Source organism: Shimia gijangensis (assembly GCF_900142085.1).
Lineage (GTDB): Bacteria > Pseudomonadota > Alphaproteobacteria > Rhodobacterales > Rhodobacteraceae > Shimia > Shimia gijangensis.
The window spans coordinates 169,920-224,894 of record NZ_FQZQ01000004.1; the positions used below are offsets into that span (position 1 = coordinate 169,920).

Genomic DNA, 54,975 nt, shown 5'->3' on the forward strand with positions numbered 1-54,975 from the left:
GATATTGATGCAACATCGAAGGCGTAATTTGTTTCACGCGCTTGGCCCAAAGCAGCAAACGTGTTGGATTAGATATCAATAAGTTTGCCGCATTTTTACCGGTCAGTTTATCTGACCCGCTGTCCGTCTTTCGTATCAGCGGCAGATTTTTCCGAGATAACTGATGATTAGATTAGGCAGGTACAGTCGATGAAACACCTATCCACAATATCCAGCGCTGCTTTGGCAATCGGCACGATGCTGGCCCCGTTTTCGGTGAGTGCAGAGGAAAGTAACCCGCTCCAGTTTGATTTCGGCAATGACGGCTCTTTGACGTTCTATGGTTACCTCAAGGCGACCTACATCAGCGATTTTGATTATGATTTAGGAGACACCACCAAGGGCCTCAAAAGTATTGGCCTGCCGGGTGGATCACCAGCGGGATCGCACGAGAGGTTGCACCTGAAAGAAAGCCGGATTGGTCTCAATTTTCGCTCAAGTGACGTTCTGGTAAAGCTTGAAGGGGATTTCTTTGGAACCAAAAACGATCTTAATCTACGAACCCGTCTTGCTTATGTGACTTGGAATGGCGCTCTGATTGGCCAGGACTGGACCAACTTTATGTCGGTTGAAAACTTGGGCCGCAACGTTGATTTCCAAGGCCCCGCTGGCCTTCCCTTCGCGCGTCTTCCACAAATAAAGTATACGTTCGGCACACCGCAGAATTGGTCTGTATCGGCATCTATTGAGGAAGATGTCAGTAATGACAGCGACCATCACTATACGGTTGCGGCCCGTAAAGGTTTCGATGGTGGAATGTTTCGGGTTGCCGGGCTTTATCGCGACACCGTCCTTGGCGGAACGCCTGTGCAGGGTTGGGGCCTGAGTCTTGGCGGCACATTAAACGCCTGGGAGGGCGGAAAGGTAAGCGGCCTTCTCACAACCGGTGAGGGGATTTCGGATATTCTGGCCTTTGGGCTTTCTGGGAATGCCATCTCTGTAGGCGGCGACGAAGTTGGTGTGGTCGGTTTTTCGCTAGGGGTAAGTCAGAAGGTAAGTGAAAAAATCACACTTGCGGCCTTTACTGGGTATACGAACCTTGATGTGGCCACCGGGACGGATACCAAACAGTTGAGAACCTTGCACATGTCCGCTTTTTACGATGTGGCCAAAAACGTCGAGCTTGGCCTTGAGTACTACATAGGCCGCCGTAAACAAGGAGATGGCGTGTCATTTGAAGCCGACCGCCTGTTGATGTCCGCCAAGTTCACTTTTTAAGTAACCAGACTTCACTGCGCCAAAAAAGCCCTGGCACCGGCCGGGGCTTTTTAGTTTTTAACGAAAGGGTCTGTCAGCCGTCCGTGTTCAAAACACCGTTTTCCCACTGGCCCGTGTCTTCGCTGCCATTGGCATAACGCATGGTGCCTTCCCCCTGACGTTTGCCGGATTTGAACATGCCCTCGTAGATATCGCCGTTGGCATAAGTCGCGACGCCGTTGCCGCTGATTTTGCCCGTTTTCCACTCTCCGGCGTACTTAAAGCCGTCCGGCATCATAATTTCACCGACGCCATTACGCTGACCATTGGCGAACTGACCTTCATATATTGTGCCATCCGGGTAGGTGGCTTTGCCAACCCCGTGACGCTGGCCATTCATCCATTCACCGTCATAGCGATAGCCGTCCGCATAGGTCATGACGCCCCGGCCGTGGTTCTTGGCGTTGAGGAATTCGCCTTCATAGATCAGTCCATTGGCGTAGGTTGCTTTGCCGGTGCCTTCGATAACGCCGGCTTTCCAGTCGCCCGCATAGGTGGATCCGTCGGGATAGGTGATTTCACCAACCCCATCTGCGAGATCGCCGCGAAACTGCCCGACATAAACTGAGCCATCCGGGTAGGTAACGGTGCCGTCGCCCTCAATATGTCCCGCGATCCAGCTGCCGACATATTCATAGCCGTCAGCACCCTTGAAGTTACCCTGCCCGTGGCGTTTATCCGCCTCAAATGCGCCTTCATAAATATCGCCATTGGCATAGGCCACGCGACCGGCTCCCTGACGTTGGCCGCCGGCCAATTCGCCTTCGTAGATATCCCCGTTGGGTTGCGTCAACTTACCAGAGCCTTCGATCTGACCCGCGTGCCAAAGACCTTCGTAGATCAGACCGTCCTGCATCACCAGCTTGCCTTCACCGTCGCGCTCGCCTGCCATAATCTGTCCGACATAGGTTGCACCATCCGGATAAGTGATCTCACCCATGCCTTCTTTGACGCCATTCAACCAATCACCGCTATAGACATAACCGCCCGGGCTGGTCATCACGCCTTTTCCGTGGTGCATCGCATTTTGAAAGCCACCTTCATAGCGCACTCCGTTGGCATAGATCGCAACACCGCTGCCGCTGATCTTGCCGTTGAGCCATTCACCCTCAAACGTGCCTCCGTCGGTAAAGGTAATCTTGCCCATACCTTCGGGTTTGCCTTTGACGAATTCACCTTCGTAGATGGATCCGTTTGGAAAACGCGCCTGACCTTTGCCTTTGATCTCGCCGTCAGTCCATTCACCGGTATATTCATACCCATTTGGCAGCCGATAAGAGCCTTGCCCGTGTTGCAGGCCGCCCTTGAAGGTGCCTTCATACACGCCACCATCGTCATACTGCTTGGTCAGGATTTCGCCACTCTGCGCGAAAACCGGCGCGACGAAACTGCCCGCGGCCAAGAAACATGCCAAAGTGATTGCCTGAGTTCTGCTCATTTTATTCTATCCCCACGGGTCGTGCCCATCCGATGCAACGGCTTTGCCAAAATCCTAAAGCAGGGGCGGTCTCGGGGCAATGTCTTTTGGCGTTTGGTCTTTCCCTCTGGCGTGCTTCTGTTAAATCTTCGCATAAAGCTGCGACAGGAGGCTGCGATGCCCGAGCGATTCAGAGTGACCATGGCCCAGGCGAACCCGACAATGGGCGACCTGAAGGGCAATGCCTCCAAGGCCAAAGCCGCCTGGGATGAAGGCAAAGCCGCGGGGGCGGATCTTGTGGCATTGCCGGAAATGTTCATCACTGGATACAACGCTCAGGACTTGATCCTGAAACCGGCCTTTCATCTGGCTGCGATGGCTGAGATTGAAGCGCTTGCCGCAGATTGCGCGGACGGACCTGCACTGGCTATTGGCGGGCCATTGGCCGAGGACGGGGCGCTTTACAACGCCTACTTCGTCTGTCGCGGTGGTAAAGTGGTGCATCGCCAGCGCAAGCACCATCTTCCAAACTATACCGTTTTTGATGAAGAACGCCTGTTTGATCATGGTGCGCTGGGCGGCCCCTATGATGTAGGTGGCGTGCGGGTTGGCTCTCCAATATGCGAAGATGCCTGGTTCGAGGACGTCTCAGAGACACTTGAGGAATCCGGCGCGGAAATTCTCGTGGTGCCAAATGGATCGCCGTATTATCGCGACAAATTTGATCGCCGCATGAACCATATGGTGGCGCGTGTTGTCGAAACTGGTTTGCCGTTGGTCTATCTTAACATGGTTGGCGGACAGGACGATCAGGTTTTTGATGGTGGGTCTTTTGTGCTGAACCCCGGTGGTGAGCTTGCGGTACAACTACCGGTTTTTGACGAAATGACCGTGCATGTGGATTTCGAGCGTACCCCTGATGGGTGGCGCGCGAAACATGGTGAAAAAGCTGTGCTGCCAGCGGGAGAAGAGCAAGACTACCGCGTATGCGTCGAAGCCTTGCGTGATTACATGGGCAAAACCGGCTTTAAGAAGGTGCTTCTGGGACTGTCCGGTGGAATCGACTCGGCGCTTGTGGCCACGATCGCGGTTGACGCACTAGGAGCGGAAAATGTCCGCTGTGTGATGCTGCCGTCTGAATACACCTCACAAGGTTCGCTGGATGACGCCAAGGACATCGCCGAACGTCTGGGCGTGCGATATGATTTTGTGCCGATAGCCGAAGGACGCGCCGCGATCACCAACACGCTCGCCCCTTTGTTTGAAGACACTGAGCCGGGGCTGACCGAAGAGAATATCCAATCGCGCCTACGTGGTCTGTTGCTCATGGCGATGTCGAATAAGTTTGGTGAAATGGTTCTGACGACCGGCAATAAATCCGAGGTCGCAGTGGGCTATGCCACGATTTATGGCGATATGGCGGGTGGCTATAACCCGATCAAAGATATGTATAAAATTCGCGTGTTTGAGACGTCGCGTTGGCGCAACGCGGTGCATCGCGATTGGATGATGGGCGCGCCGGGCGAGGTCATTCCAGTGTCAATCATCGACAAGCCACCGTCGGCTGAGTTGCGACCCGACCAGAAAGACGAAGACAGCTTGCCGCCTTATGAAATTCTGGATGCGATTTTGTACATGCTGGTCGACGAAGAGAAATCCGTGGCCGATTGTGTGGCAGCCGGATTTGACAGGGACACGGTCAAACGGGTTGAGCATCTGATCTATATTTCAGAATACAAACGATTTCAGTCTGCCCCTGGTGCGCGATTGTCCAAGAAGGCCTTTTGGCTGGATCGGCGCTACCCCATCGTGAACCGGTTTCGTGACGACAGCGTTGGCTGATTTCGCGAAAGCTGCGAGAGTATTTTCGGAAAAGATGGCGCAAACTATTAGCTAGTGAACTGATCAGTTGAAGACCGGTGACTTCGCAACTGGTCACGGAAAAGTTTTCAATGCCTCGGTGCCATGGCTCTTCGGGGGTCTTATATCGAAATTAGTTTTTGGCTGCTTTTGTCGTGCGGTGAAGGGCGCAGTGCCCTTGAGCCATGAATGCATGATACAATGACGAGAATAATATGGGTGCTGTGCGGTGAAGCGTATTTGCCTGAGACCGCGCAGGTTGCAAAGAGTTTGGGAGACAGGTCTTAGGGTGGACTTTACAGGGCTCAGTAAACGAATTTTTAGTTGGCTCGGGCGACCTTTGCGCTCGGACCACTCCAAAGCCCGTGGGCGCGGTCCGCAAATCCATGTGATTATTCTGGATGGCACCATGTCCTCGCTGGCACCGGGTGAGGAAACCAACGCCGGTTTGACCTATCGCCTTTTGCAGGAAATGAACGGCTCGTTGACGCTTTTTTATGAGGCTGGTGTGCAATGGCAAAATTGGCGATCAACACTTGATGTGATGATGGGGCGTGGACTCAATCGTCAGATCAGACGGGCCTATGGTTTCTTGGCGTCGCGTTATCGCCCCGGAGACAAAATTTTCCTGATGGGCTATTCGCGTGGTGCTTTTGCGGTGCGGTCGCTGGCGGGGGTAATTGATCGGGTCGGATTATTGCGAGCGTCCTGTGCGACCGAGCGCAATGTGCGGCAAGTGTACCGGCTGTACGAAGCCAACCCGGATGGGGATGCCGCGCGGGCTTTTGCAGAGGCGCATTGCCACTCTGAGATCGAAATCGAAATGATCGGCGTTTGGGACACGGTCAAGGCATTGGGACTGCGATTGCCAATTTTGTGGCGTTTGACCGAAGAGAGACATGCGTTTCACAACCACCATTTGGGACAACATATCAAGCACGGGTTCCATGCGCTGGCGTTGGATGAAACGCGCGAAGTCTATCAACCGGTTTTGTGGGAATGCCCAGATGAATGGGGCGGACGTGCTGAACAAGTGTGGTTTCGTGGGGCTCATGGCGACATTGGAGGTCAATTGGGGGGATTTGAGGCCGCAAGACCGCTTGCCAATGTTCCTCTGGTTTGGATGCTGGAGAAGGCCGAGAGTTGTGGATTGCCTTTGCCGGAGGGTTGGCATGATAGGTTTGACCAAGATGCTGACGCACCAGCAACGGGGACTTGGCAAGGCTGGGGTAAAATGTTTCTGTTTCGCCAGAAACGCATTGTTGGGCAGGATCGTTCTGAAAGAATTCACGAAACTGCACAACAGCATGTGGCTACTGGTGCACTGAAAGCTGCGCATTTTGAAAACTAAGAACCAGAGTTACTATTTTCCAAACGGAGTTAGCCTGCGTGCAATCGATCACTCATCGTGCCATGCTACCATCTCATCAAGTGTGGCGCGTTCGGTGCGGAAATTATTGGCCGCGTGGTCATGATCTGCATAGCCAAAGGAAATCGCTGCCAGCACAAGTTGATCGTCAGGAACAGACATGTGTTGCCGTACCGCGTCCGCATAATAAGCGATCGAGGCCTGTGGGACTGTGGCGACGCCTTGGGCCTGAGCGCTGAGGCAGAATGACGTGATAAAGCCGCCGCAATCAAGGGCCCCATAGGGTCCAAGCTCTTTATGGCTGGTGATGACGGCGATATGTGGCGCGCCAAAGAACGAAAAATTCTTGCGCATCTGGTCTTTACGGCCTTCGCGGTCATGCCGTTCGATCCCCAGCGCATTGTAAAGCTGATAACCGCAAGTCTGCGCGCGCTTCTTGCGCACATCAGTATATGTCGTCGGATAAAAGTAATCTGCCTCGGGTTCGGTTGTGTCAAAAGCTTTTAACATGGCGTTGCGAAAGGCTTCAGTGCCTTCTCCGGAGGTCACATGCACTTGCCAGGGCTGAAAATTGCACCAGGACGGTGCGCGGCCTGCATCCAAGAGGATGGTTTCAATCACCTTGCGCGATACAGAGACGGGTTTGTAGCTACGGCAGGAATATCGGTCGTTGAGCAGCGTTTGCAGAGCGGTATGTGTCGACATGGGCCTATTGGTTTTGTGCTATCAGGAAGCCAATGATGCCTGCAGCAATGGCGGCGAGCAAGACCGCAAATACAATTTTCCAGGTTGAATAGGGGCGTTCGCCCTGAACCTTGCCGGATTGCCCGTTCACCACGAAGCGATAGGTCTTGCCACGGTATTTATAGGCGGCCATCCAGACCGGCAACAGAATATGCTTGAAGGTGACATCGCTGACGGTGGTGTTCATCTGACCGATCCTTTGGCGATCGCCGCCAATATCAAAGCGCACATCCCTCTCAATGATCCGGTCCATATGAGCGCGGGCTTCGTCATAGCCTTCGCCCAGCTGGATCGTATAGCCTTCGGCGGCAAATCCCGCGAGGAATTCCGGACTATAGGGGCGCAAGTCGCCAAGGTCCCAGGGTTGCAAAGCATCGGTATAGCGTTTGGGCAATGCCCGCGAAGCGAGCACCAAAACATCGTCAAAGAACCGCGCCACCCGGCCCGAAACAGGCGTCCACCTGATTTTCTGGACTTGCCGCTGTTGCCGTTTGCCGTCCACCATGACGGTTTCAGTCACATAATAGATCGTGCCGCGTTGCCCGGAATAGCGGGTCTTGGTGTCCGCATCATAGGTCCAATATGGCACATAGATGCCGTTCAGCTTGCGTCCTTTGCGAGCGTATTCCTTGAGGCCATTTGGTGCAAACCACAAGCGCCCTAACCAGTGGGTCATGGCATTGCGGGCCTGCCGTTCCTCGATTGCAAAGGGCAAAACTGCGCGTGGTTTGATATGGCGGTGCGTGCCGGTGTCGGCCACTACGGGTGTTGCGCAAAAGGGGCATTCCGTGGCGTGGCCGGCAGAGTCAAAGGCCACCTCGGCGGCACAATTCGGGCAGGCCGTCACGCGGGTTTCTTCGATTTCCTGCGTGGGCAACTGGTTGTTCAGCGCCTGGCGGAAGTCCAGCTCGCGAATTGTTGGTGTGTCCTGCTCCTCTAACAAATCCGTATGGCCGCAGTGGTCGCACGTCAGTGTTCCCTGAGAGGGATCAAACCGATAATCGGCTCCACATTGCACACAAGGAAATCGATGCGTTTCCTCAGGCGCAGGAGGAGGGGACGTGGGCTCGGACATTAATATTCAGGCTCCGGGAGGTGGCGGTGGAAGAATTGTGAAAAGCTGCGCCAGCTCGGTCACATCTTCGGCACGCTTCCAGCCGTCCTGTCCAGCAGTCCAGACATAGGTTTCGCGCGTGAGTTCCCCTGCGGTGGCCATACGGCCCATCGCGGCCTTGGAAAATGGGCCCTTGGTGGTTCCGTTTTCGGCCACATGCCAGACATGTTCGACCGGAGGTGCGGGCGGAGGAGCCGCGGCAGCCTGTGGGGCCGGTGTTGCTGCGGTGCGTGCGCCCCATGGGCCGGCCATTTGCTGGGCCATCGCGATTCCCATGCCTGCACCCATACCGGCAGCCATACCGCCGCCAGATGGGTTTTGCGCGGCGGCAGTCATGGCTTCTGCGGCAGAAAATTGGGTGTATTTACCCAGATCGCCAACAATCCCGATCGACGTGCGCTTGTCCATCGCCTCTTCGACTGCAGGCGGCAGAGAGATGTTCTCGATGTAAAGTTCAGGCATAGAAAGGCCATATTCGGCAATTGTACCCGAGATTTCGGCGGCAACCAGTTTGCCCAGATCGGCCGTGTTCGCCGCCATGTCCAGCACTGGAATACCTGATGATGCAATCACCCGGCTGAATTCTTGCACCAAGATATTGCGAATTTGAAAGCTGATCTCATCCATAGTGAATTCGCCATCGGTGCCGACAATCTCAGTCAGGAAGCGGGCAGGATCTGTTATACGGATCGAATAGGTGCCAAAGGCGCGCAAACGCACCGGACCAAATTCAGGGTCACGGCAAATGATCGGGTTCTTGGTGCCCCATTTCAGATCATTAAAGCGCGTGGTGTTGACGTAATAGATTTCGGACTTGAACGGTGATTTGAAGCCGTGATCCCAATGGTTCAGCGTGGTCAGGATCGGCATGTTGTTGGTCTCAAGCATGTAAAGACCGGGAGTGAACACATCTGCCAGCTGGCCTTCGTGCACAAACACCGCAGATTGACCTTCGCGCACCGTCAGCTTGGCGCCATATTTAATCTCGTGGCCTTCGCGTTCAAAACGCCAGACCATCGTGTCACGAGTGTCATCCACCCAATGGATCACATCAATGAATTCACCAGTTAGAAAATCGAAAATACCCATGGGATCAGTCTCCTTTTGGGGTCAATACAAGCGTCCCGCTTTTTCGCGGGCCATGAGGTTAATGACAGGGCGGGCTGTGTCCAGCGTCATGCCGATCGACAGGCGTGGATCATAGAGCATGGACAGCAAGGCCTCGTCATGTGTCGTCAGCAATGCAAATTCGTCATCATCGTTGAATATTGACGGGCGTGCATTGGGGCTGTCATTGGCGAGCCCCAAACCTTGGGCAATTTCCTCGTGATAACAGGATTTGCGCAAGAGGTCGGGGTGTTCTGCGCGCACCAAGGCCACCGCCGTGCGGTAGTCATTGTCGTCTTTTTCAGACGGGAAGGCTGCGACCAAACAGTGGATGCCGCGGGGTGGATCTGTGAACAGGCCAAGCGTGGAGGGGCTGACGCCCGGAATAATCTGGCGCAAGCGAGACAGAAGCTGACTGCGATCATCTTCGCCCATGACCAGCACATGAAAATTCGCGCGTCCGCCATTCATAGAGATGGGACGCCCGGTGATACCGGCAATCCGACGCACATAAGACGATACAGTTTTGTCGTCCTGATTGCGGGTCTCAACAGGCACTGACGCGCCGTACTCAACGCCGATCCGGACCGGACCGGACCAGCGACGCAATTGTCCCGCACGGCCCGAAGATTTCCGTAACCCACGACCCGGTGCGTATTCGTCATAAAAAGCGATCTGTTCGAAGTTTCGCGCCAGCATGTCTGAGGTATAGGGCGTATCCGGACCACCACCATCAGTGCGCAACAGGCCACGGGCAATCAGATCAGCTTCGACTTTGACATAATAGGCGCGCAACGCTGCGCTGTTGGCTGATGGCGCCCTTGGGGCAGAAATTGCTGGTTTTGATGTTTCCGAACCCGGTGTCAGGCCCTGACAGGCCGCAAGTGCGGCCAATGTCAGGGTCATCAGGATTATCCGGGTTATGCGAAAAATGGCTTAGGCTCCAAGCACTGAAGTTGATGCGGTGTCTCCCAATCCGGTGGCTTTGGCCTTGGCAGCAGCCAGAGTGTCCCGCAATTCCGACTCCATCTTTTTCAAATCCTCTTCGGCGCTTGCGCGTTTGGCTTTGCCTTCATCTGCAATCTGCAGCGATTCTTCAATCGTACCAATCAGATCGGCGTTGGCCTTTTTCACCGCTTCGATGTCAAACACGCCGCGCTCCATCTCCTGACGGATCACCTTGTTGGATTCTCGAAGGTTGGCCGCATTTGACGTCAATAATTCGTTGGTCAGATCATTGGCGTCCCTCACGGCTTCAGCCGCTTCGGCGCTGCGCTGTATGGTGACGGCCTGCGCCAGTTGGGTCTCCCAGAGCGGAACGGTATTGACCAAGGTCGAGTTGATCTTGGTGACCAGAGATTTGTCGTTTTCCTGCACCAGACGGATCGAAGGCAACGACTGCATCGTCACCTGACGCGTGAGTTTCAGGTCATGCACACGGCGTTCCAGATCATCGCGCGCGGCGCGCATATCCCGCAATTCCTGTGCCTGCATGACCTGGTTTTTTTCGTCCGCAGCTTTGACTTCGGCCTCTTTTGCCGGGATCACATCTGCATCAAGTTGCGCAATTTTGGCTTCGCCAGCAGCAATATACAGCGCCAGTTCGTCATAGAAATTCAGCGTCTTGTCATAGAGCATATCCAAAGACTTAATGTCTTTCAGCAGTGTGTGTTCGTGATCCAAAAGGTTGTCAGTGACCTTGTCGATTTGATCCTGCACCTCTTCGAAGCGGGCTGTGAACTTGGCAAATGGAGCCGCGCGACCCAGCAGTTTTTCCCAAAAAGACCGTTCACGTCGCACATCCAGCTCGGAAATCGAAAAGCCCCGGATTGTGGTCACGATGTTGCGAAGACTGTCCCCAGCGGGTCCCACGTCTTTATTTCGTACATCCTGCAACATGGCCTGGCTGATTTCCTGCAGTTCAGCCTGCGCAGCGGAGCCGAAATTCACAATTGACCCGGTGTCGCCCATGTCCAATTCACCCATCCGCTTGGTAATTTCGGCGCTCAATGGCGCATCGGCCTCGGCCAGCGGAACGATGGCTGTGGCCTCGGTGGGTTCAGGCAGAATCACGGCTGTGACTTCATCAACTTCGGCCAGTGCAGCCTCGGCTTTTTGACGGACAGTGTCGGACATGGAACTTCCCCTTTTTGGGTTACTTGGCGTCGTGACGGACGCCCTCGCGCTGCAGTCTTTCACGCAGCACTTCGATTTCGATTGTCAGATCGCTCTTGTCATCGAGCAAGAGCCTTTCGGTGCGGGCGGCAAAGTTTTGCTCAAGATCGTTGAGCAGGGCCTCATAATCAGCGCGGGCCTGCGGGTCGCGGTTGCGCGCATATATATCGGCAAACTTCACCGTCGCGTCGCGTGCCCCCTTGAGGTAAACGCCCATGAATTTTCGCGCAGCGGTCAGGTCACGTGGATCGTTTTCAACTGTGCGAAACAAACGTCGGGCAGTGGTTTGAAACTTGGCAACGCGCGCCTCAAGCCCGCGATCTCTGCAACGTTTGGCCGCGTCACTCATCGCGCCCAGAAGGTTTTCGGCCTCATCCACGGCGCGGGCGACCCGATCAGTTTGGTGCAAGTCGATACCTTCGATGCCTTTGTCAGACAAGGGATCAAGCCCAAAGGCCATGCCATGCAGGACCGTGCCAATAACGGCGTAGATGGCCGGAGCAAGAATGCCACCCGTCGCGGCCCATCCGGCAATGGCCAGACCAAGGCCTGTTAGCACAGACCCTGCCATCTTGCGTGGAAACGTCGGGCGCCGGGCGATCGTGCGGGCCTCATAAGCTTCGTGTGCTAAAAGACCTTCGCGAGTCAACCAGGCTGCCAGCAACAAGCTGCTCAGCGCAATCAGGTTTAAAGCCAACTTTTCCGGGCCATTGCCAAAAGCCTGCCAAATCAAGGGCAGGGGCGCGAGAAACAGGATATTGGCCCGACCACCAGCTCGGCTGCGAGCAGCACCTTGAAAGGCTCCGGTCTCTGGCGTTTGGTCATGGTCTTTCGGGCTGTGTTTTCCACCATACCGCTCAGCCATCACACACCTCCTGCGATGGACACGTAAAGGATCAGTATGACAAGCAAAACATAGGACAGCTTTTGCAATCCGCTACCGGACATCTTGTTCATTTCCCCGCTAAGTCTGCCAGAAACTTAAGAAGTTTGGGATGAACTTGCTAGGGGGAAGATCGCCCGGAGCGCGTCAGAGACGTATTCCGGGCAATTCTCGTGACCTAGTGACGGCTGGCGGCCTGACGCTCAGCGTTCAGTTTGCGACTATAGCCCGATTGGATGAATTCGACGATGAAGAGCACCGCAACCGAGAAGTAGAAGGTGGTTTTGGACATAGGTTCCAACGCGTAGCCGAAGAACTTTAAGCCTAGGCTGTCATCATGCATGGCATGCGCGGCTGCGGGGCCTGCCTCGCCCAAAAGAACCACTCCGACGATCAGCAGAATGAACAGGCCAAGAACTTCGTACATCCGGTTCTTTTCCAGAAAGCGCGTCACCCCATCGGCCAGCAGAAGCATCGCCAGGCCGGACATCAGGATCGCAATAGCCAGGATCGGGAAAACATCGGTGATGGCGAGTGCGGAAAGCACCGAGTCGAATGAAAAGATCAAATTCATCGTGACGATCAACAACACCACCTGAACGGCCGATTTGCCGGATTTGTGGCTCAAATCTGTGTGCAGGTCTTCGATCGACAACATATGGCCGATTTCTTTCACCGCCGTGTACATGATGAAAAAACCACCGACGATGAAGATGCAGGTGGCAAAATTCACTCCACCTTCGATGATGCCTGGGGTGTTGAACACGAAAAACGGTTCGGCCAGGGCGTCGATTAGCTGGATCATCGTGAACAGCAAAACGACCCGAAGCGCCACCGCGATGATGATCCCCCAAAACCGAACGGCTTTTTGTTGGGCGACGGGCGCACGTTGAGATTCGATGGAAATGTAGAGAAGATTGTCAAACCCCAGAACCGCCTGAAGAAAGCATAGCATTATTAGGTCGGTCAGGTTCTCAAAGGTCAAAAGGTCGCTCATGTTGGTCCCCGAAAATGAATTTTCTCTCTGCTTACCGTAGCGGGCGTAAATGAGAAGGGGGAATTTTGGAAAACTGCGCGCGCAAGTCAGGGGCGCTGCCCCTCACGTCGCCTTTGCCGGGCAAAGACAACGCTTACCCGGGAGTACTTTTGAAAAAAGTGAGAGCCTGGAGAGCCTAGCGGCGGCGTTTGCGCTGGGGTGTTTTGCGTTTTTCTGGTGGCGTAACGCCCTCCAGCCCCAGTTGATCGCGCACCACACGGCGACGGATTTCTTCGACCTCGCCGGGTTTGAGCTGGCCCAGCTGGAAGGGGCCATAAGACACACGGATCAAGCGGTTCACCGACAGGCCCACGGTTTCCATCGCGCGGCGAATTTCGCGGTTGCGTCCTTCGCGGATGCCGATGGTCAGCCAGGCGTTGGCGCCTTGCTGGCGATCCAACGTGACTTCCATGGGCTGAAAGCGTTCGCCTTCGATGCTGACCCCTTTGAGCAAAGGAGCCACGGTTTCTTCCGTTGGGCGACCATTCACGCGCACCCGGTATTTGCGCAACCAGCCGGTGGACGGCAGTTCAAGCTTTCGTTTTAAGGCACCGTCATTGGTCAGGATCAATAGGCCTTCGGAATTGAGGTCAAGGCGTCCTACAGACATCACCCGCGGCATGGTATCCGGCAGATGGTCAAAGATCGTATCGCGGCCCTTTTCATCTTTGTGCGTTGTCACAAGTCCGGTGGGTTTGTGATACAGCCAGACGCGCTCGGGCTCGGGCTCGGCAATTGGCTTGCCGTCAAAGGTGATCCGGTCGCTGGCCGTGACATTCAAAGCGGGGCTGGTGATCTTTTTGCCATTAACAGTCACCATTCCGGCTTCGATCATGCGTTCGGCTTCGCGGCGGCTGGCGATGCCTGCGCGCGCCAAAACTTTGGCAATGCGGTCGCCTTTCGGCGTTTCTTTGGGTGTATCTGTGCTCATGTTCGGTTCCTATCGTGGTTTGGGGGATTGCGAAAGGGGGCTTGGCAAGGCAAACCAAAGCTATGGTGTTCACAAGTTACATGGAACAAGCGCTGGAAGAGGCACATGCGGCTGCGAAGCGAGGCGAGGTCCCTGTGGGCGCAGTGATCGTTTCTCCCGAAGGGGAAGTCGTTGCGCGGGCAGGTAATCGAACCCGCGAGCTAAGTGACCCTACGGGGCACGCCGAGATACTGGCTATGCGTGACGCCTGCGCCGCGCTGGGCAGTGAACGCCTGCCGGGGCATGACCTTTATGTGACTCTTGAACCATGCCCAATGTGTGCCAGCGCGATTTCTCAAGTCCGGATTGCGCGAGTGTATTATGGCGCTGCGGACCCAAAATCCGGCGGAATTGCTCAGGGGCCGCGGGTGTTCAGCCATCCGCAAAGCCATCATGTCCCGGAAGTTTATGATGGGATTTCCGGTGAGGAGTCTGAAGCAATGCTTCGGGCGTTTTTTGCCTCAAAGCGCAGCTAAGGCTCGCTCCAGTCCAGACGATACAACAGATGTTCTCCTTCAAGACCTTTGAGAGGCATTGTAACACCATGAGAAAAGGAGAAATCCTTGGTTGTGCCCACCATAACGCGCGTTGCGTCCGACACACGTATTTCGCCCGGCAAACAGACGGTAGCCACCCGAGCAGCTTTGTTGACAACCGTACCGAACAGGTCGCTGTCGTTCTCGATAAGATCGCCGGTATGGCACCCTATGCGAATTTGTAAGCGAGGTTCGTTTGTTTCCGAAGCGTTTGCGATCTGAATCGCTTGGGCCGCGATTAGGGCTGCTCTGGACGAATTGAAGCTCGACATGGTGCCATCCCCCAACGTCTTGATCAGCCGACCGCCGTTGGCATGAATGATGCCGGTCAACAATTCGGTGTGGTGCGCAACAGCGCGACTCCACCTTGCGTCGCCAATAGTTTCGGCAATTGTGGTGCTGTCAGCGATGTCGGTAAACATGATAGATGCGATACCGGTCTGGCCAATTTCTGACACGGTTGACATCGCTGCATCCAGTAGATCCTCAAACCCCCGGGATTCATATCCCAGCGCATTCATGTTTGAGACCGGGTTTGAGTTATGCACATGCACGATACGCCAAACCCCCTGCTCAAGATGCAACACAAAGGTGGATCGAAAGGTGATATCCTTGCCGTTCTCCAATGACACACGCTCGCCAAACCATTCGACCCAGCCAAGTTCACCGCACTCAAAGCCTCGGAATTCGTCCCTTTCCCAGTTAAAGCTGGGGATGTCATCCATATAGTTGGGCATACCCTGACGCAATGTGTCGGCGCGCCAGATCTCATCATGAGAGGAACCTATGTAACCCAATGCCGGGTCGGCGGAAAACAGGTTCACAACGGCCTGTTTGTCGCCCGAAGCATAGGATTTGAGCCACCGCCGGACGATGGCCCCCAGTTCGGGCGAAGGGACAATGCCATTCATCGCATCAAAGCTCGATCGCCTGCATCACCTCAGGTTCAATCACGTCCACACCAGGCAGGCCTGCGGCCAGAACGTCGGCGGATTGTTCGAGGATTGGGAACGTCCGGTAATGGCAAGGGATCACTGTCTTGAAGTTGAAATACCGTTTGGCCGCATAGGCCGCGCCCGCCATATCCATGGTGAAATGTCCGCCTGCCGACAGGATGCCGATATCTGGTTTGTAGTAGTCCCCCATCCAATCCATGTCGGCCATAATATCCGTGTCGCCTGAGATATAGACTGTCTTGCCTTCGGCTCGCAGCATGAACCCGACTTCGGATCCTGCGGCCTTGGGGCCTTCATCGCTTCCAAACGTCGAACTGTGGGACGCAGGTACCATCGATAGTTTGACGCCGTTCAGACCAACGGTTCCGCCTTTGTTAAATCCGACGGTTTCAATGTGCTCGTGGTCTGCCCAATAGCCCATAAGGTCGTACTGACCCACAACCGGAACCCCCAGTTTGCGCGCCAGAGGCAGCATGTCGGCCACGTGATCAAAATGGGCGTGAGTCAGGATCAGATGGGTGGCGCCAGCAACAGCGGCCTCGTGTTGGTCTTCGGGCAGGACAGGATTGCCTGTCAGCCAAGGGTCGATCAGCAATACCTGACCTTCAGTTTCAATGCGAAACGAGCCATGTCCAAGCCAAATGATTTTCATGTCAGTCTCCCTTTCTGTTAGAGGCAGGTTAGCACCTTTGCGACACTATGAAAGAGGCAGCATGAATTGGGCACAAGCCATCGACAGCTATTGCGAGCGCACGGGGCCGGAATTCTGGTCGGAACCGGTGAATGCCGTAACCAATCTGGCCTTTGTGATTGCAGCCCTTGTCATGGGCGCGCGGATCAAAGATCAAAACCTGCCGCTGGCCCGGCTTTTGGTTGCGATTTTGGCCGCCATCGGGCTGGGTAGTTTTCTGTTCCACACTTTTGGACAGGTTTGGGCCGCCTTTGCGGACACTCTGCCAATCGTTCTGTTTGTCGTGGTTTACATCTTCGCCGCCAATCGCGACTATCTGGGGCTTGCATATTGGCCGGCATTTGGGGTCACGATATTGTTCTTTCCGTTCGCAGCGGTGACGATCCCACTGTTTCAAATGGTACCTGGTCTTGGGAGTTCAGCAGGTTATGCGCCGGTCCCTCTGTTGATCTTCGCCTATGCGGTCTTGCTGCGACGCGGTTTGCCAAGGGTCGCGCGCGGATTAGCCGTCGGGGCATCAGTTCTATGCGGCTCGATCTTCTTTCGAAGCTTTGATGCCTCTATCTGCCCTTCCTTTCCATTGGGAACCCATTTTCTGTGGCACATCCTGAATGCTGTGATGCTTGGCTGGATGATCGAAGTTTATCGCAGGCATATGTCATCCTAGCACTGGCAGGGCTCACTTCCTGCGCGCAGGTGCTTGCACCGCTTTGCCCGGAGCGCTAAACGCTGTTTCCAAGTTGCAACCGGAGTTTTGCTCATGTCGATCGACAAGGATACAGCCGCACGCGTCGCCAAACTGGCGCGCATCAAGGTGGAAGAAGATGCGCTGCCCGCGCTGGCGCAGGAATTCAATACAATCCTCGGCTTTATCGAACAGCTGAACGAGGTTGACGTCGAAGGCGTTGAGCCAATGACATCGGTCACGCCGATGCGCCTGAAACGCCGCGAAGACGTGGTGACGGATGGCAGCCAACAAGACAAAGTTCTGGCCAATGCACCCGATGCCCGCGAGGGGTTTTTTGCAGTTCCCAAGGTGGTTGAATAATGAGCGATCTGAACAAACTGGGCCTGGCCGAAGCACGTGATCTGCTGCGCAAAGGCGAAACCACCTCTGTTGAATTGACCGAAAGCTGTCTCAAAGCCATTGATGCAGCGGATGCGCTGAACACTTTCGTTCATAAAACACCTGAAATCGCCATGGAACGCGCCAAGGCGGCTGACGCTCGTATTCAGGCGGGTGATGCTCCTTCGATGTGCGGGTTGCCAATTGGTATCAAAGACCTGTTCTGCACCAAAGGTGTGGCGTCGCAAGCTGCCTCAGGCATCCTCGAAGGTTTTACGCCCGAGTATGAATCCACCGTATCGCAGCAACTGGCAGATGCCGGGTCGGTGATGCTGGGCAAGCTGAACATGGACGAGTTCGCGATGGGCTCATCCAACGAAACGTCTGTTTATGGCAACGCGGTCAGCCCTTGGCGTCGCGGCAATGATGACGCCGAACTGACACCGGGTGGCTCATCTGGTGGTTCTGCCTCTGCCGTGTCCGCAGACCTATGCTTGGCGGCAACCGGAACAGACACGGGCGGTTCTATTCGCCAACCCGCAGCATTTACTGGCATCGTGGGTATCAAACCCACCTATGGCCGTTGTTCGCGCTGGGGTGTTGTGGCCTTTGCGTCCTCGCTGGATCAGGCAGGCCCGATGACCAAGTCGGTACGCGACGCGGCGATCATGCTGGAAACCATGTGTGGTCACGACCCCAAAGATTCCACCAGTGTTGAACTGGCGGTGCCCAACTTTGAAGCTATGCTGACAGGTGACATCAAAGGCAAAAAGATCGGTATTCCTAAAGAATACCACATGGATGGCATGCCGGACGAAATTGAAGCATTGTGGGCCGAAGGCCGCGCTATGCTCAAAGCTGCTGGTGCCGAGCTGGTCGATATTTCACTACCGCACACCAAATATGCGCTGCCTGCGTATTATGTGATTGCCCCCGCCGAAGCCTCGTCCAACCTTGCACGCTATGATGGCGTGCGCTTTGGTCATCGTGCGAACTTGGCAGCCGGCGATGGCATCACTGAGATGTACGAGAAAACCCGCGCCGAAGGCTTTGGCCACGAAGTCCAGCGCCGCGTGATGATCGGCACCTATGTGCTATCCGCCGGGTTTTATGACGCCTATTACAACCGTGCCCGCCGGGTGCGTGCGCTGATCAAAAAAGACTTTGATGATGTGTTCGCCGCTGGCATCGACGCCATCCTGACTCCGGCCACCCCTTCGGCGGCCTTTGGTCTGGGAGAGATGAACGACGAAGATCCTGTGAAAATGTATCTCAACGATGTTTTCACTGTGACTGTAAACCTTGCAGGCCTTCCGGGTATCTCGGTGCCAACAGGTGTCGACCATCAGGGTCTGCCACTGGGTCTGCAATTGATCGGGCGTCCATGGGAAGAGGGCGATTTGCTGAATACTGCCTACGCGCTCGAGAATGCAGCCGGATTTGTAGCCAAACCGGGCAAATGGTGGTAAAAAAGCTCAAAACAACATTGAGCAGGCAGAAAAATGAGATCGTTTGTGATTGGCTGCGCCCTTGTGGCGCTGGCCGCGTGCCAACCCAAAATCCCAGATAGCGCCGCGGGCGTCGGCTTTGATAATGCGGTGCTTAAGCCCGTGCCGCAGCAGGCGACGACAACGTCAGCTATTCCGCCAGCGACGGCTGTTTCTGAGGAAACTCTGGGCTCTTCGACCGCATCAACAACCGCCGCAGCACAGCCAAAACCGCAAACAGCCACTCAGCCGATGGCCACAACCACGACAGCTGCTGTGGCTTCCGGCACGACATCCTCCTCCACGGCTGAGCCTCCGGTGCCGACGCGCAGCTCAGCCAGCGCCCCTCAGACCACTGCGGCTGGCGTGGTTCACGCCAGCCCGGATAATCCGGCGCCCGTTCAGATGAACAATCCCGGAATTTCCGACGAGAACAACTTTGCCTCTGTTGGATCACGTCGAACCATCGAAGATGACGCCGAGCGGATTGCCACTAACAAGGCGAATTATCAGGTCATCACCCCAACTGCTCTGCCGACGCGTACCAGCAGTGGCCCGAACGTGGTGGCCTTTGCCTTGTCGACCAATCATGCGGTGGGCACCAAAGCCTACAGCCGCATAGGGTTGACCAGTCAGTCACGACATCAAAAAGCTTGCGCCAAATACGCGTCAGAAAGCGATGCCCAAAGCGCGTTTCTGTCCAAAGGCGGCCCCAAGAAAGATCGCCTTGGACTTGACCCTGATGGCGATGGCTACGCCTGCAAATGGGACCCAACTCCATTTCGTCAGGCGACCAGCAATTAATCCGGTGTGACCACATTGCCGGACATACAGCAATGCCCATCCCCCAGCCATGGTGTGCGCCGGGACGGCGCCCGACCGGATATGATTGTGCTGCACTATACGGCGATGCAAACCGCTGAGGCTGCGCTTGAGCGACTTTGCGACGCAAAGGTCGAGGTCTCCGCGCATTACCTGATCGCCGAAGATGGCCGGATTTGGCAGATGGTCGATGAGACCATGCGTGCTTGGCATGCAGGCACAGGACAATGGGGCGATGTCACGGATGTAAATTCCCGCTCAATCGGAATTGAATTGGCCAATTGTGGCGATCACCCATTCCCTGAACCACAGATGCAGGCGCTGGAAGATCTGATGCCCCGGATCATGGTCCGCTGGGCGGTTTCGCCCAGTTCGGTCATCGCCCATTCCGACATGGCTCCGGGGCGCAAAATTGACCCCGGCCCCAGATTCGACTGGCACCGCCTTGCTCGACAAGGGTTAGCGCATTGGCCACAACCTATGTCACCTCAGCCCGTCGAGCCGGAGGCGTTTCGCCAAAACCTGCAAAAATTTGGGTACCCGGACGTAGAAGACAGTATTCTGCTCGATGCGATGCGGCTCAGGTTTCGTCCTTGGGGGCGTGGCCCTCTGGCACCCGAAGATATGGCCATCTCTGCGGGTCTTGCTGCTTCCTAGCTTCCAAATGGATCAAATATCCCTGCCGGCGGCATGCACCGCTTCGGCGCATTCTGTTTGACCGCGCCCGCGCAACTGCCTATGGGAGGCCTTGCGCAGAGGGCTGGATGGCCGCGGGTGGCAACATCCGAGGAAAGTCCGGACTCCACAAGGCAACGGTGCCGGGTAACGCCCGGCCGGGGAAACCCGAGGGAAAGCGCCACAGAAAACAGACCGCCTTCGTTCGCGAAGGTAAGGGTGAAACGGTGGGGTAAGAGCCCACCGCGGGACTGGCAACAGGACCGGCACGGCAAGCCCCACCGGGAGCAATGCCAAATAGGGATCGCGCGTGGTTTCGGCTACAGGGGGGTTTTGCCCCGAGCAGATCCGGGTTGGCAGCTAGAGGGCGTCTGGTAACAGGCGCTCAAGATGAATGGTCATCATCGGCAGGGTAACCTGCCGTTACAAAATCCGGCTTATAGGCCCTCTGCGCATATCATCCGGCCAGCCGGACAATTCCGCTCTCAGCAGCAATCTGGCCCTAATATTTGAGCCGCAGGCCAATACCGATGCCCTTGTCAAAAGGACGGTTGCTGCCGAGGCCCACAAGGACATCGCCATAAACCGCGATCTTCTTATTGACGTTGTAGCCAATCTGAATTTCCGCCGTCGCCGGAACGGTGCCAGTGTTCCAGTCGTAGGGCAGAATCAGGTCCAGCTTGGCCCAGTATTTTTCTGCAAAGGGCTGCAAGGCGATTAGCCGTGCAGCGGTCGTGCTGACACTGGTGCCGTTGTAGGATTCAAAATGCTGGATCAGGGGAATCAGGGTCAGTCCGGTCTTCAGATTGGCGAAAGCGATACCTCCAAAGGGGGCCAAAGTGTCGGTGCCACTGCCGATGCCCTGCGAAGTATTGCCAAGGTCTACGGCCCAGTCCAGCCCGATAGCCGTGCGCATGCCCCAGGTATCATTGAGTTTTTTGTCGGAGGGAAAATAAATCGCCTTCAACAGCGCCTGTTCAAAGCCGGAATACCGGGTCCCTGTGATGTCGGTCGAGTTGTAATGCAGCTCGTACTTGATCTTGAGATTGTCCCGCAGCATGAAGGCGCCATCGATAAAGGCGTCCTGTTTGCTGGCAGACCCATTTAGATCATACGTCTGCAGCCGAAAATCTGTGTTGTTAGTTGCCGCCAACGGGTTTGAGGCGTTTTCATCCGCTTGGGCCGGTATCCCGACCGCTGCAATCACACCGATGAGTGCAACACCCACCAGCTTGATACCTGACATCTTCATCGATTTGCCCCCATTTGGCCGCTCCTCCGGACTTGTGTCCGAAGGAGCTTTTTCAGATTCAGTGCCAGCTGTCAAAGACTTCGCGGGTCTCGATGCTTTCAGGTCGCAGGTTTTCAATACCCTCATACGGCTTGCCCTTGCCCAGCGGCAGGTGCGGGTGCTTGGCAATCGTGAGCATGTGTCGTTTCAACATGTCCTGAAAGCTGGCCCCTGACCATAGAGAGTAACCGATCTGTGCGTTTTCTTCCCTTGGGTCGCGCAATATGTTGAACACCGGAGCTGCAGCGCCTGGAACACCGGGCGCGGGCATGTGCATCTTGAACTCCTGCTTCACGATTGAGCGCAGAACCGGACCTTCGTAGACATAGACATAGTCCCGACGTGAATTGCCTTCACCTTCGAGGAACAGGGCTGTCTGGTCGACGCCGTCGATCACACGGTCACGAGGAATATGGTCTGTGGCCCCGGCAATGCGGGCAAAGGTCGTGTAGAGATCACTGACATGGATGATGTCGCCTGCTGAACTGCCGGGCTCAATCACGCCCGGCCAGCGCACATAGGCATCCACCCGCACGCCACCCTCAAGATGATTGGTCTTGCCGCCACGATAGATCAGCTGGCTGAGACCCGATGTGCCTTCGTAGTGGTACATCAGCCCGTTATCAGCCATCAGCACCACCAGCGTGTTGTCGGCTTCGCCGGTTGCTTCCAGTTTGGCCATCAGTTCGCCAATCCAGCCATCCAGCACTTCCAGTTTTTCGGCCATAAAGCCACCGTTGCGGGAAATTGATTGGTCCGGATAGACAAAGTTGAGCGGGTAGAGCGGCCAGTATTGCAGGAAAAACGGCTCGTCTTTCGCGGCAAGTTGCTCCAGCTGTTCAACAATCTGGGCCTGGTAGCGTTCGTTCATACGCTCGTAATGGGCCTGGGTCCATTCTTCGCCGGGTTCAAGATCAACCTCGCGGGCCATGCCACCAGCTTGTGCCTCCAGACCGGTGACCAGACCAAAGGGTCGGAACCGCTGGTCGATTGCAAACTCGTTAGACTGCCCCGACGTGTGAAAACCAAGCATATTGTTGGATTCCATGGTGTCGCGCGTCATCAGCGCCAGCTGCACCTGCTGATGCACCGGGAAAGCGGCCCAGTCAAAACCCTGATTGTGCGGGAACGACTGTTCGATATCGCCCTGGTGCCACTTGCCGACATGGCCGGTGTTATAGCCAACTTCTTTCAGGACTTCCGGCAGCGTGACCTCTTCGGCCGCAAGACCTTCACCAACCAGTGCGACCTTTACTTCCTCAACACCCGCGCGAATCGGGTGACGCCCGGTCAGAAACGCGGTGCGGGTCGGGGTGCAGGATGGTTCGGTGTACATCCGCATCAGCGACAGGCTCTCGCTGGCCAGCTGGTTGATGTTGCTGGTGTCGATGCCGGTGACATAGTTCATGTCCCGTTTGCCCATCTGACCAAAGCTGACATCATCGATCAGAATATAAAGGATGTTGGGTGGCTTGCCGCCATTTGCTTCGTGGATGTTGGCCAGCCGAGCATCAATGTCGGCGTCCTGCACAGCCCATTGCTCGCCCATCTGGGCTTCAAGATAGTGATACTCGCCGTCGCGGATAATATCACCGCTCTCGGCACTGGCGATATTGCCCATCGCAAGAGCGGCGACAATTGTGGTTGTCAGTTTCATTTGGTTCCCTCTTTTTTGTCTGTCTTCTCAAAGCTTTTTTTGTTCAACCCGCGCTGGATAAGATCCTGAGTGGCGGCAGAAACTGATTGATTTGATATCTTGGCAAAAGCGTTTAGTTGCTGTTTTTGAGCTGTGGTTAAAAAGGTCACTACTCGTTTGGCCCTGATTTCGCTCTCTGGCAGCGGAGGTCGTCCCATACGAGGAGATTGAGTTTTTGAGTGGCTCATCGGACTTTTCCAGCTAGATTTGAGTTATCTGTACCCTAAAAGTAGCGCGGCAAAAAAATGGACCACATCAAAAAACGGCCATCGCCAAATTCCCGCTCCCAAGGCGATGCAGTGATGCAGGCTGCTTTGCCCGATCCAAATCTGATTGAAAAAATGTCGCCTTGGAGAATGAGGTTCCGCCAGATTGAACCGGGGCCAATGCAAACATGTGTCAAAGTTCGCAGCGGAAGCATTCTGACCTTGCTTGAGATCAGTATGAACAAGGCCGTGCACCAACAAGGTTTGGCCCCTCCCGGGACGCTGACATTTGGAGTTTCCCTGTCGCACAACCCCTTTCGATGGCACGGTGCCAATATGCAGAATAAAAGAGTGCTGACTTTTGGCAACGAGGGTGGGTTTGAAGGGCTTACAAGCCACACCTTCCACGGACTTACATTTTCTGTAGACAACTCCGAAATTGACGCCTTGTCAGATCGTTTGGGAATTTCGATTGATGATCGGATCAGGTCATGTGGGGTCTTTGAACCGGCTCTTGCAGGAGGCGCGGTTCAAACATTGTCCGAAACTACACTGAGCTATCTTAAACCGATTGGTGGTTCAGATATGGGACTCAACGAAGAAGAACAACTGCTGGCTTTTTTCTTGCAACTGGTTGCACCACCCAACCAACAAAAGGACAGAAGTACAGGGCGTCAGCGGGCGCGGGCGGTTCGGGTGGCGTTGGATTTTATGGAATCACATATAGGCGAGAATGTTCCAATCAGCAGAATCTGCGAATCTGCGGGTGTGCCGCAGCGGACGCTCAACCGTGCATTCCATGATCAATGCGGCGTTGGGCCAAAGGCGTATTATCTGCGTATGCGACTAGGCCTTTTGCGAAGAGTTTTGCTGGAACAGAAAGGTTTTGGGCGTGTTTCTGACGCGGCAAATCAGTATGGATTCTGGCATATGGGTCAATTGGCGCGCGATTACCAAGCCCAGTTTGGCGAATTGCCGTCGCAGACGTGCCTGGCCCGGCCAAGTTAGACCGTTGCCTGAAAGTCGTGATCCGATAAAAACCTGTCTGCCCAAAGTTTCTTGGGTAATGGCCATTGACTCGGGGGCCTGCATCATTAAAAGGCAGGCTTCATACGATTTTCACGGGCGCTTGCGTCCGTCGCAGGAGCACTATCATGGCGAAGCCGACCACCATCAAAATCCGTCTGAACTCGACCGCGGGCACGGGCCATTTCTACGTGACCAAGAAAAATGCACGAACCATGACCGAAAAGATGGTCGTACGTAAGTATGACCCGGTGGTGCGCAAGCATGTCGAGTACAAAGAAGGCAAGATCAAGTAAGATCGCCTCTTTGGAAAAAATGCACAGGCCGCGCCATCAGAGCGCGGCTTTTTGCTTTTCCAGCATCCCAACCGCGCCCTGATTTTCCCCAATGGACATCAAGGACGCTCCTCATGTCAGAATCTCTGATCATTCGCCCCGCAACACCTGCTGATCGTTCGGCGGTAACGCAATTGTTTCGCCTGTCATATCCGCAGCTGCTGCCTGGGTGTTACAAGGCGCAGACTCTGCGCGATGTCCTTCCCCATATTACCACTGCGCAACCTGCGCTGCTTGATTGCGGTACTTATTTTCTGGCTCAGGACGGCAAGGGATGTGTGATCGGGGCAGGGGGCTGGACAGACGTTAGCCCGGCCCGCGGCGTGTCGAAGGGTGGAGAGGGGCATATCCGCCACGTAGCGACCCATCCGGCGCATTTGCGCAAAGGTGTCGCCCGGCGGGTGATGGAAGCCTCTCTGGCTTCTGCACGGGGTTTTGGCGTCGAGCGGATGAATTGCATGAGCACTCTGACCGCGCACCGTTTTTATGAAGCGATGGGGTTTGTTACCTTGGGTGAGGTCGAGCTGACGCTGGCACCCGGTGTGCATTTTCTAGCCGTGCAATTGGCCCAGCAGCTTTGAAACAAAAAGGCCGGTCACTGGGACCGGCCTTTGGTTTTGACAGTGATCTTTGTGATTACTCGCGGCTGCCGAACAGCGAGAGCAGCATCATGAACATGTTGATAAAGTCCAGATACAGGCTCAACGCACCCATGATGGCAGCTTTGCCCAGCCATTCCTGATCGCCCGAATGGGCCATTTGCAGGTAAGTGGCTTTGATCTTTTGCGTGTCATAGGCGGTGAGGCCAGCAAAAATCAGAACACCGATTGCGGAAATCGCAAACATGATAGCTGGCGACTGAAGGAAGATATTAACGATCATCGCGACGATCAAACCAATAAGACCCATCACCAGGAATGTGCCCATACCAGTGAGGTCTTTCTTGGTCGTGTACCCGTACAGCGACAATCCTGCGAAAGCGATCGAGGTGATCAGAAAGACCTGAACAATCGAGACGCTTGTATAAACAAGAAAGATCGAGCTGATCGACAGGCCCATCAGTGTCGCAAAGACATAGAAGTAAAGCTGCGCGCCAGCAGCCGAGATGCGCGGGAGCACAGCACCAAAGCCAAACACCATGCCAAGCGGAGCGAGCATAATCACCCAGCGCAGAGGTGATGCATAAATCGCATTACCCAGAGCCGTCAGGTACTGTCCCTCACGGATCATCGGCACAGCGTTATTGGGATCACTGGTGACAGCCATGCCAGCAATGGCCCAAGCTGCGAGAAAAGTAATAAACATACCCACGGACATTGTGCCGTAGACTTTGTTCATGTGGGCGCGAAGCCCGGCGTCAATCTCGGCTGCGCGCGTACCTACGCCGCTCCGGATTGTGTCAAATTCAGCCATTCAAGCCTCCGATATTGAACTATTGGGCCACCAGATCGCTCTGATGGCCTTTGAGTTGAATATCGGTGAGCTTGCGCCCTTTTTCAAGGATTTCCGGTGGGAAAAATACCGTTTCTTGTTATCCGCGCCAGTTGGCAGGCACGTCCCACAGTGAACGCTTGGCTTCAAGCTCGGCCTGAGTGCGGGTCAAACCGAGATCATGCAGGGCAATATCGTCCAGCCGTGTAAGGGCTTTGCGCTGGCGGCGCAGGGCCGCCATGTCGCGAAGGGAAATGGTTTTGGCCGAAGAGAGGCCAGCTTGGCGACCGAGGGTAGCAATAAGGGTCATTTTCTTGTCCTTTCCTGGTGTGTGATGGTTTTGTGCGCTTCCATCAAATTACTTGATGTATATGAGGGAGTGTGGGAGATAATAAAAACGAATGTTTGTGACGTGATACATCAAGGATGGTGATGCAATGCGAAATCTTGACGTAACAACCCTGCGCAGCTTTGTGGCCGTGGCCGATCTTGGTGGCGTGACCAAAGCAGCGGGATTCCTGCATTTGACCCAATCGGCAGTGTCCATGCAGTTGAAACGGCTGGAAGAGTTGCTTGGGGTGGACCTGCTGGATCGCACTGGGCGCGGCATTGCGCTGACCCCGTCCGGTGAGCAGCTTTTGGGGTATGCACGTCGTATGGTGTCGTTAAATGACGAAATGATCCGACGTCTGACACATGAGGAATTCGAAGGTGAAATCACGCTGGGTGTGCCGCATGACATAGTCTATCCGGTGATCCCTCGGGCCATGCAGCAATTCGCAGCCGCCTATCCGCGGGTGAAGGTTCATTTGATCTCGTCCTACACGCGGGCTCTGCGGGCGCAATTTGAAAAAGGTGAATGTGACCTGATACTGACCACCGAGGCAGAATTTGGTGCAGGTGCTGAAGAACTGGTGACTCTGCCACTCGCCTGGATTGGCGCCCCCGGAGGGGCCACATGGCGCCGCCGGCCATTCCGGTTCGCATCCGGGAAAAACTGTTTGTTCCGCACTGGCGCTATTCGGGCGTTGGATGAAGCGGGTATTGAGTGGGAAATGGCGGTTGAAACCGGCTCAGAGCGGACGGTTGAAGCCACGGTCAGTGCTGATCTGGGGGCAATGGCGATGATCGAAGGTACGGAACCACCACATCTGGAAGTCATCGATCACGGCGGCGCGCTGCCTGATCTGGGTATCCAGCACATCAACATGTACGGTGCCAAGGAAGGCAAGGGTGAAGTGGTCGCGCACATGGCGAGCCTTTTGCGGACTGGATTTGAGCCGATGCAGGTTCGCCCCGGTCAAAGCGCCCGCCGTCTGGTGGCTTTGGGGCGGTAGGGGCGCTGCCCCTGACATTGCCTTTAGCGTGGCAAAGCCGATGAACACCCTGGGATATTCTGTCCATTTAGAAGCCGTGGGTCAGCTCATCGTGACAACCACTTTGCCGGTTGATTTGCGGCTCCGTAGCAGGTCCATCGCGTCATTGGCTTTATCGAGGGGTATGACGTGGCTGATATGAGGTTTGATGCGGCCTTTACCGTACCACCCCATCAAAGTTGTCAGACTGTCCGTGATGACTTTAGGTTTGAAACCAAGATAGCCACCCCAGTAAAGCCCCATCACGGTCAGGTTCTTGACCAGAAGGTGGTTTGCCGGGATTTGCGGGATGTCGCCGCTGGCAAAGCCGATGGGCAAGAGGCGGGCTTCGGGGTTGCAGGCGCGGAACACGGCCTTGAACTGATCTCCGCCGACTGGGTCGTAAACCACATCAGCGCCCCCAAGTGATTTTATAACCGAACGTAAGTCTTCGGTTGTGGTGTCGATCAGGTGATCGGCGCCGGCCTGTTTGGCCACGGCAAGCTTGTCGGCGCCGCGCGCGCAGGCGATGACAGTAGCCCCCATTAGTTTGCCGATTTCAACAGCTGTCAGCCCGACGCCGCCAGCCGCACCTAAAACCACCAGAGTTTCGCCTGGTTGCAGGCGTGCACGGTAGTCCAACGCCACGTGGCTGGTGCCATAGGCAACAACGAAAGCTGCTGCATCTTCAAACGACATGTCATCCGGCAAAGGCACTGCGCGGCGGGCATCATAACATCCATATTCAGCCAGCCCGCCATGTCCAGCAAAGACTGCGACGCGGGTGCCAATGGCTGGCCCTGCTGTATCTGACCCGATCGCATCCACCACTCCGGCCACTTCCATGCCCCCGACAAAGGGCAATGGCGGCGTGTCTTGGTACGTCCCCTTCTGCATCAACAAATCAGCAAAATTCAGCCCACAGGCACCTATCCGAATTCGAATCTCTCCCTTTGAAGGTTCGGGTTTCGCAATATCTGTAACATCGGGGCGGATCTCGTGAGAGGTAATCTGGTACGCGCGCATGTGCATCTCCTGTCCGTGTGGGGCCGCTGTTCACTGGATAGCAGATGCAGCTAAAAAGGAATGTGTTTCTGGTCTCTTGTCGATATTTCGTAACGTCAGGAATTCCCTCTTTGATTGTATTTCTGTTGCGGTAAGTATCCGATGACTTGCATCAAGAACCTTGATCGGTTAGGGAAGTCTGTTAATATGTCTGTAACGCTGCAGGGATGTGGAGCGTTCCTCGAACCGGCGGTGCGGTTGTCGATCTGACAGTGCGCATGAGCCACGGCGGAAGCCGCGATAAGGATAGGGAGTCGTGTAATGACGCACCCAGTGGATGTGCACGTAGGGAAACGAATTCGTCAGCGCCGTTGGCTGACGGGTATGACGCAACAACAGCTGGCGGAACACGTTGGGATCAAATTCCAACAAATCCAAAAGTATGAAACTGGCGCAAACCGGGTCAGCGCTTCGCGGCTTTGGGATATTTCGGATGCGCTTGAGGTTCCGGTGAGCTTCTTTTTTGAGGGCATCGACGCTGAGCAGGTTGAGGCGAAGGGCAATGTCCCCGCGGACCTTATGGGGGACAAAGAGGCGCTTGATCTGGTGCGTTCATATTATTCGATCCCGGAAAATCAGCGCCGCCGTTTGTTCGAGCTGGCAAGGGTTTTATCTGACGTCGCTTGAGTTTGGATTTTTGCTGCGATAGCGATGTCTCGACTTGGCCCAGCAGAAAGACACCTGAAGTGACCGACAATGATCAAAGAGAAATTACTCGGGTAGCGCACGCAATGGCGGACGCTGCCCGAGACGCGATTCTGCCTCATTTTCGGCTGCCTGCACTGGTTGCTGCAAACAAAGAGGAGGGTGGCTTTGATCCTGTAACCGAAGGTGATCGGGCCGCAGAGCGGGCGATGCGTGCGGTTCTGGCAGAGCATCGCCCGCAGGATGGCATTTTCGGCGAGGAATATGGTCAATCCGAAGGCACCAGTGGCCTGACATGGGTTCTTGATCCGATTGATGGGACCCGCGGGTTTATCAGCGGCACCCCGACTTGGGGTGTATTGATCGCGCTGTCTGATAGCACCGGGCCCATCTTTGGCATTGTCGACCAACCCTATATCAAAGAACGTTTCGTTGGTGGATTTGGTGAGGCTTATGTGAATGGCCCACACGGTCGGCGCGATTTGCAGTGCCGCTCGGATAGCACGCTGAGCGATGCCATTCTGTTCACCACTTTCCCCGAGGTTGGCAGCGCGCAGGAAGGCGCTGCTTTCAAAGCTGTTTCGGACAAAGTAAAACTGACCCGCTATGGCATGGATTGTTATGCCTACGCGTTGGTAGCAACCGGGCAAGTTGATTTGGTGATCGAAGCCTGCCTCAACGCCTATGACATCCAAGGACCAATGGCGGTTGTGCAGGCTGCCGGAGGCATCGTGACAGACTGGCAGGGCGGTCCGGCGCATGACGGAGGCCGGGTCATTGCGGCTGCAAATGCCAGAGTACACGCCGAAGCACTGGCGATTCTCAAACAGTATTGAGTGACCGCGCCGCTTGAGCTAAAATGCCTGCGCGTCGAGTCCTTTGCCCGATTTCTGTCGGCGCTTTCACACTTCGGTTTACCGAAACGGGCAACACGAAGTGTGAAAGGACAACAAAATGCCCGAGTTACTGATCAAAAATGCGTCTCACGTTCTGACGATGGACGATGGCCGTCGCGAGATGGCAGGTGCAGATATTCGCCTGAAAGATGGTGTTATCGTCGAAATTGGCGAGGGGTTGGAAACCACAGGAGAGGTCGTTTTGGCCAAAGGCTGTGTTGTGACTCCTGGCTTGGTAAATACCCATCACCACCTTTACCAAACCCTGACCCGCGCTGTGCCGGGTGGTCAGGATGCTTTGCTGTTTGGATGGTTGCAAACTTTGTACCCAATCTGGAGCCGCTTTGGTCCGGAAGAGATGTTTGTCTCGGCGCAGGTTGGGATTGCTGAACTGATGCTGTCGGGATGTACGTTGACTTCGGACCATCTTTATCTATTTCCGAACGGATCAACGCTTGATGATACGATCCATGCGGCAGCTGAGATCGGAATGCGGTTCCAGCCAACGCGTGGCGCAATGAGTATTGGTGAAAGCGACGGTGGCTTGCCGCCGGATATGTTGGTCGAACGCGAAGAAGACATCCTCAACGATGCAATCCGGTTGGTGGATCGCTTCCACGATGCCAAAGAGGGTTCAATGTGTCGTGTTGGGATTGCCCCGTGTTCACCCTTTTCAGTCAGCCGCGACCTGATGCGCGATGCCGCCATTCTCGCGCGCGACAAGGGTGTGATGCTGCATACGCACTTGGCCGAAAACGATGAAGACATCGCCTATAGTCTTGAGAAATTTGGCTGCCGTCCGGGGCAATATGCCGAAGATCTTGGCTGGACCGGGGACGATGTGTGGCACGCCCATTGCGTGAAACTTGATGGGCAAGAGATTGATTTGTTTGCGCGCAGTCGCACCGGAGTTGCTCATTGCCCTTGCTCAAACTGTCGCCTTGGCAGTGGCATCGCACCCGTACGTGACCTGCGCGATGCGGGTGTCAAAGTGGGGTTGGGTGTCGATGGCTCGGCCAGCAATGATGCAGGCAATCTGGTGCTCGAAGCCCGCCAATCCATGTTGCTGCAACGGGTTAGCCGTGGGGCGGACGCGATGAGCGCACGCGAGGCGCTTGAGATTGCGACACGCGGAGGGGCTGAGGTGCTTGGGCGCCCCGATTGTGGACAAATTGCCGTGGGCAAACGTGCCGATCTGGCAATTTGGGATGTCACTGGTCTGGAAAGCGCTGGCAGCTGGGATCCCGCCGCCTTGTTGCTGGCAGGCCCCGTGCAGGTGCGTGATCTGTTTATCGAAGGCCGTCAGACTGTGCGCTCGGGCCATGTTACCACCGTCGACATGCCCCGCGTGATTGAACGGCAAAACGTTCTTGCCCGGACATTGGCCAGCTAACGCCCTTCATTGCCCTACGGACCATCCCACTAAGAACCGGCGATGAAGGCCCCGATAACCAGTGGGTTGTCGGGCCAGAACGGCCAGTGATCTGACACCAGCTGATCAATAACACACCAAAGCCCAAAGAAATCGAGACCAACTCGCCAAGGCAGTTGGCCTTTTGGATCTGGATTGCTGGGCGGCGTGAGGTCAACAGGATACATGTTTTGATCCAGTGTTGATTGCCTGCATATTTCAAGCGGCTGAAAATGCGAAAAGGCGCTGGTTTGACCCAGCGCCTTTTTCGTTTGTCCTTTTGGAGCGGGCGAGGCGATTCGAACGCCCGACCCTAACCTTGGCAAGGTTATGCTCTACCCCTGAGCTACGCCCGCACCGAAAAGGCAATCGACCTATATGGTCTTCTCAATGGAGCGGGCGAGGCGATTCGAACGCCCGACCCTAACCTTGGCAAGGTTATGCTCTACCCCTGAGCTACGCCCGCGTCATTGAGTGAGGCGGAGATATAAAGAGTCGAGCAAAGCCGCAAGAGGAAAATGGACAGGAGGCAAAAAAAATGTCACCGCTGCGACGGGAATTCTTTTCTATTTCGTATAGGTTTCTATGAACACACATAACCAAACCAGACTCACACGGCGCGGATTGTTGGTTGGATTGATGCTTCTGCCAGCCGCTGGCATGGCCCATGAAGGCCATGGGGCATCACGCATCAAAGCAGAAGCCAAAGTCCTGGCGATCAAGGGTCAGACGATGAGTCTGAGGATCGAGCTTGTTAATTTAGGTAGCAATTCGGTTCAGTTGCAGGGCTTGGGAACGGAACTCGCGCAGGATGTTCTTTTGGCGAATCCTGTTAGCGTTCCGGGCTATGATGCAGCGTCCTTAAAGGTTGATCTGCAATTTACTAAAGCGATCCCCGGTGTGTTCACAATTTATCTCGACTTTGGCGAACACGGGCGTGGTCCCGTGGTGGTTATGCCTTAGGTCGGCAGAAAATAGGGAGAACGGCATGGCAGGATTGCAGAATTTTAAAATTGCCGCATTGGCCGTCGCCATCGTGGCGGGATTTGTGGCTGAAACCCAAGCTCAGCAGAACGGGCGACCACCAATGCGCCAGCACACAGCGACCAAGGCGCAATCCATTCAGCTTGTTTCCGCCAACCGGTCTTTAAAAGGTGCCAAGGTGCAGGAAACCATCAGCGGTGCAACCCGCATCATCCGCACCACTGGGTTGCCAGATCACGCGGTCGGCAGGTTCCCGAATGAAGGCAATCCGCACGCAATCAAGGCCCAGAACAAGACCTACAAGATGAGCGCCAATCCCAAAGTTGGCCGCGCGCGCGACTTGAAGCTGGCGCAGCTGTTTGGGGTTGCCGTGAATGGTGTGCCCTTTGACCCGGGCGCTGCCGAATTCTGGCAGGGCAATCCACGATCTGGTTGGCAATACGAGGCCCTTGGCGGGGCAGTCCTGCTCGGGGTGGATTCAAACTATGCCCATGTCCAGCCGACAGGGACCTACCATTATCATGGCCTACCCATTGGGTTGATGCAGAATCTGAGCTGGTCAAAAAATACTGCTTCACCGCTGATCGGATATGCGGCCGACGGATTCCCGATCTATGCCATTACGGCGCAAAAGAACGGTGAAATTGCAAAAATGACCAGTTCGTATCGGTTGAAGTCCGGAAACCGACCGGGCGGTCGTCAGCCCGGTGGGCGTCATGACGGGGCATTTGTACAGGACTGGACCTATGTCAAAGGGGCGGGATCCTTGGATGAATGCAATGGTGCGGTTGTGAAGACGGCTGACTATCCGCAAGGCACCTATGCGTATTTTCTGACGGATAGCTTTCCGGTTATTCCGCGGTGTCTCAAAGGCAAACCAAACTCCAGCTTCATGAACCGTCCTGCATAAATCTGGGTAATGTCGGTTCTTTGCGGCGTCTTGATGGCATGATATCCCCGGGAAAAACTCCAGCAAAGTTCTGAAAGAGCGGGATGCCATGGCCGAAAAATATATCATAACGCTTTCATCAATTCCGCCGCGATTTCACCAGATCGGACCTGTTTTAGAGAGTCTTCTTGCTCAGACTGCTAAGCCTGAAAAAATCATTTTGTACCTGAGCCGCCATTACGGCCGTTATCCGGATTGGGATGGCGCGTTGCCTGAGGTGCCGGACGGTGTGGAAATACGCTTGGTTGACGAAGATTATGGGCCAGCAACCAAAGTAATTCCGGCGCTGAAGCAATTCGCAACCGGCGGATACAACATTCTTTTTCTGGATGATGATCAGATTTATCCCCGCAATCTGGCGCGGTATATGCTCAAGATCCGCAAGCGACGTCCAAACGATTGTCTGGCCGTAAGCCGGATGTTGGACTATGATCCACTTCCCGGAACGACGCGCCAGTTTCAGCATACCCCCCGACCGGTTCGTCGCTGGCGCAAAACGCATCTGGGCTATCAACTGCATCTATTGTGGTTGGAGACTCTGGGCCGGATCACAGGCAAAACCTATCAAGAGCCGCCGCGCCGGGTGTACCTGCGGTCAGGCTATGCCGACGGTTTCGAAGGGTTTCGCGGGGTCATGGTCAGGCCCGAGTTTTTCCCGCCCGAGGTGTTCAATATACCCGATTTTGCCAGAGCGGTGGATGACATCTGGTTGTCAGGGCATGCTCTGCGTATGGGGCATCCCGCCTGGATCATGGGGGGCGTGTTTGCCCCTTGTCTGGAATCCAAGCAATTGCCTGCTCATGAAGACGAAACAGCATTGCACCACAATGAGTTTCACGGGCGAGATCGTAAGACTTCAAACCATGAGGTCGTGAGATATTTTCAAGAAACCTATGGTATCTGGCTCTAACGATCGTGATTGTATTGTGTCATTCCGGGAAAAGTTGGCAGACAGCCTTCCCGCCGTATCACCCAGCTTTCGTAGGTTGGTTTGAACTGGTCTGGAGCATCCAGCGCACCTAGGTGGATTTCAATCTCATCCTGACTTATTGCAAACACCGATGACCCGCATGCTGGACAGAAATGCCGTCCCTGATAGGCGCGGGTTTCACCCTCAGTCTTTACCGCTTCTTTGGGGAAAATTGCCGCCGCATAAAACAGCGCTCCGTGATGTTTGCGACAGTCGAGACAATGACACAAACCCACCCGATCCGGTTGTCCCGAGGTGGTGAACCGTATTGCGCCGCAAAGGCATCCGCCTGTGACTTCGGTCATGCTGTTCTCCCCGAAAGCAAAAAGCCCCGCCAGACAGGCAGGGCTTTTCAGCGTTACTCCAACTCGACCAACAGGTCCTTGGCGTCGATCTGCCCGCCTGCGTGGGCATGAACCTCAGCCACCGTGGCGTCGCGTTCGGCGTGGATGCCGGTTTCCATCTTCATGGCTTCGATCGTCAGCAAGAGATCACCTTCTTTGACCTTCTGGCCCGCACTCACGGCAACACTTGCCACAACACCGGGCATTGGTGCGCCGATGTGATTGGCATTGCCTGCTTCGGCTTTGGGGCGCTGGGCGGTTGTGGACTTTACCAAACGGTTGGGCACGCGGATCACACGGGGTTGACCGTTCAATTCAAAGAACACTTTGACCTCACCATCCTCGGTGGTCTCGCCAATGGCCTGCAGGCGGATTTCCAAGATCTTACCGGGATCAATTTCGGCGGTGATCTCTTCACCGGGCTCCATGCCATAAAAGAAAGTTCGCGTCGGCAAGGCTCGCACCGGTCCGTAAAGGCGGTGGCGTCCCATGTAATCAAGGAACACCTTGGGATACATCAGATACCCGTTCAGGTCCTCGTTATCGACTTTGAAGCCCTGAAGTTCACCGGACAGTTCGGCCCGCGCAGCCTCGAGGTCCACCGGCTCCAGATGTTTTCCGGGGCGGTCTGTGTTGGGTTTGTCGCCCTTCAGAACCTTTTCGACGATCCCATCAGGGAAACCACCGGGAGGCTGGCCAAGATTGCCGCGCATCATGTCGACGACTGAGTCAGGAAAGGCCACATCCGTGTCCGCATCCTCAACCTGATCGCGTGTGAGACCCTGACTGACCATCATCAACGCCATGTCACCGACAACTTTTGAAGATGGTGTCACTTTGACGATATCGCCGAACATCTGGTTGACGTCCGCATAGGTCCGCGCCACCTCTGGCCATTTTTCTTCCAAACCCAATGAGCGTGCCTGCGCTTTGAGGTTGGTGAACTGGCCGCCGGGCATCTCGTGCAGGTAGACCTCGGACGCTGGCGCCGCGAGACCAGATTCAAACGCCGCGTATTGCGCACGCACACCTTCCCAGTAATCGCTGATTTCACGAATGGCTTCGATGTCCATGCCGGTGTCACGATCTGTGTGGCGCAGGGCCTCGACGATGGACCCAAGACAGGCCTGAGATGTCCCGCCCGAGAAGGCATCCATCGCTGCATCAACGGCATCCACTCCGGCATCTGCGGCTGCCAGAATGGTCGCTCCGGCAATGCCACTGGTGTCATGTGTGTGGAAGTGGATTGGTAGGCCAACCTCTTCTTTCAACGCTTTCACAAGAATTCGCGCCGAGGCCGGTTTCAACAGGCCAGCCATATCCTTTAGGCCCAGAACATGCGCGCCAGCAGCCTCTAGCTCTTTGGCCATGCCGATATAGTAGTTCAGGTCATATTTGGCGCGGGCCGGATCCAGCAGATCGCCTGTGTAGCAGATTGTGCCTTCACAAACCTTGCCGCTTTCCACGACGGCGTCCATCGCGACGCGCATGTTTTCTACCCAGTTCAGGCTGTCGAACACCCGGAATACATCAACGCCGGTTTCCGCAGCCTGTCGGACAAACTCTTGCACCACATTGTCGGGATAGTTTGTATAGCCGACGCCATTGCTGGCGCGCAGCAACATCTGGGTCATCACATTGGGCATGGCTTTGCGCAGGTCACGCAAGCGCTGCCACGGGCATTCCTGCAAAAAGCGGTAAGCCACATCAAAGGTGGCACCGCCCCAACATTCGACTGAGAACAGTTGTGACAGATTGGCGGCATAAGCAGGCGCAACTTTGATCATATCGACTGACCGCATCCGGGTCGCCAACAGTGACTGATGGCCATCGCGCATCGTGGTGTCAGTCAACAATAGCTGCTTTTGCGCCTTCATCCAGTCAGCCACGGCTTGGGCACCCTGATCGTCGAGCAGATTCTTGGTGCCAAAGGGTGTGTGACTGTCACGTACCCTGGGTGCGCGCGGAGCCTTAAGATCAGCTGCGGGTTCTGGGCGATCCGCCGTCTCCGGATGCCCGTTCACGCTGATGTCGGCAATATAGGTCAGAACCTTGGTGCCCCGATCGCGACGTTTGGTGAACTGGAACAGCTCGGGCGTCTCGTCGATGAACTTGGTGCTGTATTGATTGCGCAGGAATGTCGGGTGTTTGAGCAGGTTTTCAACAAAGGCGATATTGGTGCTGACGCCGCGAATACGGAATTCGCGCAACGCCCGGTCCATTCGAGCAATCGCCTTTTCTGGGGTCGGCGCCCAGGCGGTGATTTTGGTCAGCAGGCTGTCGTAATAGCGGGTGATGACACCGCCCGCATAAGCGGTGCCGCCGTCCAGGCGAATGCCCATTCCGGTCGCAGAGCGATAGGCCGTGATACGGCCATAGTCGGGAATAAAGTTGTTCTGCGGATCTTCGGTGGTGATCCGGGTCTGTAGTGCATGGCCATTGAGGCGAATGTCATACTGGCTGGCCTTGCCTGTGGCATCCGAGATCGATTTGCCTTCGGCAATCAGGATTTGTGCCTGCACGATGTCGATACCGGTGACTTCTTCGGTGACCGTGTGTTCCACCTGAACCCGCGGATTCACTTCAATGAAGTAGAACTTGCCAGTTTCCATATCCATCAGGAATTCGACCGTGCCCGCACATTCGTAATCCACATGGGCGCAAATCTTGCGTCCCAACTCGCAAATCTCCTCGCGCTGGGCCTCAGAGAGATACGGTGCAGGGGCGCGTTCGACGACCTTTTGGTTGCGGCGCTGAACCGAGCAGTCGCGTTCATAAAGGTGATAGATGTTGCCCATCTTGTCGCCAAGAACCTGCACCTCAACGTGACGCGCACGGATAATCATCTTTTCCAGATAGCCTTCACCATTACCAAAGGCGGCTTCCGCCTCGCGGCGGCCTTCCAGAACTTTTTCTTCGACTTCGTCTTCGGACAGGATCGGACGCATACCGCGTCCGCCGCCACCCCAGGACGCTTTGAGCATCAGAGGATAGCCAACTTCAGCGGCTTCGGCGCGGATCGCATCCATATCGTCGCCCAGCACTTCGGTGGCCGGGATCACCGGAACACCAGCGGCAACAGCCACTTTGCGGGCCGAAGCCTTGTCACCAAGCGCGCGCATGGTTTCGGCTTTGGGGCCGATAAAGGTGATGCCGTTGGCTACACAGGCGTCCACAAAGTCGGGGTTCTCGGACAACAGGCCATAACCTGGATGGATCGCATCTGCGCCGCATTCCTTGGCAACCCGAATAATCTCGTCAATGCTCAGATAGGCGGCCACTGGGCCCATGCCCTCGCCAATGCGATAAGCTTCGTCTGCTTTGAACCGGTGCAAGGACAGTTTGTCCTCTTCGGCAAAAATAGCGACGGTGCGTTTGCCCATCTCGTTGGCGGCGCGCATCACGCGGATGGCAATCTCACCACGGTTGGCAATCAGGATTTTCTTAAACTCAGCCATGGGCAGGCTCCCCTTTTGGTGTCTGTCCGGTTTCAGTTGGCGAACCCTAAGGGCATGCCGCAGTGCAGCGCAATACCTAGAGATACGGATTCTGTTACATTTCTGTAGGATTCTGTTCTGTTTTCGGACCAGTACGACCAATTCAATCGCACGACTTTGTGTAGAACGACCTGTTGCAAGCCGAATCCGGCCATGGCAGAAAGTTAATAATATTACTTATTTGGAATATGTCTTATGCTCAGCCGCCGCTCCGTCCTGCTCACAATTCCCGCCTCTGTGCTTTTTGCCACATTGGCCCACGCCGAGACCACGCTGACGCCCGAGCAAGCACTGGCCGGTATGGAGGGTAGCTCTCTCATCCTGATTGACATCCGTCGTCCCGAGGAATGGCAAGAAACCGGTGTTGCCAAAGGTGCCTGGCCTCTGGATATGACCGATAAACAATTTGGACAGCGCCTGATGGCGGTATTAGAGCGCAACCCTGACCATAGGGTCGCCATTATTTGCCGTACCGGTAATCGCACCAGCTATCTGATCAACGTTTTGGCCGAGAACAATATTTCCGGCGTGCTGGATGTCTCGGCTGGAATGGCAGGCGGGCCACGCGGCAAAGGGTGGATCCCATCAGGCTTGCCCATCGTGACCTCTGAGGAAGCTCAAAATTCCATGCCAGACGATCTGACGGCAGGTTAAGTCGCGAGGCAAGCACTGAGATTGTCCAGCGTATTGACCCCCATCTGACCCATGTTGGCCTGAAGGTCTTGCTTCAGGATATCGATCAGATGATCCGGTCCGGCCTCACCCAGTGCGGCAAGCGCATAATGAAACCCACGACCCATCATGACAAAGTCCGCCCCAAGTGCGAGGGCGCGCAGAATATCAAGGCCTGTCTCGACACCGCTGTCCAAGATCAGCGGTAAGCTGGTCGCTGCTCGAATATCAGGCAAGGCCTCGATCGTAGCGGGGGACGCATCAAACTGGCGCCCTGTGTGGTTGGAAATCCAAATGGCATCCACGCCAGCCTGTTCCAGCTTTGGCGCATCTTCGGCGCGCATGACGCCTTTGATGACGAAGGGTCCGTCCCAATTGTCGCGAAGCCAGTGCAAATAGTCCCAATCCGGCGAGGTGCGCAGCAAGTACCCGGCATGTGCGGTGGAATTCATGCCGGTCAGGTTTCCGGCATACCCATCAATCAACCGCATCCGGGGCATGCCCGCCCTGAGTGTTCCCATCGCCCAAGAAGGCCGCCGTGCGATCTGTGTCAGCAAACGCGGGGTCAGGCGCGGTGGTGTTGTCAGCCCGGAACGAACCTGACGCTCTCGGCGGCTGGCAACGGGGACATCAACCGTTAGAACCAGCGTTGTGAATCCGGCCTCTTTTGCGCGATCCAACATGTCTTTGCGAATGTCTTCATCGCGGGGCGGGTACATCTGAAACCAGCCGTCATCGCCGAGATGTGGTGCAACAGTCTCCGGTGTCTGGCTGGCCACAGTCGAAAGCGTATAAGGAATGCCAAGCCGTGCCGCGGCGGCGGCCAGCAGGCGCTCAGCATTTGGCCAGATCAGCCCAGACATGCCCACCGGCGCAATCCCCACGGGGATGGGATAGGTCCGGCCCAACAACTGGCGGGAGATGTCGACGTTCAGTTCACCATGCAAAATTGAGGGATTGAAAAGGATGTCGTCAAACCCCAGCCTGTTGCGGGCCTTGGTGCGTTCGTCGCCTATTGCACTGTCCAGAAATTCCCAGACAAATTTGGGAATCCGGCGCTGGGCTTGCGCACGGAGATCGGACAGGGCGGGGTATCTCGCGTGTAAATTCATGCCGCCTATGTTTGCTGGAAATGGGGTGATGTCCAGCGAAACAATGCGTGAAGAACATAATGGGAACTTCCATTCGCGCATGACCAAGGCTACATTGTCGCCCATGAGCAGTTTTGACGAATCCGACGCCTTTGAAGGCGCATCTCTAAGTGCCCGCGCCATGGCTGCGCGACCCATGCCGTATCTTGACGAGTTGAACCCGGCCCAACTTGAGGCGGTTGAACAGATGGATGGCCCGGTTCTGATGCTGGCCGGGGCTGGTACGGGCAAGACCAAGGCGTTAACAGCGCGGATTGTGCATCTGTTGAATAAAGGCAGAGCCCGACCAAACGAGATACTCGCAGTGACTTTTACCAATAAAGCAGCTCGCGAGATGAAGAACCGCGTTGGCCATATGCTGGGTGGTTCGATTGAAGGCGTGCCTTGGCTGGGCACGTTCCATGCGATCTGTGTCAAACTGCTTCGCCGTCATGCCGAACTGGTTGATCTAAAATCGAACTTCACCATTCTGGACACGGACGACCAGATTCGCCTGTTAAAGCAACTGATCCGGGCCAACAATATTGACGACAAACGCTGGCCTGCGCGCCTTTTGGCGAGCCTGATTGATGGTTGGAAAAACAAGGCGCTGACTCCCGACAAATTGCCCGCCGCTGACGCAGGCGCGTTCAACCACCGGGGGGGGGAGCTTTACGATCAATACCAAAGGCGGTTGCGCGAATTGAACGCTGTGGATTTTGGCGATCTTCTGTTGCATGTCGTCACCATCTTTCAGAAACACCCTGATATTCTGAAGCAGTACCAGCGCTGGTTTAAATACATCCTTGTCGACGAATATCAGGATACCAACGTCGCCCAGTACATGTGGCTACGACTGCTGGCCGGGGGGCACAAAAACATCTGTTGCGTCGGCGATGACGACCAGTCGATCTATGGTTGGCGCGGGGCCGAGGTGGGCAATATCCTACGGTTTGAAAAGGATTTTCCTGGCGCGTATGTGGTTCGGTTGGAACAAAACTATCGCTCAACCCCGCATATTCTGGCCGCCGCGTCGAACGTCATCAAAGGCAATTCTGATCGGTTGGGCAAAGAGCTTTGGACGGATGAGACGGATGGGGAAAAGGTTCGTCTGATTGGCCATTGGGATGGCGAAGAAGAGGCCCGCTGGATCGGAGAAGAGATCGAGGCGATGCAGGGCGGCACCCGTGGCATGGCGCCAATGTCTCTGGACCATATGGCCATTCTTGTGCGTGCCTCGCACCAGATGCGCGCTTTTGAAGATCGGTTTCTGACCATCGGGTTGCCTTACCGTGTGATTGGCGGCCCACGATTTTATGAGCGGCTCGAAATTCGCGATACCATGGCCTATTTTCGCGTTGTGGTCAGCCCGGATGATGATCTGGCGTTTGAGCGGATTGTGAACACCCCCAAACGTGGTCTTGGCAATGTTGCGCAGCAGAAAATTCAAACCTGCGCACGGGCCAATGGTGTGTCGTTGATCGAAGGCGCACGCATCCTGCTTGAAGAAAAAGGTCTTGGGGGCAAAGGCGCCAAAGAGCTGGCGTTGTTGGTTGATGGACTTGCCCGGTGGCGCGAAAAACTGATTGGGCCGCGCATTGTGGTCGAGGATGATGCGGTGCTGGACGATGGTGCCGCACCCATTGTGTCGCGCGGCGATCCGGAACTGAGCCACATTGAACTGGCCGAAGTCATCTTGGATGAATCCGGCTACACCACCATGTGGCAGAACGACAAAACACCCGAAGGTCCGGGGCGGCTTGAGAACCTCAAGGAACTGGTCAAGGCCTTGGAAAACTTTGAAAACCTTCAAGGATTCCTCGAGCACGTCAGCCTGATTATGGACAATGAATCCGATGATGCCGAAGCCAAAGTCACCATCATGACCCTGCACGGTGCCAAGGGTTTGGAGTTTCCTGCCGTGTTCCTGCCCGGTTGGGAAGAAGGGTTGTTCCCATCCCAACGCAGCATGGACGAAAGCGGGCTCAAGGGGCTCGAGGAAGAACGCCGTCTGGCCTATGTAGGGATCACTCGGGCCGAAGAATTGTGTACAATTTCTTTTGCCGGTAATCGGCTGGTGTATGGCCAGTGGCAATCCCAGATGCCGTCAAGGTTCATTGACGAATTGCCCGAGGAACATGTCGAGGTTCTGACGCCTCCGGGTCTTTATGGCGGGGGTTTTGGCGCGGCGGCGAGTGTTGGCAAAAGCAGTCTTGATGACCGTGTGGCCAGCGCCAATACCTACAATTCTCCGGGTTGGAAACGTATGCAATCGCGGGCCGGGCAATATGGGGCGTCGCAACCCAAAGAAAGCCGCGCTCCGGTGATTGATATGACGGCAGTGTCCAGTTTTACGGTCGGGGACCGGGTGTTTCACCAAAAATTCGGGTACGGTAGTGTGCTGGAAATTGAAGGCGATAAGCTGGGCGTGGATTTTGACAAGGCGGGGCTGAAAAAGGTCGTCTCCAGCTTTGTCACGTCGTCGGACGACATTCCGTTCTAGGGGCTGCCATTTCGGCGTTTTGTCCGTTTTGTACAAATATTTGCGAGGGACTCACCGGTTTGTACTTTTTGTACAAACTGCGGTTTTGGCCGCGCATCCCACAAATTTCAGGGTTTGAAAAAGAAAAACGGCGACGCAAGGGAGGAGAGCGCCGCCGTTCTTTTCGGCAAAACGTTCAGGGAGGAGGAGAGAACGTCTTGCTGTCTGTTGGGCCGTGGGCCCGGAATTTTGTGCGGCAGCCCCAGGGAGGAGGAGAGGAGCTACCGCAATTTACAAGGCATCCACAGGGAGGAGGAAGGAACACCTTGAACTTGTTGGGCAATGGTGAGCCCGAAATTTGCAAGCGGCGATACAAGGGAGGAGCGTATCGCCGCTTTATTGCAAGGCACCTTCAGGGAGGAGGAAGAGATGCCTTGTCTTTTTGGGTCGTTAGACCCGGAAACTCGCGACGATCAAAGGGAGGAGGAGATCGTCGCTATGAACAGAAAGTCGAGGGAGGAGTGACTTTCTGTATCAAATTCAAACTTCGTAAACCGCCTGATAGGCCACGCGGCGGATCATCGAACGGTTCAGGCCCATGTCAGCAAGCTGTGCATTGGTCAAACCGTACAGTTCATTCATGGTTTTGCGGAAAGCGCGGGCTTTCTTGAAACGCTCAACCAGATTTGAAGCAAAACCGACCAGGCGGTCTGCGGTGCCTTGCTGGGCGGTGGTGTATGTGCTGGCGTATGCCATCGGAGTGACCTCATGTGCGGATAATGCTGTTCGCTGCGTCGTTGTGCTATGGATATAGGGTTATGCTGCAGGTGCACAATGGCTAGCTCTGCAAAGCTGCTATGCAGAAAGCGAATAGGGACCTAACGTCAACGTCAGTCAGAATCACCCGCTCAAGCCCTTGAAAACAAGGGATAAGCGCATTGTGACTTGCGTTTGGCGAAGAATGGGGGTCTGTGGTGGCAACGAAGTAGGAGACAGAAATGGCGGTAACAGAATCGCAAGTTTTGGATGTTTTGGGCCGGTTTGATTTGCCCGATGGCGGAGATCTGGTTTCGCGCGACATGGTGCGGGCATTGGTGGTTGATGGGGATACCGTGCGGTTCGTTATCGAAGCGGCCAGCCCGCAAGTCGCCCAACAAATGGAACCGTTGCGCAAGGCCGCAGAAAACGCTGTTGGTCGGATTGAAGGCGTGGCGCGGGTATCGGTCGCGCTGACGGCGCATGGCCCAGCCGCAGCCCCCAAAGAGCCACCCAGCCTTAAGATTGGCGGCCATCCGAAACCTCAGCAGGGACCAATGAAGGTCGCCGGTGTCAAAAGCATTATTGCGATCGGGTCGGGTAAGGGCGGTGTTGGCAAATCGACCGTTTCAAGCAACCTTGCCGTGGCACTGGCCAAACAAGGCCGCCGCGTTGGTTTGTTGGATGCTGACATCTATGGGCCGTCTCAGCCCCGGATGATGGGGATCAACAAACGCCCGGCGTCGCCGGATGGCAAAACCATCATTCCGCTGCATTCTCATGGTGTCACCTTGATGTCGATTGGCTTCATGCTCGAGGAAGACAAAGCCGTGGTCTGGCGCGGACCAATGTTGATGGGCGCGTTGCAACAGATGCTGGGGCAGGTGCAATGGGGCGAGTTGGACGTGTTGATCGTTGACCTGCCACCGGGCACGGGCGATGTTCAACTGACCTTGTGTCAAAAGACCGAAATCAGCGGCGCGATTGTGGTGTCGACACCGCAGGATGTGGCGCTGATCGATGCACGCAAAGCGATTGATATGTTTGGCACGCTCAAGACTCCGGTTCTGGGATTGATCGAAAATATGTCGACCTATGTCTGCCCCAATTGCGGGCATGAGGCGCATTTGTTTGGCCACGGTGGCGTGGCGGCGGAAGCAGACAAAATGGGTGTGCCCTTGCTGGGGCAGCTGCCGATTGATCTGGACACGCGTCTGGCGGGAGATGGGGGTAAGCCGATCGCCGCTGGAGATGGGGCCATGGCCGAAGCCTATGGCCGGATTGCCGAAGGCCTGATCAAAGGTGGCATTGCCTGAGACATCTGAGCAGGACTGTATCAAAGGCCCCCACGCGCTGCGCGGGGGCCTTTTTAGATTACCCGATCACTTCACCGATCAGCACGGTTGGCTGAATATTGGTGAAGTTTGGAATATCGGCCATGACCGGTGCTGAGGCCTTCATGGCGGCATTCAGCGCGTCCTGGTCGGCAAACACCAGCGTCGCAATGGCGTGAAAACCAGCCGGCACATCTGGCCCACCGGCGATCCCTTTGGCGACAACTGAGGATTGGATATGGCTGCCCATATGCTCTCCGACCAGACCCATGTGGGTGGCGCCGTAATAATCGAAATCAAATGTGGTGCCTTCTGCAACCGGATAAATCACCTGAAGTGAGACTGACATCGCGTGTTCCTTTTTGGTTGAAGGTACAGCATGCGCGAGAAATCCAGCACAGGGAAGGGCACACGCGCCCGGCAAATGTGTCGAAAACCATTTCGGTTAAGTTGATTTTACCACTTCTGCGCCAAACTGAAGACGTATTCGGCAGGCAACCTCTGAATACTTGTTAGAAGGACAGGCGAACGTGCCCATCGAAACCCTATATGCGCTGGGAGAGAACCAGATGACCGTCTCAGGGGGCGGCCAGCTCTCTGGGATAACTGGGGGTGATGGGAGCCATTTGGCCGGGCTTACGATCACCTTGAACAACAACAACTGGGAAGCGATGGCTGTTCTCGATACCGAAGACAGCTTTGATGACAGTGACAACAGCCAGAGACTAAGCGGCGATCAGAGTTTTGACGGTACGATGTACACCGATGACAGTCGGGTCGAGGCGGAGTACGGTCTGACTTTGCAGGATCCCGATGGCAACACCTATACCGTCGTTGGCTTTAACATCAACGAAGGCGGTGGCGCGTCCTATGCCACGGTTGAGGGTTTGGCGTTTGTGGGGGGCGTGGCCGGTTTTCCCCCAATCGGCGTCCCGCTGACCGTCATTGCGACGTACGAAGGGCCTTCGGTGGATTATGTGGATCTGGCAACACCACCCTGCTTTACCCAAGGCGCGCTTGTAAAAACGCCTGGTGGCCTGCGGGCGGTGGAACAACTGCGCGAAGGCGATATGGTTGTGACCCGCGATAATGGCGGGGTGCCGGTGCGCAAGGTCCTGTCGACCCGGCTGCCCGGGGCTGTGCTCAGGCGCGAACCACAGTTTCGGCCGATCCTGTTTCGCCGAGATGCCATCGCACCTGGCGTTCCGGCCCGCGACACATGGTTGTCGCCGCAGCATCGGGTGTTGGTGACCGGCTGGAAAGCACAATTGTTCTTTGGCGAGCCTGAGGTGCTGGTACCCGCGACGCGGCTGGTGAATGGCATAAGCATACATCGAGAGCCAAGGAGTGCTGCGGTGAGCTACATACATCTTTTGCTGGAAGACCACGAAATTCTTACAGTGGACGGATTGGACAGTGAGAGCTTTTTCCCCGATGAAATGAGCGCAGCAGGTGCAGAGGAAATGCGCCAATTGTTCGGAAACGATCAGGGCGCGGTGATGCAAACTGCGCGTACAGTGGCGCGTGGGCCGGGCTGTAGGTTGCTTGGGGCCTGAAAAATCGCCAATGGTTTAAGGCTTTTTCAAAAAATCGACCAACTCGGCAAACAGCACTTTGCGTTCGTCTTCTGACAGGAAGCGGCCAATCTCAACCGTGCGGCCATTGCCAGTGAGGGTGACGTAATGGGGCACGGGGCCTTCCTGGACGTGCATGTCGGCGCGCACCCAATAGGCATTGCACTCCCATGTCATTACCTCGCCCCGAGCCGGGCGATGGGTGAGGCGCAGCGTGTCGCCGTCCAAAGTCAGGTCTTCGCAGAGGTCTCCGTCGCGGTAAGAACGTTCCAATGCCCACCAGAGTGCGGCCACCATCGCAAGGATGAACGGCAGAATGCCCCAGAGAAAGATCGTGCCCAAGAGCCCATAAAGCGGCAGTGTACCGAGGGTAAACGCCATCAGGATCATCGCAGCAAAGCCCCTGCGTGGCAGGGACCTGTGCGGCCAGAGAGTGAGGACAGTGGGTTCTGTAAGGGTCCAGCGGTATGGCATGATGTTGATCGGTTGGAAGTGGGGCGCTGCCCCTCTGGCCCTACCGGGCCATTCACCCTGGGATATTTGGACCAATTGGAAGCGCAGAAAGCAAAGAGGCCCCGGAATTTCCAGGGCCTCGATTTGGTTTTTGAGAGGCTTGCGTGCTTAGTGCGCGCCGCCTTTGTCCCAGTCTTCCTGCTTAGGCAGGATTTCAAAGGTATGCTCGGGTGGCGGGCATGGAAGCGTCCATTCCAGCGTATCGGCATGCTCGTTCCATGGGTTGTTCTCGGTGATGCGTGCGCCACGGGTAAGCGTGTAGATCACAATGCCGAAGAACAGCAGGAACGATGCGAACGACAGGAACGCGCCATACGAGCTGATCTTGTTCCAGTAAGCAAAGGCTTCCGGGTAGTCGATGTAACGACGTGGCATGCCTTGCCGTCCCAAGAAGTGCTGTGGGAAGAAGGTCACGTTCACGCCGATGAAGAACATCCAGAAGTGCAGTTTGGCTGCGAATTCCGGGTACTGACGGCCCGACATTTTGCCAAGGTAGAAGTAGATCCCGGCAAAGATGGTAAAGGCAGCCCCCATCGACATGGTGTAGTGGAAGTGCGCCACAACATAATAGGTATCGTGATAGGCACGGTCGACACCGGCCTGGGACAGAACGATACCGGTGACGCCACCCATGGTGAACAGGATCAGGAAGCCAAATGCAAACAGCATTGGCGCCTTGAACTCGATCGAGCCGCCCCAGAGGGTGGCAATCCATGAGAAGATTTTGACGCCTGTTGGCACCGCAATGACCATCGTCGCCAGCATAAAGTAGGACTGCTGGGTCAGCGACATACCGACGGTGTACATGTGGTGTGCCCAGACAACAAAGCCCAGACCGCCAATTGCGATCAGCGCCCAGACCATCGGCAGGTAGCCAAACACAGGTTTGCGCGCGAAGGTCGCAAACACGTGGCTGACAAGGCCAAAGCCGGGCAGGATCACGATGTACACTTCGGGGTGACCAAAGAACCAAAGGATGTGTTGGTACAGGATCGGATCACCGCCACCAGCAGGATCAAAGAAGGTCGTGCCAAAGTTACGGTCAGTCAGCAGCATGGTGATGGCGCCCGCCAGAACAGGCAGCGACAGAAGGATCAGCCAGGCTGTGATAAAGATCGACCAGGCAAACAGCGGCACTTTGAACGGGGTCATACCCGGCGCGCGCATGTTCAGGAACGTGGTGATCATGTTGATCGCGCCAAGGATCGATGAGGCACCCGAAACGTGCACCGCAAAGATCGCCAAATCCATTGAGTAGCCGCCTTCGGAGGTCGACAAGGGTGGATAAAGCACCCAGCCAACACCCGAGCCCAGCTGGTCGTTGCCACCGGGGCTAAGCAATGAGCAAACGCCCAAAGCCACACCGGCCACATACATCCAGAAGGACAGGTTGTTCATGCGTGGGAACGCCATGTCAGGCGCGCCGATTTGCAGAGGCATGAAGTAGTTGCCAAAGCCGCCGAACAGGGCCGGAATCACCACAAAGAACATCATCAACACACCGTGATAGGTGATCAGAACGTTCCAGAGGTGGCCGTTTGGCGTACATTCCGCCGCCGAAGCGATGAAACGTGCACCTTCAAGGCACATGTATTGAACACCGGGCTCCATGAGCTCCAGGCGCATATAAACGGTAAAGAGGACAGCGATCAGGCCGACGAGGGCTGATACGATCAGGTAAAGAATCCCGATGTCCTTGTGGTTGGTCGACATGAACCAGCGGGTGAAAAAACCGCGCTCGTCTTCATGGTCGTGGCCATGAACGGCTGCGTCTGCCATGTCTTGCCTCCTGTTGGTACATTTATAGGCGCCCGAGATTCTCTCGATGCGCCTTGGTTCATCGTCTTTTTTAGATGTGTCGGCCCATGGTCGCAATCACCGTATTTGACGCAGATCAAAAAAAAGTGTCGCAGTTGGTTTGATTTGGGTCAAAAAACCCGATTTTGGGCGATCTTGGTGCTGAGACGGTGGGAAATTCTGATTTCGGAAGAATCGCGAACGACTGGCTGATGTCAGGTTTTGGCCGTTGGAGAAGCTTGTTCGTATTTTGTTCTCTTTTTGATAAGGTGATTGCAAAAGGCGAGGGCGAAATGTCAGATCAGCATGAAAAATTCGAACAGTTTAAGGCGCTTCATATGGGGGAGGGCTCATTTGTGATGCCAAACCCGTGGGACGCAGGCAGCGCGCGGTTGTTGCAAAGCATTGGGTTTCAGGCCTTGGCGACGACAAGCGCGGGATATGCTTTTGCGTCTGGCAAACGTGATTCAGAAGCGGGTCTGTCACGACGCGAAGTTTTGGACAATGCCGCAGAAATCGTCCTGGCCACGCCTTTGCCGGTGTCCGCCGATCTTGAGGATGGGTTCGGCGCGGCACCGGAAGATTGCAATGAGACGATCAGGCAGGCGATTGGTGTCGGGTTGGTTGGTGGATCGATTGAGGATGCAACCGGCAAAGCGTCTGATCCTTTGTTTTCGTTGGATCTGGCGACGGACAGGGTTCGTGCAGCAGCCGAGGCCTGTCGGGGTCAGCCGTTTCTTTTGACAGCGCGGGCCGAGGGATTTTTGTGGGGACGACATGATCTGGATGATGTCATCCGGCGGTTACAGGCTTTTTCCGAAGCAGGTGCCGATGTGCTGTATGCGCCGGGGCTGCCGGACTTGGCATCGATTGAAACCCTGTGCCGAGAAGTCGACAAGCCTGTGAACGTGGTCATGGGGTTGAAAGAGCCGTTTTTCGCGGTCTCCGAACTGGCGGCTGTTGGCGTTCGACGGGTGAGCGTCGGAGGGTCGTTTGCACGGGCCGCTTTTGGCGCGGTCCGACGCGCGGCTCTGGAAGTGTTTGAGCAAGGGACTTTTGGCTATGCGCATGATGCGATGCCTGGGGCAGAGATTGCGGCCCTCATGTCGGACACACATAAGACAGAGCGCACATAGGCTCTGGCCAAAAAGAAACCCCGCGCGAAGATCGCACGGGGCCAATATCATAGAAGAAAGGCTTCGGATTAGTCCGAAGTGGCTTCTGCTTCGCCTTCTTCAGCTGCCGGTGCGGGCGCAACCGATGCCAGATAGGCTGCGACGTCTTCGCCACCTTTCTTCAGCTTGAAGGTCATTTTGGTTTTGGCTGGGAAATCATTGTCTTTCAGCCAGTCTTTTGCGCTTGCGGTGTATGCGGCCAGAGATCCTTCTGTCCAAACAAAGCCAGCTTCGTTTGCAGCAACGAGACCGTCGCCATATTTAAAGTCTTGCGATCCAGCGACAGCGCCTACAACGCCGTAGAGGTTCGGGCCAGTTTTGCCGCCTTTGAAGACAACTTCGCCTTCTGGCGATACGATTGTGTGACAGGCTTTACATTTCTTGAAAGCTTTTTCGCCCTTTTCGGCGTCGCCTTCAGCAAATGCAGGAGCGGCTAGTACAACAGCGGCTGTGGCAACTGCAAAAACGGTTTTCATAGATCGTGCCTCTTTCAGAGTTAATTAAAAGCGTCCGGGGCGCACATTCTGATATGTAGAGAATACTTGCAACGGGCAAATTAGCGCGGTTGGTCGAAAGGTCAAAATCCGCCAATCGCACAAAGAGATCATAGGCGATTCTCTGATTGATATGCGATAACATCGCGAGGAAACCGAATAATCCCCGCCAAATCCTCGATATTCAGGTGAATGGGCAGTCATGGATGGTGCTGGCTGGAAGAGTCGCACCCCATCGCATGGGGGACGATCCAGCCTTCAGTCCGACGTTTTTTGGTTTGGATGGCGTGACAGAATCTGCCGCGGATCAAACTGCGCTCCGAATCGTCGCCAAGAATGGGGTTCGCAACCAGCACGCACAAAACGTTTCTGCCATGGCCGAGACTGGGCAGGGTTATGCTGCTTTGTGCCTGTGGATTTGACCTAGTCTTCAAAGACATTGGAAAAGGTGCGTTTCAGAGCCACATCCACATCGTCCATTGTCACCGGCAGCCCCAGATCCACCAACGACGTCACCCCGTGTTCGGTGATACCGCATGGCACGATGCCGTCAAAATGCTCAAGGTTTGGTTCAACGTTGATCGAAATGCCGTGAAAACTCACCCATTTGCGCAGGCGAATACCGATGGCAGCGATCTTATCTTCGGCTTTTTGACCGGTTGCCGTTTTTGGTTTGTCATCGCGCGAGATCCAGACGCCGACACGACCTTCGCGGATTTCACCGCGCAGGGAAAACTCGGCCAATGTGGCAATGACCCACTCTTCAAGCTGATGCACAAATTTGCGCACATCATGCCCCCGTTTCCCGACGTTCAGCATGACATAGGCAACGCGCTGACCGGGGCCATGATAGGTATACTGTCCGCCACGCTTGGACGTATATACCGGGAACCTATCAGGATCTGTGAGGTCTTCGGCCTTGGCAGAGGTGCCTGCCGTGTACAGAGGCGGGTGCTCAACAAGCCAGATGCATTCCTCCGCAACGCCATTGTAAATCGCTTCGGCACGGGCTTCCATAAACGCCACAGCCTCGTGATACTCCAAAAGCCCTTCGTGAACGATCCATTCGACCATGGCATTGTCTCCAACCTCTATTGCATCGTCTTACCGGCGTTGATGGCAATTGCAAATACACGTCGATTGGAGAAATTTTTCTGGAATATTTCGCCGGTTCAGAATTTTCTGGAATATCCTGTCATCCGAGTTGCGTTTTCACGCTTGGCATCGCCTAAACGACTCGCTATAGACCCGACACCAAGTCAAGGCGTGCGGCCGTGGCGGAATTGGTAGACGCGCAGCGTTGAGGTCGCTGTGGGGTAACACCCGTGGAAGTTCGAGTCTTCTCGGCCGCACCATTTTTCCAAACATTCCAGTCGCGGTTTTGACGTTTGTATTGCGGGGCCAATGCAAGGTTTGCAAAGGTTGCAATTGCTGAACCGGGCATTTCCTTACTAAGATGTATCGGGTGGATCTCTTTTCCCGACCACTGACATTTCTGGAGATGCAAAGCATGACCTCAAATCAGTTTCAGTTTTCATTGAGCCTTTTGGCAAGCGTTGCGGTTCTTGGGGTCGCACTCAATTCAAAGGTCGTACTTGCGGCAGAGCTGGAAATGACGGAAGTGCCGGAAATGTATTGTTTCGGCACACTTCGCGGCGTTCTGGAACGCGGCGACGCGGATAGAATCAAGCCCGTTTTGGAAGATCGTCGCGTCGCTAATGGAAAGCGGCTTTGTCTGGATAGTCCCGGAGGCTCTCTGGTTGAAGGTGTCAGGCTGGCGGAACTGTTGATTGAGACCCGGCGTGGCACAGCAATCGATAAAGGAGCCCAATGTGAGTCCGCCTGCGCGCTTGCCTTTATGGGGGGGGCGTCGAAACGACGAGAATGATCGTGGCGATCACCCGGATCGAAAACTTCACCCATTGGGAAAACTGGGGTTTCACACGACGGCCCTGACGGTTCCAAAGGGGCAATACGACGAAAGCACCGTCGCCAAGGCCTATAATCTGGCGTCCCAAAGTATGGCCGAAATTTTGCAACTGATGCCGCCTCGCGAATTTCCCCGCTCATTGCTGGTCGACATGCTGGCGACGCCGTCGGATCAAATGCTTTACGTGGATACAGTGGCCAAGGCGGCGCGCTGGAACATTGATGTGGTCCCAACGGTGTCTCCCGAAAAGCTGACAAAGCTTTCGCTTTTGCGTGCCTGCATGAACGGCGAGACAAAATTCTTTGACGAGCCGAATTTTCCGGGCGCAACCTTTTCCGGCATCGATATCCGCATCGATGTTGAGGACTCTTCTGATGGTTTGGGGCCGTCATACACGGGCGTGATGGCAGACGGGTTTCGCCAGGAATTGGTCACAGGTTGCGAAGTCAGGTTTGATAGCCACATGCCAGATTGGGAAGACCCAGCCCTGAGGCAAACGATCTGGGTGTCGATGGGGGATAGCTATGAGGATTTTCCCGCCTATGTTCTTTTTCCCGCCAAAACACCTATTCGTTCATTGGCCCGGGTAAATGACCCGGACATGGAAATCCGTGCCGTGTCAGGAGAGCAGGAAAGGATCAATTTCAAGGGGCGGTGTTTTGTGATTGCTCTTAACGACGGTCAGGGAACGCTATCCGATGATGAAGCCTGTTTGATGGAAAGAGATTTGTCGGTGGACGAGAACCTTGTGCGCACGCGCATTGAAGGATTCCGGTGGCCTTCAGGCGCCAAAACCGTGGTCAAGAATGACACGGAAATCAACGGTCATAAAGTTGCGCGCTACGACTCTGAGTCAGCCCGTAAATGGTTGGTGCAGAAGTTTTATCAAGGCAACGAAGACATGGTCTATTTCATGGATTGTTGGAGGAATTCAAAGTCTGGAAATCTGTTCTGCTTTGCCAGTGATCCTTCGATAACAACCGACCCGGAATTGCAAAAAAATTGGTATAAAACGCAGCTGTATTGATCCCGGCTTACTGTAATCGCCGGCGACACGTCTCGCAAACCTTCCCCCTTCTTGCCCAAGGATTGCCACTTTCATCGGCATATTTGGCGAAAGGCATTTCAGGAGGGCAGTGTGCCATGACGATGCAGGCAGATATTTCCAGGGCTCCGATGAGTCTCCCGCGGTTTATTGCGAAAAACCGTTTGCTGGTGGCTTTGATAACCGTGCCGGTGCTGGCAGCGGTTGTGGTTAGCCGAATACTGGGTGTGCCTTTTGAAATCGATATGCTGAGCTGGATGCTGTCCTTGCTTGGCGCCGTGATACCGGCCTTTTTGATTGTTTTGATGCTTGGGCGGTTTGTGCATTTGGCTGTGGTGGTTCGCCCAAAGCGCCCAACGCAGACCATGATTCAAGATGTGAAAAGAGTATTTCTGGATGCAGACAGAATGCTGACAGGCACCGCGTCGCTGGGATTGTTTATCGTCTTTTTCAGTGCGTTTTCCTATCTGAAATTTGCCATACCATTCATCAATCCGTTTTCGTGGGACGTTACCTTTGCCGAATGGGACCGTGCACTGCACTTTGGTATTGATCCGTATCGCATCGTGATGGGTCTGATTGGGACGCCAACGATCACCACCGTTGTGAATCTGTTTTATCACGGGTGGTTGTTTCTGGTGTATTTTGCGGTGCTTGCGGCTTGTTACTCCAAAGCGGACCGTGCCAAAGCCTATACTTATCTGGTGGCATTTGTGCTGACATGGTTCATCGGCGGCAACGTGGTTGCGACCCTGTTGTCGTCTGCGGGGCCTGTCTATTACGAAGCCCTTGGATTTGGTGGCACCTTTGCGCCGCTGGTGGATACGCTACACAAGTTTCACGAAATCAGCCCGGTGATGGCATTAGATGTGCATCAGATGCTGTGGGACGGCTATGTGGCCGACGGCCGTGCGCGGGGCATTTCCGCAATGCCAAGCATGCATGTTGCCTCATCTGCGTTGCTGATGTTTTACGCCTATAGCTGGAGACGCTGGGCGGGCCATTTGCTGGCTGTGTTCTGTGCCGTCATCATGATCGGTTCAGTCATGCTGGCGTGGCATTATGCCATTGATGGCTACCTGGGCTTTCTGATTGCATTCCTGTGCTGGAAGTTGGCGCGCTGGATGGTTGCGCGAGACGCATCATCCGCCTGAGAATACCAAGAGAGTGAGACAGGGGCGTTGCCAATCAGGCGGCGCCCTTTTCACTTGCCAGGTGGGTCAGGACGCGGGCAAAGGTTTCCGCGCCTTGCGCACCGGATGTGGCGTGACGTGCGTCAAACACCATTGTTGGCACACTGGACACGCCGCGCGAGGTCCAGAAGCTTTGTTTTTCACGCACGGTGTCGGCAAAGCGATTGTCCTGCAAAACAGCCAGTGCCTCTTTTGTGTCCAGCCCTACTGATCCAGCGACGTCGGCCAGAACGCCGGGCAGCGATACATCAAGGCCTTTCGTGAAATAGGCGTCGAACAAGGCGAGCTTCAAGTCCTGCGCTTTGCCAAAGTCCTGTGCCCAATGCAGCAGTTGATGGGCCTGAAAAGTATTGACGATGGTGCTGTCATCATTGAACTGAAATTCTATCCCCAATGGTACCCCAACCCCCTGAAGGCTTTCGCGGGCCTGTTTGGATTGTGCGGGCGTGCTGCCGTATTTGCGCATGATGTGATCACGCAGGTTTTCACCCTCGGGCGGCATGTCCGGGTTCAGTTCAAACGGGTGCCAATAGATTTCGATTTGAACTCCCGTGGCTTCGGCGGCTTGTTCAAGT

Annotated in this window: 55 protein-coding genes, 3 tRNA genes and 1 other RNA gene (1 of these 59 cut by a window edge); 29 read left to right on the plus strand and 30 right to left on the minus strand. The window is 55.3% G+C overall.

Going from position 1 to position 54,975, the window contains the following annotated elements; genetic code table 11:
• Positions 1–189: 189 nt before the first annotated feature.
• A complete protein-coding gene (locus BUC32_RS05315; RefSeq protein WP_139280641.1) occupies positions 190–1,257 on the plus strand; it encodes a hypothetical protein in 1,068 nt (355 codons plus the stop codon).
• 73 nt (positions 1,258–1,330) lie between these two features.
• Here BUC32_RS05315 and BUC32_RS05320 read toward each other — a convergent pair whose 3' ends face one another.
• On the minus strand, positions 1,331–2,734 hold the full coding sequence (locus BUC32_RS05320) for an MORN repeat-containing protein (protein ID WP_073250303.1): 1,404 nt from the start codon (positions 2,732–2,734) through the stop codon (positions 1,331–1,333).
• A 156-nt stretch (positions 2,735–2,890) separates the two neighbouring features.
• Between BUC32_RS05320 and BUC32_RS05325 the strand changes: the two genes are divergently transcribed.
• Together BUC32_RS05325 and BUC32_RS05330 are read left to right on the plus strand one after the other, a co-directional pair.
• Positions 2,891–4,555: an NAD+ synthase gene (locus BUC32_RS05325; protein ID WP_073250509.1), complete on the plus strand. Its 1,665-nt coding sequence runs from the start codon at positions 2,891–2,893 to the stop codon at positions 4,553–4,555.
• A gap of 307 nt (positions 4,556–4,862) precedes the next feature.
• A complete protein-coding gene (locus BUC32_RS05330) occupies positions 4,863–5,924 on the plus strand; it encodes a DUF2235 domain-containing protein (RefSeq protein ID WP_073250306.1) in 1,062 nt (353 codons plus the stop codon).
• Positions 5,925–5,972: 48 nt separating this feature from the next.
• On the opposite strand, the gene BUC32_RS05335 is transcribed toward BUC32_RS05330, so the two are convergent.
• From BUC32_RS05335 to BUC32_RS05370, 8 genes are all read right to left on the minus strand, one after another.
• A complete protein-coding gene (locus tag BUC32_RS05335; protein ID WP_073250309.1) occupies positions 5,973–6,647 on the minus strand; it encodes a nitroreductase in 675 nt (224 codons plus the stop codon).
• A gap of 4 nt (positions 6,648–6,651) precedes the next feature.
• Entirely contained in the window at positions 6,652–7,761 is a 1,110-nt protein-coding gene (locus BUC32_RS05340) for a TFIIB-type zinc finger domain-containing protein (RefSeq protein ID WP_073250312.1), read from the minus strand.
• A gap of 6 nt (positions 7,762–7,767) precedes the next feature.
• Positions 7,768–8,889: an SPFH domain-containing protein gene (locus tag BUC32_RS05345; RefSeq protein WP_073250315.1), complete on the minus strand. Its 1,122-nt coding sequence runs from the start codon at positions 8,887–8,889 to the stop codon at positions 7,768–7,770.
• A 21-nt stretch (positions 8,890–8,910) separates the two neighbouring features.
• Positions 8,911–9,813: a DUF2927 domain-containing protein gene (locus tag BUC32_RS05350; RefSeq protein WP_073250318.1), complete on the minus strand. Its 903-nt coding sequence runs from the start codon at positions 9,811–9,813 to the stop codon at positions 8,911–8,913.
• Positions 9,814–9,843: 30 nt separating this feature from the next.
• Positions 9,844–11,043: a toxic anion resistance protein gene (locus BUC32_RS05355; RefSeq protein ID WP_073250320.1), complete on the minus strand. Its 1,200-nt coding sequence runs from the start codon at positions 11,041–11,043 to the stop codon at positions 9,844–9,846.
• A gap of 19 nt (positions 11,044–11,062) precedes the next feature.
• On the minus strand, positions 11,063–11,947 hold the full coding sequence (locus BUC32_RS05360) for a 5-bromo-4-chloroindolyl phosphate hydrolysis family protein (RefSeq protein WP_073250323.1): 885 nt from the start codon (positions 11,945–11,947) through the stop codon (positions 11,063–11,065).
• 196 nt (positions 11,948–12,143) lie between these two features.
• Complete coding sequence (locus BUC32_RS05365) at positions 12,144–12,962, minus strand: TerC family protein (RefSeq protein WP_073250326.1); 819 nt, start codon at positions 12,960–12,962, stop codon at positions 12,144–12,146.
• 175 nt (positions 12,963–13,137) lie between these two features.
• Complete coding sequence (locus BUC32_RS05370) at positions 13,138–13,932, minus strand: pseudouridine synthase (protein ID WP_073250329.1); 795 nt, start codon at positions 13,930–13,932, stop codon at positions 13,138–13,140.
• A gap of 62 nt (positions 13,933–13,994) precedes the next feature.
• Between BUC32_RS05370 and BUC32_RS05375 the strand changes: the two genes are divergently transcribed.
• Complete coding sequence (locus tag BUC32_RS05375) at positions 13,995–14,447, plus strand: nucleoside deaminase (protein WP_073250331.1); 453 nt, start codon at positions 13,995–13,997, stop codon at positions 14,445–14,447.
• On the opposite strand, the gene BUC32_RS05380 is transcribed toward BUC32_RS05375, so the two are convergent.
• Both BUC32_RS05380 and BUC32_RS05385 read right to left on the minus strand, forming a co-directional pair.
• Positions 14,444–15,418 (minus strand): adenylate/guanylate cyclase domain-containing protein, encoded by a 975-nt coding sequence (locus tag BUC32_RS05380; RefSeq protein ID WP_073250334.1) that lies wholly within the window; start codon positions 15,416–15,418, stop codon positions 14,444–14,446. The two genes, BUC32_RS05375 and BUC32_RS05380, sit on opposite strands and share 4 nt — an antisense overlap.
• 4 nt (positions 15,419–15,422) lie before the next feature.
• On the minus strand, positions 15,423–16,115 hold the full coding sequence (locus tag BUC32_RS05385; protein ID WP_073250337.1) for a metal-dependent hydrolase: 693 nt from the start codon (positions 16,113–16,115) through the stop codon (positions 15,423–15,425).
• 61 nt (positions 16,116–16,176) lie between these two features.
• Between BUC32_RS05385 and BUC32_RS05390 the strand changes: the two genes are divergently transcribed.
• From BUC32_RS05390 to rnpB, 6 genes are all read left to right on the plus strand, one after another.
• The gene (locus BUC32_RS05390) at positions 16,177–16,821 is read left to right on the plus strand and encodes a ceramidase domain-containing protein (protein WP_073250339.1); all 645 of its coding nucleotides are present in this window, start codon (positions 16,177–16,179) and stop codon (positions 16,819–16,821) included.
• A gap of 93 nt (positions 16,822–16,914) precedes the next feature.
• On the plus strand, positions 16,915–17,202 hold the full coding sequence (gene gatC, locus BUC32_RS05395) for an Asp-tRNA(Asn)/Glu-tRNA(Gln) amidotransferase subunit GatC (protein ID WP_073250342.1): 288 nt from the start codon (positions 16,915–16,917) through the stop codon (positions 17,200–17,202).
• Positions 17,202–18,689, plus strand: coding sequence for an Asp-tRNA(Asn)/Glu-tRNA(Gln) amidotransferase subunit GatA (gene gatA, locus BUC32_RS05400; protein ID WP_073250344.1), 1,488 nt, complete (start codon positions 17,202–17,204; stop codon positions 18,687–18,689). The genes gatC and gatA overlap by 1 nt, the downstream gene beginning before the upstream one ends.
• A gap of 33 nt (positions 18,690–18,722) precedes the next feature.
• Complete coding sequence (locus BUC32_RS05405; protein ID WP_073250346.1) at positions 18,723–19,511, plus strand: hypothetical protein; 789 nt, start codon at positions 18,723–18,725, stop codon at positions 19,509–19,511.
• A gap of 81 nt (positions 19,512–19,592) precedes the next feature.
• Positions 19,593–20,186, plus strand: coding sequence for an N-acetylmuramoyl-L-alanine amidase (locus BUC32_RS05410; protein WP_073250511.1), 594 nt, complete (start codon positions 19,593–19,595; stop codon positions 20,184–20,186).
• Between the two features lie 95 nt (positions 20,187–20,281).
• An RNA gene (gene rnpB, locus BUC32_RS05415) (RNase P RNA component class A) lies at positions 20,282–20,660 on the plus strand.
• A 46-nt stretch (positions 20,661–20,706) separates the two neighbouring features.
• Here rnpB and BUC32_RS05420 read toward each other — a convergent pair.
• The 3 genes from BUC32_RS05420 to BUC32_RS05430 are packed head-to-tail and all read right to left on the minus strand — an operon-like array spanning position 20,707 to position 23,379.
• Positions 20,707–21,456 carry a hypothetical protein gene (locus tag BUC32_RS05420; protein WP_073250349.1) on the minus strand — a complete coding sequence of 250 codons (750 nt, stop codon included), beginning with the start codon at positions 21,454–21,456 and terminating at the stop codon, positions 20,707–20,709.
• Between the two features lie 58 nt (positions 21,457–21,514).
• Positions 21,515–23,152: a sulfatase-like hydrolase/transferase gene (locus BUC32_RS05425; RefSeq protein WP_073250352.1), complete on the minus strand. Its 1,638-nt coding sequence runs from the start codon at positions 23,150–23,152 to the stop codon at positions 21,515–21,517.
• A complete protein-coding gene (locus BUC32_RS05430; RefSeq protein ID WP_139280642.1) occupies positions 23,149–23,379 on the minus strand; it encodes a hypothetical protein in 231 nt (76 codons plus the stop codon). Before BUC32_RS05430 ends, BUC32_RS05425 begins: the two co-directional genes overlap by 4 nt.
• A 114-nt stretch (positions 23,380–23,493) precedes the next feature.
• Between BUC32_RS05430 and BUC32_RS05435 the strand changes: the two genes are divergently transcribed.
• The 3 genes from BUC32_RS05435 to BUC32_RS05445 all read left to right on the plus strand — a co-directional run bounded on the left by BUC32_RS05435 (position 23,494) and on the right by BUC32_RS05445 (position 25,339).
• Complete coding sequence (locus BUC32_RS05435) at positions 23,494–24,405, plus strand: helix-turn-helix domain-containing protein (RefSeq protein WP_175556898.1); 912 nt, start codon at positions 23,494–23,496, stop codon at positions 24,403–24,405.
• 146 nt (positions 24,406–24,551) lie between these two features.
• Positions 24,552–24,719: a 50S ribosomal protein L33 gene (gene rpmG / locus BUC32_RS05440; protein WP_007814563.1), complete on the plus strand. Its 168-nt coding sequence runs from the start codon at positions 24,552–24,554 to the stop codon at positions 24,717–24,719.
• Positions 24,720–24,832: 113 nt separating this feature from the next.
• On the plus strand, positions 24,833–25,339 hold the full coding sequence (locus BUC32_RS05445) for a GNAT family N-acetyltransferase (protein WP_073250362.1): 507 nt from the start codon (positions 24,833–24,835) through the stop codon (positions 25,337–25,339).
• 55 nt (positions 25,340–25,394) lie between these two features.
• Here the strand turns inward: BUC32_RS05445 and BUC32_RS05450 are convergent, their stop codons facing one another.
• Together BUC32_RS05450 and BUC32_RS05455 are read right to left on the minus strand one after the other, a co-directional pair.
• Complete coding sequence (locus BUC32_RS05450; RefSeq protein WP_073250365.1) at positions 25,395–26,171, minus strand: Bax inhibitor-1/YccA family protein; 777 nt, start codon at positions 26,169–26,171, stop codon at positions 25,395–25,397.
• Between the two features lie 118 nt (positions 26,172–26,289).
• On the minus strand, positions 26,290–26,499 hold the full coding sequence (locus BUC32_RS05455) for a DUF1127 domain-containing protein (protein WP_073250371.1): 210 nt from the start codon (positions 26,497–26,499) through the stop codon (positions 26,290–26,292).
• 127 nt (positions 26,500–26,626) lie between these two features.
• Between BUC32_RS05455 and BUC32_RS05460 the strand changes: the two genes are divergently transcribed.
• On the plus strand, positions 26,627–27,526 hold the full coding sequence (locus BUC32_RS05460; protein WP_073250374.1) for a LysR family transcriptional regulator: 900 nt from the start codon (positions 26,627–26,629) through the stop codon (positions 27,524–27,526).
• A gap of 81 nt (positions 27,527–27,607) precedes the next feature.
• On the opposite strand, the gene BUC32_RS05465 is transcribed toward BUC32_RS05460, so the two are convergent.
• Entirely contained in the window at positions 27,608–28,570 is a 963-nt protein-coding gene (locus BUC32_RS05465; protein WP_073250512.1) for an NADPH:quinone oxidoreductase family protein, read from the minus strand.
• 300 nt (positions 28,571–28,870) lie between these two features.
• Between BUC32_RS05465 and BUC32_RS05470 the strand changes: the two genes are divergently transcribed.
• From BUC32_RS05470 to BUC32_RS05480, 3 genes are all read left to right on the plus strand, one after another.
• Positions 28,871–29,236 carry a helix-turn-helix domain-containing protein gene (locus BUC32_RS05470; RefSeq protein ID WP_073250376.1) on the plus strand — a complete coding sequence of 122 codons (366 nt, stop codon included), beginning with the start codon at positions 28,871–28,873 and terminating at the stop codon, positions 29,234–29,236.
• A gap of 104 nt (positions 29,237–29,340) precedes the next feature.
• A complete protein-coding gene (gene hisN, locus BUC32_RS05475; protein WP_073250379.1) occupies positions 29,341–30,090 on the plus strand; it encodes a histidinol-phosphatase in 750 nt (249 codons plus the stop codon).
• Positions 30,091–30,208: 118 nt separating this feature from the next.
• Positions 30,209–31,543: an 8-oxoguanine deaminase gene (locus BUC32_RS05480; protein ID WP_073250382.1), complete on the plus strand. Its 1,335-nt coding sequence runs from the start codon at positions 30,209–30,211 to the stop codon at positions 31,541–31,543.
• A gap of 29 nt (positions 31,544–31,572) precedes the next feature.
• On the opposite strand, the gene BUC32_RS20630 is transcribed toward BUC32_RS05480, so the two are convergent.
• The 3 genes from BUC32_RS20630 to BUC32_RS05490 all read right to left on the minus strand — a co-directional run bounded on the left by BUC32_RS20630 (position 31,573) and on the right by BUC32_RS05490 (position 32,027).
• Positions 31,573–31,749, minus strand: a complete 177-nt coding sequence (locus BUC32_RS20630) for a hypothetical protein (protein ID WP_175556899.1) — start codon at positions 31,747–31,749, stop codon at positions 31,573–31,575.
• A gap of 93 nt (positions 31,750–31,842) precedes the next feature.
• A tRNA-Gly gene (locus BUC32_RS05485) sits at positions 31,843–31,917 on the minus strand.
• Between the two features lie 35 nt (positions 31,918–31,952).
• Positions 31,953–32,027: transfer RNA gene (locus BUC32_RS05490), tRNA-Gly, on the minus strand.
• Positions 32,028–32,200: 173 nt separating this feature from the next.
• Here BUC32_RS05490 and BUC32_RS05495 point away from each other — a divergent pair.
• The 3 genes from BUC32_RS05495 (at position 32,201) to BUC32_RS05505 (ending at position 34,404) form a co-directional block, all read left to right on the plus strand.
• Positions 32,201–32,524 (plus strand): hypothetical protein, encoded by a 324-nt coding sequence (locus BUC32_RS05495; RefSeq protein WP_139280644.1) that lies wholly within the window; start codon positions 32,201–32,203, stop codon positions 32,522–32,524.
• Positions 32,525–32,549: 25 nt separating this feature from the next.
• On the plus strand, positions 32,550–33,455 hold the full coding sequence (locus BUC32_RS05500) for a YHYH protein (protein ID WP_073250388.1): 906 nt from the start codon (positions 32,550–32,552) through the stop codon (positions 33,453–33,455).
• A gap of 88 nt (positions 33,456–33,543) precedes the next feature.
• The gene (locus tag BUC32_RS05505) at positions 33,544–34,404 is read left to right on the plus strand and encodes a glycosyltransferase family A protein (RefSeq protein WP_073250392.1); all 861 of its coding nucleotides are present in this window, start codon (positions 33,544–33,546) and stop codon (positions 34,402–34,404) included.
• On the opposite strand, the gene BUC32_RS05510 is transcribed toward BUC32_RS05505, so the two are convergent.
• Complete coding sequence (locus tag BUC32_RS05510; RefSeq protein WP_073250395.1) at positions 34,401–34,769, minus strand: GFA family protein; 369 nt, start codon at positions 34,767–34,769, stop codon at positions 34,401–34,403. The genes BUC32_RS05505 and BUC32_RS05510 overlap by 4 nt on opposite strands.
• A 53-nt stretch (positions 34,770–34,822) precedes the next feature.
• Positions 34,823–38,266 (minus strand): pyruvate carboxylase, encoded by a 3,444-nt coding sequence (locus BUC32_RS05515; RefSeq protein ID WP_073250398.1) that lies wholly within the window; start codon positions 38,264–38,266, stop codon positions 34,823–34,825.
• 234 nt (positions 38,267–38,500) lie between these two features.
• On the opposite strand from BUC32_RS05515, the gene BUC32_RS05520 reads away from it, so the two are divergent.
• A complete protein-coding gene (locus tag BUC32_RS05520) occupies positions 38,501–38,959 on the plus strand; it encodes a rhodanese-like domain-containing protein (protein ID WP_073250401.1) in 459 nt (152 codons plus the stop codon).
• Here the strand turns inward: BUC32_RS05520 and BUC32_RS05525 are convergent.
• Positions 38,956–40,089 carry an alpha-hydroxy acid oxidase gene (locus BUC32_RS05525; RefSeq protein WP_073250404.1) on the minus strand — a complete coding sequence of 378 codons (1,134 nt, stop codon included), beginning with the start codon at positions 40,087–40,089 and terminating at the stop codon, positions 38,956–38,958. The genes BUC32_RS05520 and BUC32_RS05525 overlap by 4 nt on opposite strands.
• Before the next feature lie 103 nt (positions 40,090–40,192).
• On the opposite strand from BUC32_RS05525, the gene BUC32_RS05530 reads away from it, so the two are divergent.
• Entirely contained in the window at positions 40,193–42,610 is a 2,418-nt protein-coding gene (locus tag BUC32_RS05530) for an ATP-dependent helicase (protein ID WP_073250514.1), read from the plus strand.
• A 519-nt stretch (positions 42,611–43,129) separates the two neighbouring features.
• Here BUC32_RS05530 and BUC32_RS05545 read toward each other — a convergent pair.
• A complete protein-coding gene (locus tag BUC32_RS05545; RefSeq protein WP_073250412.1) occupies positions 43,130–43,345 on the minus strand; it encodes a DUF1127 domain-containing protein in 216 nt (71 codons plus the stop codon).
• Between the two features lie 242 nt (positions 43,346–43,587).
• Between BUC32_RS05545 and BUC32_RS05550 the strand changes: the two genes are divergently transcribed.
• Positions 43,588–44,661: an Mrp/NBP35 family ATP-binding protein gene (locus tag BUC32_RS05550; RefSeq protein ID WP_073250415.1), complete on the plus strand. Its 1,074-nt coding sequence runs from the start codon at positions 43,588–43,590 to the stop codon at positions 44,659–44,661.
• A gap of 58 nt (positions 44,662–44,719) precedes the next feature.
• Here the strand turns inward: BUC32_RS05550 and BUC32_RS05555 are convergent, their stop codons facing one another.
• Positions 44,720–45,028: an EthD family reductase gene (locus tag BUC32_RS05555; RefSeq protein WP_073250418.1), complete on the minus strand. Its 309-nt coding sequence runs from the start codon at positions 45,026–45,028 to the stop codon at positions 44,720–44,722.
• Between the two features lie 181 nt (positions 45,029–45,209).
• Here BUC32_RS05555 and BUC32_RS05560 point away from each other — a divergent pair, with 181 nt between their 5' ends.
• A complete protein-coding gene (locus BUC32_RS05560) occupies positions 45,210–46,235 on the plus strand; it encodes a Hint domain-containing protein (RefSeq protein ID WP_139280645.1) in 1,026 nt (341 codons plus the stop codon).
• A gap of 15 nt (positions 46,236–46,250) precedes the next feature.
• Here the strand turns inward: BUC32_RS05560 and BUC32_RS05565 are convergent, their stop codons facing one another.
• Positions 46,251–46,727, minus strand: coding sequence for a DUF2244 domain-containing protein (locus BUC32_RS05565; RefSeq protein ID WP_073250424.1), 477 nt, complete (start codon positions 46,725–46,727; stop codon positions 46,251–46,253).
• Positions 46,728–46,874: 147 nt separating this feature from the next.
• Complete coding sequence (locus BUC32_RS05570) at positions 46,875–48,545, minus strand: cytochrome c oxidase subunit I (protein ID WP_073250427.1); 1,671 nt, start codon at positions 48,543–48,545, stop codon at positions 46,875–46,877.
• 311 nt (positions 48,546–48,856) lie between these two features.
• Here BUC32_RS05570 and BUC32_RS05575 point away from each other — a divergent pair, with 311 nt between their 5' ends.
• On the plus strand, positions 48,857–49,699 hold the full coding sequence (locus tag BUC32_RS05575) for an isocitrate lyase/PEP mutase family protein (protein ID WP_073250516.1): 843 nt from the start codon (positions 48,857–48,859) through the stop codon (positions 49,697–49,699).
• 68 nt (positions 49,700–49,767) lie between these two features.
• On the opposite strand, the gene BUC32_RS05580 is transcribed toward BUC32_RS05575, so the two are convergent.
• Together BUC32_RS05580 and lipB are read right to left on the minus strand one after the other, a co-directional pair.
• Positions 49,768–50,214 (minus strand): c-type cytochrome, encoded by a 447-nt coding sequence (locus BUC32_RS05580; protein ID WP_073250430.1) that lies wholly within the window; start codon positions 50,212–50,214, stop codon positions 49,768–49,770.
• 441 nt (positions 50,215–50,655) lie between these two features.
• Positions 50,656–51,306 (minus strand): lipoyl(octanoyl) transferase LipB, encoded by a 651-nt coding sequence (gene lipB, locus BUC32_RS05590; RefSeq protein ID WP_073250436.1) that lies wholly within the window; start codon positions 51,304–51,306, stop codon positions 50,656–50,658.
• A 194-nt stretch (positions 51,307–51,500) separates the two neighbouring features.
• On the opposite strand from lipB, the gene BUC32_RS05595 reads away from it, so the two are divergent.
• The 4 genes from BUC32_RS05595 to BUC32_RS05610 all read left to right on the plus strand — a co-directional run bounded on the left by BUC32_RS05595 (position 51,501) and on the right by BUC32_RS05610 (position 54,361).
• Positions 51,501–51,587, plus strand: a tRNA-Leu gene (locus BUC32_RS05595).
• Between the two features lie 155 nt (positions 51,588–51,742).
• Entirely contained in the window at positions 51,743–52,120 is a 378-nt protein-coding gene (locus BUC32_RS05600) for a hypothetical protein (protein ID WP_139280646.1), read from the plus strand.
• Positions 52,065–53,189 carry a hypothetical protein gene (locus BUC32_RS05605; RefSeq protein ID WP_139280647.1) on the plus strand — a complete coding sequence of 375 codons (1,125 nt, stop codon included), beginning with the start codon at positions 52,065–52,067 and terminating at the stop codon, positions 53,187–53,189. Before BUC32_RS05600 ends, BUC32_RS05605 begins: the two co-directional genes overlap by 56 nt.
• Positions 53,190–53,305: 116 nt before the next feature.
• Positions 53,306–54,361, plus strand: a complete 1,056-nt coding sequence (locus BUC32_RS05610) for a phosphatase PAP2 family protein (RefSeq protein WP_083599251.1) — start codon at positions 53,306–53,308, stop codon at positions 54,359–54,361.
• 34 nt (positions 54,362–54,395) lie between these two features.
• On the opposite strand, the gene BUC32_RS05615 is transcribed toward BUC32_RS05610, so the two are convergent.
• On the minus strand, positions 54,396–54,975 hold the 3' portion of the coding sequence (locus BUC32_RS05615; RefSeq protein ID WP_073250445.1) for a DsbA family oxidoreductase. 71 nt of this gene lie beyond the right edge of the window; the window shows 580 of its 651 coding nt (coding positions 72–651); the start codon falls outside the window, past its right edge; it ends in the stop codon at positions 54,396–54,398.

What these genes read in the sequence shown, in the direction of transcription:
- BUC32_RS05565 (WP_073250424.1), bottom strand. Translation starts at nt 46,727, where the DNA reads ATGCCATACCGCTGGACCCTTACAGAACCCACTGTCCTCACTCTCTGG.
- lipB (WP_073250436.1), bottom strand. Translation starts at nt 51,306, where the DNA reads ATGGTCGAATGGATCGTTCACGAAGGGCTTTTGGAGTATCACGAGGCT.
- BUC32_RS05575 (WP_073250516.1), top strand. Translation starts at nt 48,857, where the DNA reads ATGTCAGATCAGCATGAAAAATTCGAACAGTTTAAGGCGCTTCATATG.
- BUC32_RS20630 (WP_175556899.1), bottom strand. Translation starts at nt 31,749, where the DNA reads ATGTATCCTGTTGACCTCACGCCGCCCAGCAATCCAGATCCAAAAGGC.
- BUC32_RS05325 (WP_073250509.1), top strand. Translation starts at nt 2,891, where the DNA reads ATGCCCGAGCGATTCAGAGTGACCATGGCCCAGGCGAACCCGACAATG.
- hisN (WP_073250379.1), top strand. Translation starts at nt 29,341, where the DNA reads ATGGCGGACGCTGCCCGAGACGCGATTCTGCCTCATTTTCGGCTGCCT.
- BUC32_RS05470 (WP_073250376.1), top strand. Translation starts at nt 28,871, where the DNA reads ATGACGCACCCAGTGGATGTGCACGTAGGGAAACGAATTCGTCAGCGC.
- BUC32_RS05335 (WP_073250309.1), bottom strand. Translation starts at nt 6,647, where the DNA reads ATGTCGACACATACCGCTCTGCAAACGCTGCTCAACGACCGATATTCC.
- BUC32_RS05580 (WP_073250430.1), bottom strand. Translation starts at nt 50,214, where the DNA reads ATGAAAACCGTTTTTGCAGTTGCCACAGCCGCTGTTGTACTAGCCGCT.
- BUC32_RS05340 (WP_073250312.1), bottom strand. Translation starts at nt 7,761, where the DNA reads ATGTCCGAGCCCACGTCCCCTCCTCCTGCGCCTGAGGAAACGCATCGA.
- BUC32_RS05570 (WP_073250427.1), bottom strand. Translation starts at nt 48,545, where the DNA reads ATGGCAGACGCAGCCGTTCATGGCCACGACCATGAAGACGAGCGCGGT.
- BUC32_RS05410 (WP_073250511.1), top strand. Translation starts at nt 19,593, where the DNA reads ATGATTGTGCTGCACTATACGGCGATGCAAACCGCTGAGGCTGCGCTT.
- BUC32_RS05320 (WP_073250303.1), bottom strand. Translation starts at nt 2,734, where the DNA reads ATGAGCAGAACTCAGGCAATCACTTTGGCATGTTTCTTGGCCGCGGGC.
- BUC32_RS05390 (WP_073250339.1), top strand. Translation starts at nt 16,177, where the DNA reads ATGAATTGGGCACAAGCCATCGACAGCTATTGCGAGCGCACGGGGCCG.
- BUC32_RS05355 (WP_073250320.1), bottom strand. Translation starts at nt 11,043, where the DNA reads ATGTCCGACACTGTCCGTCAAAAAGCCGAGGCTGCACTGGCCGAAGTT.
- BUC32_RS05545 (WP_073250412.1), bottom strand. Translation starts at nt 43,345, where the DNA reads ATGGCATACGCCAGCACATACACCACCGCCCAGCAAGGCACCGCAGAC.
- BUC32_RS05510 (WP_073250395.1), bottom strand. Translation starts at nt 34,769, where the DNA reads ATGACCGAAGTCACAGGCGGATGCCTTTGCGGCGCAATACGGTTCACC.
- BUC32_RS05425 (WP_073250352.1), bottom strand. Translation starts at nt 23,152, where the DNA reads ATGAAACTGACAACCACAATTGTCGCCGCTCTTGCGATGGGCAATATC.
- BUC32_RS05445 (WP_073250362.1), top strand. Translation starts at nt 24,833, where the DNA reads ATGTCAGAATCTCTGATCATTCGCCCCGCAACACCTGCTGATCGTTCG.
- BUC32_RS05430 (WP_139280642.1), bottom strand. Translation starts at nt 23,379, where the DNA reads ATGAGCCACTCAAAAACTCAATCTCCTCGTATGGGACGACCTCCGCTG.
- BUC32_RS05530 (WP_073250514.1), top strand. Translation starts at nt 40,193, where the DNA reads ATGAGCAGTTTTGACGAATCCGACGCCTTTGAAGGCGCATCTCTAAGT.
- BUC32_RS05350 (WP_073250318.1), bottom strand. Translation starts at nt 9,813, where the DNA reads ATGACCCTGACATTGGCCGCACTTGCGGCCTGTCAGGGCCTGACACCG.
- BUC32_RS05495 (WP_139280644.1), top strand. Translation starts at nt 32,201, where the DNA reads ATGCTTCTGCCAGCCGCTGGCATGGCCCATGAAGGCCATGGGGCATCA.
- BUC32_RS05520 (WP_073250401.1), top strand. Translation starts at nt 38,501, where the DNA reads ATGCTCAGCCGCCGCTCCGTCCTGCTCACAATTCCCGCCTCTGTGCTT.
- BUC32_RS05480 (WP_073250382.1), top strand. Translation starts at nt 30,209, where the DNA reads ATGCCCGAGTTACTGATCAAAAATGCGTCTCACGTTCTGACGATGGAC.
- gatA (WP_073250344.1), top strand. Translation starts at nt 17,202, where the DNA reads ATGAGCGATCTGAACAAACTGGGCCTGGCCGAAGCACGTGATCTGCTG.
- BUC32_RS05435 (WP_175556898.1), top strand. Translation starts at nt 23,494, where the DNA reads ATGCAGGCTGCTTTGCCCGATCCAAATCTGATTGAAAAAATGTCGCCT.
- BUC32_RS05375 (WP_073250331.1), top strand. Translation starts at nt 13,995, where the DNA reads ATGGTGTTCACAAGTTACATGGAACAAGCGCTGGAAGAGGCACATGCG.
- BUC32_RS05525 (WP_073250404.1), bottom strand. Translation starts at nt 40,089, where the DNA reads ATGAATTTACACGCGAGATACCCCGCCCTGTCCGATCTCCGTGCGCAA.
- BUC32_RS05345 (WP_073250315.1), bottom strand. Translation starts at nt 8,889, where the DNA reads ATGGGTATTTTCGATTTTCTAACTGGTGAATTCATTGATGTGATCCAT.
- BUC32_RS05420 (WP_073250349.1), bottom strand. Translation starts at nt 21,456, where the DNA reads ATGAAGATGTCAGGTATCAAGCTGGTGGGTGTTGCACTCATCGGTGTG.
- BUC32_RS05385 (WP_073250337.1), bottom strand. Translation starts at nt 16,115, where the DNA reads ATGAAAATCATTTGGCTTGGACATGGCTCGTTTCGCATTGAAACTGAA.
- BUC32_RS05370 (WP_073250329.1), bottom strand. Translation starts at nt 13,932, where the DNA reads ATGAGCACAGATACACCCAAAGAAACGCCGAAAGGCGACCGCATTGCC.
- BUC32_RS05505 (WP_073250392.1), top strand. Translation starts at nt 33,544, where the DNA reads ATGGCCGAAAAATATATCATAACGCTTTCATCAATTCCGCCGCGATTT.
- BUC32_RS05500 (WP_073250388.1), top strand. Translation starts at nt 32,550, where the DNA reads ATGGCAGGATTGCAGAATTTTAAAATTGCCGCATTGGCCGTCGCCATC.
- BUC32_RS05600 (WP_139280646.1), top strand. Translation starts at nt 51,743, where the DNA reads ATGACCTCAAATCAGTTTCAGTTTTCATTGAGCCTTTTGGCAAGCGTT.
- BUC32_RS05555 (WP_073250418.1), bottom strand. Translation starts at nt 45,028, where the DNA reads ATGTCAGTCTCACTTCAGGTGATTTATCCGGTTGCAGAAGGCACCACA.
- BUC32_RS05550 (WP_073250415.1), top strand. Translation starts at nt 43,588, where the DNA reads ATGGCGGTAACAGAATCGCAAGTTTTGGATGTTTTGGGCCGGTTTGAT.
- BUC32_RS05365 (WP_073250326.1), bottom strand. Translation starts at nt 12,962, where the DNA reads ATGAGCGACCTTTTGACCTTTGAGAACCTGACCGACCTAATAATGCTA.
- BUC32_RS05360 (WP_073250323.1), bottom strand. Translation starts at nt 11,947, where the DNA reads ATGGCTGAGCGGTATGGTGGAAAACACAGCCCGAAAGACCATGACCAA.
- BUC32_RS05610 (WP_083599251.1), top strand. Translation starts at nt 53,306, where the DNA reads ATGACGATGCAGGCAGATATTTCCAGGGCTCCGATGAGTCTCCCGCGG.
- rpmG (WP_007814563.1), top strand. Translation starts at nt 24,552, where the DNA reads ATGGCGAAGCCGACCACCATCAAAATCCGTCTGAACTCGACCGCGGGC.
- BUC32_RS05405 (WP_073250346.1), top strand. Translation starts at nt 18,723, where the DNA reads ATGAGATCGTTTGTGATTGGCTGCGCCCTTGTGGCGCTGGCCGCGTGC.
- BUC32_RS05465 (WP_073250512.1), bottom strand. Translation starts at nt 28,570, where the DNA reads ATGCGCGCGTACCAGATTACCTCTCACGAGATCCGCCCCGATGTTACA.
- BUC32_RS05515 (WP_073250398.1), bottom strand. Translation starts at nt 38,266, where the DNA reads ATGGCTGAGTTTAAGAAAATCCTGATTGCCAACCGTGGTGAGATTGCC.
- BUC32_RS05380 (WP_073250334.1), bottom strand. Translation starts at nt 15,418, where the DNA reads ATGAATGGCATTGTCCCTTCGCCCGAACTGGGGGCCATCGTCCGGCGG.
- gatC (WP_073250342.1), top strand. Translation starts at nt 16,915, where the DNA reads ATGTCGATCGACAAGGATACAGCCGCACGCGTCGCCAAACTGGCGCGC.
- BUC32_RS05455 (WP_073250371.1), bottom strand. Translation starts at nt 26,499, where the DNA reads ATGACCCTTATTGCTACCCTCGGTCGCCAAGCTGGCCTCTCTTCGGCC.
- BUC32_RS05315 (WP_139280641.1), top strand. Translation starts at nt 190, where the DNA reads ATGAAACACCTATCCACAATATCCAGCGCTGCTTTGGCAATCGGCACG.
- BUC32_RS05450 (WP_073250365.1), bottom strand. Translation starts at nt 26,171, where the DNA reads ATGGCTGAATTTGACACAATCCGGAGCGGCGTAGGTACGCGCGCAGCC.
- BUC32_RS05460 (WP_073250374.1), top strand. Translation starts at nt 26,627, where the DNA reads ATGCGAAATCTTGACGTAACAACCCTGCGCAGCTTTGTGGCCGTGGCC.